This is a genomic window from Octadecabacter sp. R77987 (assembly GCF_042466115.1).
Lineage (GTDB): Bacteria > Pseudomonadota > Alphaproteobacteria > Rhodobacterales > Rhodobacteraceae > SW4.
On the sequence record NZ_JAXHBQ010000001.1, the window covers coordinates 170,473 to 225,231 of the forward strand.

Below are 54,759 nucleotides of genomic sequence, written 5' to 3' on the forward strand. Positions count from 1 at the left end.
CCTGCAGGCGGATGCTGCTAGGTCACTCGACGAAATCGCCCGCGAAATCGGGTCATCCAAGACGCCGGTGTGGAATCGCATCCGCAAGCTGCGCGAGGCCGGGGTGATCGGCCAGCAGACCGTCCTTCTGGACGCCGAGGCGCTGGGGTTCGAGGCCTGTTTCTTTGTGCTGATCCGCACCTCGGAACATGATGCGGGCTGGCAGGGCAAATTCCTGAAAGCCCTGCAAAGCCGCCCCGAAGTGCAAGAGGCGCACCGGCTGGCGGGTGACATTGATTACATCCTGAAAGTGCGCGTCAAGAACGCCCGCGCCTATGACGTTTTCTATCAGGCGCTGATTTCCGAAGTGCGGGTGCACAATGTGACGGCGCTTTTGTCGATGGAAGAAATCAAATCGACGGTGGCATTGCCCCTATAGCGTTGATTTATATTGAGTATTTTTGAACAAAAGAAGGGGCGCGTCAGCGCGTCACCATCAGGCGTTCCAGCCCGTGGAAATGATAGACATCGGCGTAGATCGGCGGTTCGGCCAGCGCCAGATCGGGGCAGCGCGCCCATAAGATTTGCAGCGCGATCAGAAGTTCCAGACGGGCCAGCGGTGCGCCGACACAAAAGTGTATGCCACCGCCAAAGCTGGTCATTTGTGGCCCCTTGCGGGTCGGGTCGAATGTTGCGGGATCAGGATAGGTCAGCGGATCGTGATTGGCCGCTGCCAGCAGGCAATTTACCTGATCGCCGCGTTTGAATTCATGCCCCAGCAGCGTCACGTCCTCTTGTGCCCACCGCGAGAAGATGTGCAGGGGCGGATCATAGCGCAGCACTTCTTCGACCACCCGCGCATCAATCGCTGTAACACCCTGTTCCAGAAGGGTTTTCACACCGTTGCCCATGGTATGCACCGTGGCCTCGTGTCCGGCGTTCAACAACAGGATGCAGGTTGTGATCAGCTCGTCCGTGGACAGGTGTTCGCCGCCTTCTTCAGCGGCAATCAATTCGCTGATCAGATCATCGGTGGGGGCTTTGCGTTTTTCGTCGATATAGCTGGTAATGAAGGCGCGAAAGGCCAGTGTGGCTTCGACGGCCGCATCCTCGATCGCGCGGGTGCGGTTGGCCTGATACATGGCTACCATCGCATTGGACCAGCGCAACAGATCGTCGCTGCGCGCCTCGGGCACACCCAGCAAGCGGGCGATGATCACCACGGGCACGATGCGGGCATAGGTATCAAGCAGGTCAAACGGACCGTCGGGAAACCGGTCGATCAGATCATGACAAAGGCTTTCGATATCCGGCTGCAGCGCCGCAATCCGGCGCGAGGTGAACGCGCGCAGGACCAGACCGCGCAGGCGCGTGTGCCGGGGCGGTTCCAGTTCCAGCATGGAATGCGCCTCGATATCATAAAACGGCTGCACATGCGGTGCGATGTGCGGGGCCACTTCGGGCGGGATTTCACGCCCCATCCGGCGGTCCTTGAGGATCGTCATCGTCGCGCCGTGGGTCGTTGTGCAAATCACGCCGTAGTCTTCCCACAGGAATAAGTCACCCGCCGCGCGGGCGCGATCATAAAACGGGTAGGGGTTTTGCACGAAGGCGGGATCGGTCGGGGATTGGCGCAGTGATTTCATGGACACAGGTTTGCGCCTTGGCACTGGTCTTTGCAAGCGGCCCTTTCTAAGGTCGGATCATGGGAGGATCACTTCGCAACCGCGCCTTCGGGGTGCTGGCCTATCTGGCCCTTGTCGCTGCCTTTTCGGGGGGTGTCTGGTGGGTTGGCTATACGGCCGCCCTTGATCAGCTGGAACGGCGCGGGCGGGCGGACCTCGCACTGGCGGCCGACCGGCTGACCAGCCAGTTGCAGCGCTATCGCGAGGTGGCCGTATTGCTGGCGGATCATCCGGACTTGCAGGTTGGTGGCGACCCCCGTCGCGCCCGCGCGCTGCTGCGCGAAACCGCTGACCGGACCGGATCGCTGGATGTGATCGTGCTGGACGGGGCCGGGCGCGAACGTATGGCTGCCGCGGATGCCGTGCCCCAGGCCCATGCCGGAACCCCCTATTTCGAGCGCGCGATGGATGGCGCATTGGGTGTTTACCATCTGGTCAGTGACCGCTTTGGTGGCCGTTATACGCGGCGCGCCTTCATCTTTGCCGCGCCGATGTTTTCACCGCAGGGACCGGTGCAGGGCGCAGTTGTGGTCGTGGCCGATGTGGATGCGGTGGAATCGGCCTGGCGCGGTGATCGCCCGACCATGTTTTTCACCGACGACGCAGGTGTTGTCTTTGTCTCGAACCGGTCCGAGCTGATTTTTCGCGCGCGCGCTGGTGATCCCGTCAGTGCCGCGCAGTCACCCGAATATCCGACCGGATCGGTGACGGCCTTTGTTGCCTATACACCGCGCTATGTGGGCGGTCACGAGATCTGGCGCGTGGATGGCGGCCCCTATGTGCCCGCACGCGCCCTGCATCTGACGCTTGAATTGCCGGTGATTGAAATGACCGGCGAGGTGTTGCTGGATGTCGCGCCCGCGCGTCAGCTGGCGTTCTTGCAAGCCTCTGTCGCGGCGGCCCTTTGTCTGGCATTCGGCGCGCTGTTGTTTCTGGCAACCGAACGGCGCCGCACCCTTGCAGGGGCCAACGCGCGCCTTGAAGAACGCGTTGCAAAACGCACCGCCGAACTGATCGCCGTGAACACCGATTTGCGCCGCGAAGTGCAGGAACGCACCGCCGCAGAGGCCCGCCTGCAAAAGGCGCAGGCCGATCTGGTGCAGGCGGGCAAGCTTTCGGCGCTGGGGCAGATGTCGGCGGGGATCAGCCACGAATTGAACCAGCCCCTGATGGCGATCCGGTCGTTTGCCGAAAATGCGAGCGGGTTTCTGGAACGTGGCAAGCCCGATGTGGCGGCGCAGAACCTGTCGCGCATATCCGATCTGGCCCGCCGGATGGGGCGGATCATTCGCAACCTGCGCGCCTTTTCGCGCCACGAAAGCGAACCCCTGTCCGATGTGGATATCTGTGCCGTGGTCGATACCGTTCTTGAAATGAGCGCGGCGCGCGCCCATCAGGCCGAAGTCGCATTGCACTGGGATGCGCCAGCGGCCCCTGTGCTGGTGCGGGGCGGTGAGGTGCGTTTGCAGCAGGTGTTGTTGAACCTGATTGGCAACGCGATTGACGCAATGGAAGGCTGCACCCCGAAACAGGTGACAATCAGCCTTGTCGCGCAGGGCGATCGTGTTGAACTTGGTGTGCGCGACACCGGGCCGGGCCTGTCGGAACCCGAAAAGATTTTCGACCCGTTTTATACCACCAAACAGATCGGCGCGGCCGAAGGCATGGGCCTTGGCCTGTCGATTTCATATGGGCTGGTGCAAAGCTTTGGCGGCTCGATCAAGGGGCGCAATCACGTGGATGGCGGGGCGGTCTTTACCGTCGAACTGGACGCCGCCAGAAAGGCCCAAGCCGCATGAGCAAACAGGTCCTTTTGGTTGATGATGATCGCGAGGTGCGCGAGGCCTTGGGTCAAACCCTTGAACTGGCTGATCTTTCGCCGGTTCTGGCGGGATCGTTTATCGCCGCCAAGGATCATATCACCGCTGATTTCGATGGGGTGATCGTCACTGATATCCGTATGCCGGGGCGCGACGGGTTCCACCTTTTGACTCATACGCGCAGTGTCGATCCTGACCTGCCGGTGATCTTGCTGACCGGCGAGGCCGATGTGCCGATGGCCGTGCGCGCCATGTCGGAAGGGGCGTTCGGGTTTCTGGAAAAACCCTGTGGGCCGCAGGATCTGCTGGGATTGGTGGGCAAGGCGTTGCATGGACGCGGGCTTGTGCTGGAAAACCGCCGTTTGAAATTGCAGGTGGCGCAGGGCGATGCGGCGGCGCGGATGCTGCGCGGCACCTCGGCGCAATCCCAACAGCTGCGCGAGAGGGTGCGCGCGGCGGCCCGCGCCGCCGCCGAGGTTGTGGTCACAGGCGAACCCGGATCGGGAATCGCCAAGGTTGCCGAAGTGATCCACCTGCTATCATCCGCCGGAAACCGCCCCTTTGTGAAATGCGCGGCGGCGTCACTGACCACGCAAACCCTGGGTGCGGCGTTTCAGGATGCCGCATCCGGCACGCTTTATCTGGACGAAATCACCGGCCTTGCACCGGCCGTGCAGTTTGCCCTGATGGACACGCTGGAAAACGGTGCATCGGCGCGCGTCATTTCCGGCACAACGCAGGATATCGCCGCCAGCGTCGATGCCGGCCACCTGAACGGCGATCTGTTCTATCGTCTTGATCTGATGCGCGTGCATATCACGCCCCTGCGCGACCGGAGCGAGGATATTCCGGTGCTGTTTCGCCATTATGTCAGCGTGGCCTGCGAGCAGGCGAACCTGCCCGAACCCGATATCACGCCCGACGTCTTGGGCGGATTGATGGCGCAGGACTGGCCCGGCAATGCGCGTTCATTGATGAATGCGGCGATGCGCTTTGCCATGGGGATCAGCGATATGCCGCGCGCTGATGCGGACGATATCCTTGGGTTGGCCGAACAGATGGCACAGGTTGAAAGGTCGCTGATCATCGCCGCCCTGCGCAGAAACGACGGGCAGGTGACGCAAACAGCACAGACGCTGCGACTGCCACGCAAGACCTTTTACGACAAGCTGGCGCGCCACGGGTTGCGCGCCGAAAGCTTTCGCAAAAGGGGCGATGCATCATGACAGCACCACAGCGCCGGGGCCGTGCTGCACGTCAGGCAGCCCCTGTCGCGCGTCAGGTAAACTATCGCCAGCTGCGCAATCCTTTTACGCCGCAGGTGGTGTTCTCGGAGGATGAGGTCGCAGGCCTGCACGCCACCGCGCTGCGCGTCCTGCAGGAACTGGGCATCAGGATTTTGCTGCCCGAAGCGCGCAAGATGCTGGGTGCCGCAGGCGCAATCGTTGATGATGATATGGTGCGGATCGGGTCCGATATGGTCGCCGCCGCCCTTGCCACGGCCCCTGCCAGCATCCCGATGCGCGCGCCCAATCCGGCCCGTGACCAGACCTATGAAAACGGCGCGCTGATCTTTTCCGCCGCCGGTGGCTGCCCCAATGTGTCGGATGCGACCAACGGTCGCCGCCCCGGCGATCTGGCCAGTTTCACCGATGCGATCAAGCTGGTACAAAGCTTTGATGTGATCCACAAGATGCCCATCGCCCCCGAGGCACAGGATATCCCGATCAACCTGCGCCACCTTGAAACGACGCTGGCGCAACTGGCCTATGCCGACAAATTGCTGACCGTCTTTGCGCGCGGCACGGGGCAGGCGGAACAGTGTTTCGCAATGGTGCAGATGGGTCTGAATCTGTCGGCGGATGCGTTTGCGGCGGCCACATGGGTCAGCACGGTGATCAATTCCAACAGCCCGCGGATGCTGGATGTGCCCATGGCGCAGGGCATCATTGATTTCGCGCGCGCAGGGCAAATGACGATCATCACGCCGTTCTGTCTGGCCGGTGCCATGGCCCCCGTCACGGTCGCGGGGGCGCTGGTCTTGCAACACGCCGAGGCACTGGCGGGCATCGTGCTGGCGCAGGTTGCCAAGGCAGGCGCGCCGGTCAGCTACGGCGGGTTCAGTTCCAACGTCGATATGAAATCGGGTGCACCCGCCTTTGGCACACCCGAACATATCAAAATGCAGCTTGGGGCAGGGCAGTTGGCGCGCCATATCGGCCTACCGTGGCGGTCTGCCGCGGGGTCCGCAGGCAACACAGCCGACCCGCAATCGGTGCATGAAAACATCATGGGTCTTTGGGGCGCGATGAGTGCGGGCGCGACCCTGACACTGCATTCCGCCGGTTGGCTTGAGGGCGGACTGACCTTTGGTTTCGAGAAATTCATCTGTGATATCGAGGCGGTGCAGACCCTGGCCGAACTGTGCGCGCCCGTCGATGCAAGTGCCGCCGGTATGGCATTCGACGCGATCCGCGGCGTCGATCCCGGCGGGCATTTCTTTGCCTGTCCGCATACGATGGAACGGTTCGACACAGCTTTTTACGCACCGATAAACGCGGACCTGTCGACCTTTGGCACATGGACAGCCAATGGCGCGCAAAAGGCCGAGGACCGCGCCGCCGAAATCGTGCGCCAAACCCTTGCCGATTACACCCAACCCGCAGGTTGCGCCGAAGCGGCCGAGCGGGTCGCGCGCTTTGTTGCCGACACGCGCAAAGCGGGCGGGGCGCAACCGCTGACAGGGTAGCGTGCAGGCGCCGAGAACCTGTCGCATGCGCGCCGAGGGCGGTTTAAAGCACTTTGGCATTATGGCCCCGTGTTACCCGTCGCGTCCGGGTTCAGCCGGATCGTCCGAGAACAGTGCGATCTTATTGCCTTGCGGGTCGCGCAGGTAACCAACATAAAAACGCGGGCCATAGGCGGCGCGAAAGCCCGGTTGGCCTTCGTCAAAGCCGCCAGCGGAAAGACCTGCGGCGTGAAGCGCGCGGACCTGACTTTGGCTGCGGGCTCGAAATGCAACCATCGCACCATTCCCCGCCGAGGCGGCTTGCCCATCAAATGGAGGCTTAACATAGAAATCGGGCGAGATCGGCGGTTGCCCCGGTTCAACGGGCAGCGTGTAGCTTAGCCCCTCTGCGCCTTCTTCCATCTGATAATCCAGGGCCGGTAGGAATGCTCCATAAAACCGCTTGGCGCGCGCAATGTCATCAGCACCGACAGAGACATAGGCAATCATGCAGCGCGGTCCTTTCTTAATACTTGGTAAACAGAGGGTGTTTGCCGCATGACGCTAGACCAACACGCTTTGTGGCTCAATCATTGCCGTCGGTAGCGATGCGCACCCAAAAAAGTGTGCGGATTTCCGCACTGTTAGCGATCACGGATGTGTGAAAATCCGCCAGTTGCTGCGGTGCCGCATTTTTGAGCGCTGTAAGAATGTGCTATAACTATATGACAATCATAAAAAAATCCCGTGGAGACTGCCGCACGCTGATCCCGCTTGCCGTAATGTCAGGCAGCGCGCAATTTCCGCTTATCCCCGTCCCGGGGTGAATTGACTACTGATTCCAAGGGAGGAAAATACATGTCATTCTTCAAAGCTGCCGCGTCCGTTGCCGCACTGAGCATTGCCGCCGGATCCGCTATGGCCGATCCAATGGGCTGTGATGACGGCGAAATCGTCGTCAAGTTCAGTCACGTCACCAACACCGACCGCCACCCCAAAGGCATCGCCGCAACCCTGTTGATGGAGCGCGTGAACGCCGAAATGGACGGCACGATGTGCATGGAGGTGTTCCCCAACTCGACGCTTTACAACGATGATCAGGTTCTTGAAGCGATGCTGCAGGGCGACGTCCAGATGGCCGCGCCTTCGCTGTCGAAATTCGAAGCCTTTACCAAGCAGTTCCGCATTTTCGATCTGCCCTTCATGTTCACCAACATCGACGCGGTTGATGCGTTCCAGATGTCCGAAGCCGGTCAGGCGATGAAAGACTCCATGACCCGCCGTGGCTTGCAGGGTCTGGAATTCTGGCACAACGGCATGAAGCAGTTTTCGGCCAACGTGCCGCTGATCGCACCAACGGACGCTGCTGGCCTCAAGTTCCGCGTGCAGACATCCGATGTGCTGGTTGCACAGATGGAAGCGCTTGGTGCGTCGCCACAGCCAATGGCGTTTTCCGAAGTTTACGGTGCCCTGCAGACGGGCGTTGTGGACGGTCAGGAAAACACATGGTCCAACGTCTATGGCCAGAAGTTCTTTGAAGTGCAGGACGGCACCACCGAAACCAACCACGGTGTGCTTGATTATCTTGTCGTGACGTCGGTCGATTTCCTCGACAGCCTTGATCCGGCCGTGCGTGACCAGCTTCTGACGATCCTCAACGAGGTCACGGTTGAACGCAACGCCGCCGTTGGCGAAGTTGACGCGCAGGCCCGCCAGGCGATCATCGACGCCGGTGGCGTTGTGCGCGAGTTGACCGCTGAACAGCGCGCCGCATGGGTCGAAGCCATGAAGCCCGTCTGGGAGCAGTTCACCGATGACGTCGGTCAGGAAAACATCGACGCCGCACAGGCGATCAACGCCGCCCTGTAAGCGTCAACAACCTGAAAAGACCGGGCATCCCGATGGAGGATCGGGGTGCCTGACGACAAACCTTGAGGGGAGGGGCATGGGATGAGCGCGTCACACAGCGACGTCACCCGCGGGCCGGTTGGCCGTTTTATCAACACAGCCGAAGAGACATTCATCGCAATCCTTCTGGGGTTGATGACGGTAATTACCTTTGTGAACGTGGTGCTGCGCTATGGCAGTGAATCGTCCTTCATTCACCTGATCGAGCGGATCACCGGCCGCGATCTGCCCTCGACCCTGTTGTGGGGTCTGGAAACGGTGCTGATCCTGTTTGCGTGGCTGGTGCTGTTCGGCCTGTCCTACGGGTTCAAGGTGCGCGCCCATCTGGGCGTGGATGCGGTGATCAACATCGCGTCAGCACCCCTGCGCCGCGTTTTGGTCATCCTGTCGGCGCTGGCCTGCATCGCCTATGGCGGGCTGGTCATGAAGGGCGCGTGGGACTACTGGGCGCCGTTCGCAGGCTATCAGCAAACCACGGGCCGCATCATTCCAACCGGATTTGACGAAAGCACCCGCGATCAGGGCTGGTATGAAACCGAACAGGTGCCGATCCCGTTCGGGCGCACTTTCCTTGAAGACCGTTTCAACATGGGCGAGGAATACGAGAAACTTCCGCGTTTCATCCCCTATTTCATTTTGCCCTTTGGCGTGGCGCTGATGCTGTTTCGCATCCTGCAAGCCACTGTCGCCGTCCTGCGTGGGCGGGCGGACAGCCTGATTGCCAGCCACGAGGCCGAAGATGCCATCGAAGAAGCCGCCGCGCATGTGGCCAAAGGGGGGAATTGACCCATGGAAGTTCTTCTCCTGTTCACGATGATTATCGGCCTTTTGCTGATCGGCGTGCCGATTGCGGTGTCCCTTGGTCTGTCGTCGATCATCTTCCTGCTGATGTTTTCCGATACCTCGCTCGCCTCGGTGGCGCAGTCGCTGTATCAGGCGATGGCGGGGCACTACACGCTGCTGGCCATTCCGTTCTTTGTGCTGGCCTCGTCGTTCATGTCCACCGGCGGGGTGGCCAAACGGATCATCCGCTTTGCCATCGCCTGTGTCGGGCATTTGCAGGGCGGGTTGGCGATTGCGGGGGTTCTGGCCTGTATGATGTTCGCGGCCCTGTCGGGATCATCGCCCGCCACGGTGGTTGCCATTGGCTCGATTGTGATCGCGGCCATGACGCAGGTCGGCTACACCAAGGAATTCGCCGCAGGTGTCATCTGTAACGCAGGCACCTTGGGCATCTTGATCCCGCCCTCTATCGTCATGGTGGTTTATGCATCTGCTACGGACGTGTCCGTGGGCCGGATGTTCCTTGCGGGTGTTTTCCCGGTCTTTTGGCCGGTCTGATGCTGATGGTGACGATCTATATCTTTGCCCGCATCCGCAATATGCCCAAAGGCGAATGGCTGGGCTGGGGTGAAATGTCGGGCGCGCTGATCGACGCCTTCTGGGGGCTGATGCTGATCGCGATCATCATGGTCGGGATTTACGGCGTCCCCGGTGTGACCGGTGCGATCTTTACCCCCACCGAAGCGGCGGCTGTTGCCTCGATCTATGCCTTCTTTGTGGCGATCTTTGTCTATCGAGACATCGGCCCGCTGAAAACGCGGCCATGGTTGAACGACGCCGAACGCCCGATGCTAAGCCTTGGGTTCCGCGTCATTGTCTTTGCGCTGATCGGGTTCTGTCTGCACTACATGGCATCCAGCAGTGCGACAGGCGCGCCCTATCCGCGCAGCATTGGCATGCCAGTGGCGCTGGGCTGGGTCGCGCTGTGCGCACTTGCGGGCTGGGCGATGTTCCGGTTCCAGGATGCGCGTGGCACAATCGGCATGGTGCTGATCGCGGTGCTGGGCGTGCTGCCTGCCCTGATCGCGATCTTCCTGATCGTGCCAAACGTCTATGGCGGTGTCTATGCCAGCGCATTGGCGGCCACCGACATCGTGGCCTTTGCCGGGGTCATGGGCGGCTTGATTGCCCTGATTGTTGCGGCCCTGGTGGGGCTGTTCGTGGCGCTGCCTGCGGTGATCTTTGTGTTCTCGCTGAATGTGTCCTCGGCGCAGGCGGTCGGGGCTGGGACGACATATGGCGCATCCCTTGGCGGTGCGGCGGTGTCGTTCGGCAAGGGTGTGGGCAATGCGGTGATCTGGTTCGTGCCGTCGCTGGTGCATCGCGATACCCGCGACACGCTGTTTGACGCGGGCAAGCTGACGATCACGCTGATGTTCATCATCGCCAACGCGTTGATCCTGAAACACGTGCTGACCGACGAACAGATCCCGCAGCATATCGCCGGTGCGATGCTGGACGCGGGCTTTGGCAAGATCATGTTCCTTGTGATCGTCAACGTGATTTTGCTGATCGGTGGTCAGTTCATGGAGCCATCAGGCCTGATCGTGATCGTCGCACCGCTGGTGTTCCCGATTGCCATCGAGTTGGGTGTGGACCCGATCCATCTGGGCATCATCATGGTGGTCAACATGGAGATCGGCATGATCACCCCGCCGGTCGGTCTGAACCTCTTTGTGACCTCGGGCGTGGCAGGCATGCCAATGATGGCCGTGGTCCGTGCGGCGCTGCCGTTCCTGCTGGTGTTGTTCGTGTTCCTGATCATGATCACTTATATCCCGATCATATCGACCTACCTGCCCACGACCTTTATGGGGCCGGAGATCATAACGAACTAAAAGGTGCGCTTGCGCGCGCGCTTTTTATAAGAACGCAGAAAGGCGACGCTTTTTAACGAGCGTCGCCTTTTTGCTGTGGTTTTGGATATTTAGAGCAAGATGAGGTTTAGGCGTTTTCCAAGGCCGTGATGATGGGCGAGAAATCCTCGGCCTTGAGGGACGCGCCACCGACCAGCGCGCCGTCCACGTCCGGCACGGCGAAGATCTCGGCCGCGTTCGATCCCTTGACCGACCCGCCATAAAGGATGCGGAATGCGTCACCGTCCTGGCCGAACCGGCTGGTCAGCGCGATGCGCAGGGCGGCGTGGACCTCGCCGATTTGTTCCAGTGTGGGGACTTTGCCGGTGCCGATCGCCCAGACCGGTTCATAGGCGATAACCGTGGTGTCGCTTGTGGCGCTGTCAGGGGTGCTGTCGTGCAATTGGGCGGTGACCACATCCAAGGTTTCGCCCGCCTCGCGCTGCGCCAGCGTTTCACCGATGCAGATCACCGCCGTGAGGTTGGCATCATGGGCCGCCAGTGCCTTGGCGTGCACATCGGCGCTGGTTTCCCCGTGATCGGCGCGCCGTTCGCTATGGCCAAGGATCACATGGGTCGCGCCCGCATCCGCCAGCATGCGCGCGGCAATATCACCTGTATGCGCGCCGCTGGCTTGTGCGTGGCAATCCTGCCCGCCGATGTGCATCGCATGGTCGGTGGTGGCCGTGCCAAGGGTGCGGATCATCGTCGCGGGCGGACAGATCAGCAGATCGACGCCGGGGTCCTTGTGGGTGGCGCAGAGTGTCATCACTTCGGTCACGCTGGTCAGCGTGCCGTTCATCTTCCAGTTTCCGGCGGCGAGTTTGCGGCGCATGGTCTGTTCCTTTCGGCTGGGGTTGGGGGACTCTAGCAAGCGGACGGGCAATCGGGAAGGGCTTGCCCATGGCGCCATGATCGGCGATGTCGAGGCACGGCTGGAGGATGCGATGATACCGAGAATTGATGCAGTGCGATTTTTGGCAGGCGAAGCGGCAGAGGTCGCAGCGGTGCGCATTGCAGCCGCAGATGTCGGGTTTCTGACCATCCACAACACGCCCCTGTCGCATGGTCCGGTGCAGGATGTGCTGGCCGCCTATGCTGCGTTCTTTGCGCTGCCCGAGGCCGACAAACGCGCGATTGATATGGCCCGCACGGGCGCAAACCGTGGCTGGGGCGCGCCGGGGGCCGAACAGGTCGATCCGGACGCCAACCCCGATTACAAACAGGTGTTTGATTGCGGGTTTGAACTGGCAGGCGATGATCCCTTGGCGGGGCTGGCCTGTTATGCGCCCAACCAGTGGCCCGAGAGGCCAGCAGGGTTTGCCACCACCGTGCAGGCCTATTACCGTGCCGCAACGGCGTTTTCGCTGGACCTATTGGCGGGGTTGGCAGGCGCGATTGGCGAGGATGCGCGCTACTTCGCGGACAAGTTCACGCGCCCCATGGCCCTGCTGCGCGGCAATTATTATCCGCAGCGCCCCGACTGGGCGGGCGCGCGCGATTTCGGCATTGCGACCCACACCGATTATGGCTGCCTGACCCTGTTGGCGACAGATGGCACGCCGGGGCTGGAGGTGCGCAAACGGGGCGGGGGGTGGATACCCGTTTCGGCCCCCGTAGGCGAATTTGTGATCAACTTTGGCGAGATGCTGGAAATGTGGACGGACAAGCGTGTTGTCGCCACGCCGCACCGCGTTGTTGGCACCACGGCTGAACGGATTTCGGTGCCGCTGTTTTTCAACCCCAACCACGATGCCAATGTGGCGCCGATCGGGTCAGGCAAGGTCATTCTGGCGGGGGATCATTTGCAAAAGCGGTTTGATGAAACCTATGTGCATTTGCAAAAGGGGGCGGCGGGTTGAACCCCGCCCTACAGGAATCCAAGGGCGCGGCGCGCAAGGGCTGATGCTTCGGCGGGGTCGTCCTGGGCGCTGTCGGGCAGGGTCCAGTAGGGCATTCCCGTTGGCCCGCCAGCCTTGTCGCCACGATCACGGGTATAGGTCCAGCGGGTGCAACCCATCTGTTCCAACTCGGTCACGAAATCACCCTTGCCCTTGATCATGATGCCGTGGTCGCCGTGGATGATCGCGAAAATCACACCGTCGCTGTAGATGCACAACCCGCCCATCATCTTGCGGGTGGTCAGGGGGCCGACACCGTCGAACAACTCAAGCGCATGTTCGATCTGGTCGTCGGACACGCTCATTGCGTGAGTTTTTCGTCGAACTTGATGGATTCGCCGCAGCCGCAGGCTTCGGTCACGTTGGGATTGCGGAATTTGAAGCCGGATTCCAGCAAGGACACCTCATAGTCGATTTCCGTGCCGAACAGGAACATCTGCGCCATCGGTGCGATCATCACGCGCGCGCCGTCCTGCTCCACGACCTCGTCCAGCGGATCAACCTCGGTCACGAATTCCATGGTGTATTCCATGCCGGCACAGCCGCCTTTCTTGACGCCGATGCGCAAACCCTGCTGGTCATCGCGGCCCATGAGTTTGGCGATCTGCGCCGCAGCGCGCGGGGTGATTGTGACGGCCTGTTTGCCGGGAATGCCGAACATATGCGGTCTCCTTTGCACAACAGATAGGCCGGATGGGGCGTTCCCTCAAGGGGGTGGCGTGGATTGTTACACGCGCCATCTTGCGCTTGGCCGCGTTAGGTTCTAGCTGGCAGGCATGGCACGCGCACCCCTTCTTCAGCTTTCCGAAATTTCGCTTACCTTTGGGGGCGATCCGGTGTTTGACGACCTGTCGCTGGTTGTTCAGCCCGGTGATCGCGTGGCGCTGGTCGGGCGCAACGGATCGGGCAAATCCACCCTCATGAAGGTCATGGCCGGGCTGGTCGAGGCGGACAAGGGCGCCGTGACGGTCTCGCCCGGCGTGACTGTCGGCTACATGGAGCAAGACCCCGATATGGCGGGCTTTGCCACGCTGGGCGATTATGCCGCCAGCGGGCTGGACGCAGGCGAGGCCTATAAAGTCGATATGGTCGCCGAAGGGCTGAAATTTGATCCCAGCGGCGATGTCGCCACGGCCTCGGGCGGGGAAAAGCGCCGCGCGGCACTGGCCAAACTGATGGCCGAAGCGCCTGCGCTGATGCTGCTGGACGAGCCGACCAACCATCTGGATATCGAAGCGATTGCATGGCTTGAAAACGAGCTGAAGCAAACCCGCGCCGGTTTCGTGCTGATCAGCCACGACCGCGCCTTTTTGCGCGCCCTGACCCGTGCAACCCTGTGGATCGATCGCGGCGCCGTGCGGCGCGCCGAAGAAGGGTTTGACGGGTTCGAGGCCTGGCGCGACAAGGTCTGGGAAGACGAGGACATGCAGCGCCACAAGCTGAACCGCAAGATCAAGGCCGAGGCGCGCTGGGCCGTGGAAGGCATTTCCGCGCGCCGCAAACGCAATCAGGGCCGCGTGCGCGCCTTGCAGGATTTGCGCGCCGAACGTGCGGGGCAGATCATGCGGCAGGGCACCGCCGCGATGACCTTCGAGGGCGGCAGCACGTCCGGCAAGAAGGTGATCGAGGCGGTCGGCCTGTCCAAAACCTTTGACGGCAAACCGATCGTCAAGGATTTCGACATTACCGTGCAGCGTGGTGATCGGGTTGCATTCGTCGGCCCCAACGGCGTGGGAAAAACCACACTTATCAAGATGTTGCTGGGCCAAGTTGAACCGGATGAAGGCAGCGTGAAACATGGCACCAATCTGGAGATTGCGGTGTTTGATCAGGCCCGCGCGCAATTGGACCCCAACCAGACCCTGTGGGACAATCTGACGGGCGATCCCTTGATGGGTGTCAGTGGCAAGGCCGATCAGATCATGGTGCGTGGTCAGCCCAAACATGTGGTCGGCTACCTCAAGGAATTTCTGTTTGACGAGGCACAGGCCCGCGCGCCGGTGCGATCCCTGTCGGGTGGGGAAAAGGCGCGCCTGCTGCTGGCCCGTCTGATGGCACGGCAAAGCAACCTTCTGGTGCTGGACGAACCGACCAACGATCTGGACATTGAAACGCTTGATCTGTTGCAGGACATCTTGGGCGAATATGACGGCACCGTGCTGCTGGTCAGCCACGACCGCGATTTTCTGGACCGTGTGGCGACAACGACCGTGGCGATGGAAGGCAACGGGCAGGCGGTGCTTTATGCCGGTGGCTGGTCCGATTATCGCAGCCAGCGCGGCGGTGATTTCGTCGAGAAAACCAGCGCCCCCGACAAGGTGCAAACGCCCAAGGACAAGTCCAAAGGCAACGCGAAAAAATCGGGTCTGAGTTTCACGCAAAAACACCGCCTTGAAACCCTGCCTGATGTGATCACCAGGATCGAGGCCGAGATCGGCAAGCTGGAAGTGCTGCTGGCCGATCCGACCCTCTACACCAGCGCCCCCGCCAAATTCGCCAAAGCGAGCGAAGCCTTGGCCGAACGTCAGGCCGCCCTTGCCGCAGCCGAAGAAGAATGGCTGATGCTGGAAGAAAAAGCGGGCTAGCCCCAGGCCATGAACACGATCGCAATCATGCAGACCGGCACGGCGGCGACTGCCGTGATCACCAGTGCGGGCAGGCCCCAAGTGGCAATGGCCGCGGTGAGTAAAAGCAAGGCGATTGCAAGGGCATACCAGATGATGCGCGTGCCACCGGATGCAAGATCACGGGCGACCTGACCTATCAGGGGCAGGTTGAAAACAGCGCGCAAATCGGCGCGCGGGCGGGGCGGGGTGTGTGATAGGATACTCATACCCGACCAAATAGGTCTGAATTAAGTGCCAGGCATGTGGCGGGGTGTCACAGGGCCGCCAGAATGCGAAACGGGCCAGCAGATGCCAGCCCGCTTCAGTGAGTGAAACAACGGATTATTCACCGTCGAAATCGACTTCTTCCATGATCCGCAGGGCCGTCGCGCGGTGGCCTGCCAATTCGCTAAGTGCCACATTGTCAGCCGTAAAGGTGCCCCAGCTTGCCACCAGATCCGACACCTCGGCGCCCTCCAGCACCGGATATTCGCTGTTGGCTTCGGCATAGATGGCCTGTGCAGCAGGGGAGACAAGGAATTCCATCAGTTGCACGGCCGCGTCGCGGTTTGGCGCGGCTTGGGTCAGGGCAATACCCGACACGTTCACATGGGTGCCACCATCGGCGAATTCGGGAAACACGATGCGCACGGAATTGGCCCATTCGGTCTGTTCGGGATCGGCGAGCATCTGGCCCATGTAATAGGTGTTGCCCAGTGAAATATCGCATTCACCGGCCCAGATTGCCTTGACCTGTGCGCGATCATTCCCTTGGGGTTTGCGCGCAAGGTTGTCGCGCACACCTGCGGCCCAGTCGCGCGCGCCAACCTCGCCCTGATGGGCAATCACCGCCGAAACCAACGCCAGATTGTAATCGTGTGTGCCCGAACGGGTGCAGATACGCCCTTCCCATTTGGGATCGGCAAGGTCTTCGTAGGTGGTCACTTCGCCATCGGCCACGCGATCACGGCTGGCATAAACAATGCGCGCACGGGTCGTGAGGCCAAACCACAGATTGTCGGGGCTGCGCAGATCGGCAGGGACGGCAGCGGCCAGCACATCACTGTCGACGGGCTGCACCACACCCGCGTCGACGATCTGTTGCAGGTTGGCGATATCGACGGTCATCACCAGATCGGCAGGCGATCGCGCGCCCTCGGCCTGAAGGCGTTCAACGATGCCGCCATCCACAAAGGCAAGGTTCACGGCAATGCCTGTTTCAGCCGTAAAGGCGTCCATCACCGGCTGGATCAGTTCCGGCTGGCGGGTGGTGTAGATGTTCACATCGGCCAGCGCAGGGGCGGCGATTGCAGCGGTGCAAGTGGCAAGAAGAAGGGAGCGGAGTGTCATGATTGTATCCTTGGGTTAGAACTGCGCTCTCTAAATCTGAACTCTTTTAGTCAGGTCAATACCTGATTTATTTAGTCGGACTTTTCGTGCGCCTTGGCCGCATCCCAAAGCGCATCCATTTCGGCAAGGTCCGATTGGGCAGGGGTCTTGCCCATCTTGGCCAGTGCATCTTCAACCTTTTCAAAGCGGCGGATGAATTTCGCATTGGCCGCACGCAGGGCCGCTTCGGGGTCTACGTTTAGGTGGCGCGCCAGATTGGCCATGACAAACAGCAAATCGCCGATTTCTTCGGTGATTTCAGTCTGGGACAGGGTATCGCGCGCCTCGACGACCTCGCGGGCTTCTTCGGCGATCTTGTCGATCACATGCACCACATCGGGCCAGTCAAACCCGACCCTTGCTGCGCGCTTTTGCAGCTTCATCGCCCGCAACAACGCGGGCAGGCCCACGGCGACCCCGTCCAGCGTGCGCCCCTGATCCTTGCCCGCCCGTTCCGCCGCCTTGATCTTTTCCCAATCGGCGGTCTGCTGCTCTGCCGATTTGTCGCGCGATTCGTCACCGAACACATGCGGATGGCGCGCGACCATCTTGTCGCTGATATTGCGCGCCACGGATGCAAAGGTGAAATGCCCCGCTTCGCTGCCCATTTGGGTGTGATAGACCGTCTGCAACAGCAAATCGCCCAATTCGCCCTCAAGCTCGGCCATATCGCCGCGTTCAATCGCGTCTGCCACCTCATAGGCTTCCTCGATCGTGTAGGGGGCGATGGATGCAAAATCCTGTTCGATATCCCACGGGCAGCCGGTTTCGGGGTCGCGCAATCGGCGCATGATTTCCACCAGACGGGCCATCTGCACGGGGCCATCATCAGTCGTGTCGTGGATAAGCGGATTTTCGGCCATTGAGGGGGCGCTCCTTTGCTGCAAGACTAGGGTATTGCCACAACGCCGCGAGTCCAACCCATGCCCGTCATCAACCGCATTGCCGCCTTTGCCGAGGACATGACCGCGTGGCGGCGGCACTTGCACCAGCATCCCGAACTGGGCCAGCAATGCCATGAAACGGCAGCGTTCGTGATGGACCGTCTGCGCGAATTCGGCGTCGATGAAATTCACGAAGGGGTGGCGGTATCGGGCGTGATCGCAATTATCAACGGGCAGGGCGATGGCCCGACGATTGGCCTGCGCGCCGATATGGATGCCCTGCCGATCAGGGAAACCACGGGGGCCGATTGGGCGTCGAAAAACACCGGAAAAATGCATGCCTGCGGCCACGACGGGCATACGACGATGCTGCTGGGCGCGGCCCGCTATCTGGCCGAAACCCGCAATTTCAAAGGCCGCGTCGCGCTGATCTTTCAACCCGCCGAAGAGGTCGGCGGCGGGGCCGAACTGATGGTGCAAGAGGGCGTGCTGGACCGCTTTGACATCCGCGCGCTTTATGCGCTGCATTCCGCCCCCGGCACGCCGTTGGGGCAGTTTTACACAACGCCGGGGCCGCTGATGGCCGCCGTGGACACCTTTCACGTTGATATCACGGGCGTGGGTGGCCACGCCGCCTATCCCCATGAAACCGTTGATCCAATTCCCGCGGCGCTGTCGATTGCACAGGCGATGGCCACAATCGTCAGCCGCAATCACAACCCGCTGGATGATCTGGTGGTGTCCGTGACGATGGTGCACGCGGGCACGGCCGATAATGTGGTGCCCGACACCGCCTATGTGGGCGGCACGGTGCGCACTTATGACAAGGGCGTGCAGGCCATGGTCATGCGCCGGATGGAGGAAATCGTGGCGGGGCAGGCGGCGTCTTTCGGGGTGCAGGGCGTCTTGCGCTACGAGGTCGGCTACCCGCCCACGATCAACGATCCCGACGCAACGGAGTTTGCCGTGTCTGTCGCCCGTGAAATCGCAGGCGACAGCGGCGTTGACGCCAATGCCACCCCCGAAATGGGGGCCGAGGATTTCGCATTCTTTCAGGAAAAGCGCCCCGGTGCCTATCTGTTTGTCGGCAATGGCGACACGGCGGGCCTGCACCAGCCCGATTATGATTTTGACGACAATGCCGCCCCCTATGGCGCGTCGTTCTTTGCGCGCGTTGCCGAACGCGCACTGCCCCTCAATACCCAATAAAGGATCGCCCGATGGCACTGGAAGATGCGAAGAAACAGATCGACGTGGCATTCACCCGCAAGGACAGGCGCGGGCTGGCCTATGAAAACGCCTTTGGCGGGGCCACATCGTTCCTGCGCCGTCAATATACCAAGGATCTGGCGGGCGCAGATCTGGCCGTGACGGGTGTGCCGTTTGATCAGGCCGTCACCAACCGCCCCGGCACGCGGTTCGGCCCCCGTGCGATCCGTGCGGCATCAACCCTGCAACCCTATGACCCGCCCACGGGCTGGGATGGGTTTGATCCGCTGAGCGATTTCAGCATCGTCGATTACGGCGATATGGCGTTTGATTACGCCGATGTGGCGGGCTTTCCGGCCCTTGTGCAGGCCCATATCGCGGGGATTCTGGCGGCGGATGTGGGCAGCGTCACCTTGGGCGGCGATCACTTTATCACCCTGCCGATCCTGCGCGCCTATGCCGAGAAATTCGGGCCACTGTCCGTGATCCAGTTCGATGCGCATTCCGATCTTTGGGCGGATGATGACATGGACCGGATTGATCACGGCACGATGATGTATAAGGCCGTGAAACTGGGGCTGGTTGATCCTAAACGCTCCGTGCAAATCGGGATTCGCACCGAATGTGACGACTACTGCGGGATGCACTATATCGAGGCGCGCGAGGTCCATGAAAAGGGCGTCGCGGCGACCGTGGCGCGGGCACGCGATCTGGTCGGCGATGCGCCCACATACGTCACCTTTGACATCGACGCACTGGACCCCGCCTTTGCGCCGGGCACGGGCACACCCGTCTGGGGCGGGCTGGCCAGTTGGCAGGCGGCGGCTATGCTGCGCGATCTGGCGGGAATCAATATGGTGGGTGGTGATGTGGTTGAAGTCTCGCCCCCCTTTGATCACGCCGATATCACCGCCGTTGCGGGTGCGCATGTGGCGATGGAACTGTGCTGTCTTTACCTTTGGAACAAGCGGGGGGCGTGATGCCGAACCAACCCATTTCCGGCAACGATCTGGCGCGGTTTTCCGGGCCGCAGACCTTTATGCGCCTGCCTTCGGTGGAAACCGCCGCAGGGCTGGATGTAGGGTTTATCGGCGTGCCGATGGACATCGGCACAAGCTGGCGATCCGGCACGCGGTTCGGCCCCAAACAGGTGCGCGAACAAAGCGCGATGATCCGCCCCTATAACATCCAGACGGGTGCGGCGCCTTTTGACAGCCTGCAATGCGCCGATCTGGGTGATGTGGCGATCAACACCTTTGATCTGGCCGCGACAATAGACATTATTACAGATACTTACGATGCACACTTAAAGCACGACATGATCCCGATCGGCATTGGCGGTGATCACACGATGACCCTGCCGATCCTGCGCAGTATCGCACGCAAACACGGCCCCGCGGCGCTGGTGCATGTGGATGCCCATGCCGATGTCAGTGACGATATGTTCGGCAGCAAGGTCGCCCACGGCACCCCGTTTCGCCGCGCCTATGAAGAAGGGCTGATAACACCTTCAAAAGTCTGGCAAATCGGTCTGCGTGGCACGGGATATTCGGCCGATGATTTCACCGAGGCCGCGGGCTGGGGTTTCAATCAGCATCTTGCACCAGCTTTGTGGCACAAGTCACTGACACCATTGGCAAAAGACATCGTCGCGGCAATCGGTAGCCAGCCCACTTACATCACCTTCGACATTGACAGCCTTGACCCGGCGTTCGCGCCCGGCACCGGCACGCCGGAAATTGGCGGGCTGACGACGATGCAGGCAATGGAGCTGATCCGCGGCTTGCGCGGCCTCAATATCGTCGGGGCGGACATGGTCGAGGTCTCGCCGCCCTATGACACCAGCGGCAATACCGCACTGGTCGGGGCGAACATCATCTATGAAATCCTGTCGGTCCTGCCGGGGGTGAAATACCGGTGAAAATTGCCCTGGTCGTCATTGCCTTACTGTTTGTCCTCGTGTCGGCCTATGTGCGGCTTGCGCCATTAGATGTGCCGCTGTTGCAGTCGTGGATGTCCCTTTTGCCGCCGGGTGAAAAGACCTGGGCCAATGGCCATCAGGTGGTGCGGGAAATGGATGATCCGCAGGCTGAAATGGCGCGGTTGGATGCGATTATCATGGCAACGCCGCGCACCACGCGGGTGCAAGGATCGGTGGAAAGCGGGCTGACCAGCTATGTCACGCGCTCGGCACTGTTCGGGTTTCCCGATTTCATCACACTGTCCGCGGGGCCGGACGATACCATTGACGGTGGCAACGGCCCGCTGCTGCGCATCGACGGGCGCGCGGTTTATGGCAAATCCGATCTAGGTGTGAATAAAGCGCGGATTCAAGGCTGGCTCGCCCAGTTGGATGGGGATAGACCAACGCAATGATACCCGAAGACAAACTGATCCAGATCACCCAGCGTTTCCAGTTCCTTGAGGCCAAGATGTCCGAGGGGCTGTCGGGCGATGAATTTGCCGATGTGGCGCGCGAATACGCCGAGTTGAAGCCGGTGGTCGAAACCGTCAGCACCTATCAGACCCTCACCCGCGACATCGACGAGGCCGAGGCGATGCTGCGCGACCCCGAAATGCGCGAGTTGGCCGAAGCAGAATTGCCCGAATTGCGTGAACAGCTTCCCGCAATGGAAAAGGCCGTGCAACTGGCCCTGCTGCCCAAGGATGCCGCCGATGCGCGCCCGGCCTTGCTGGAAATCCGCCCCGGCACCGGTGGTGACGAGGCAGGATTGTTCGCCGCCGACCTGTTACGCATGTATCAACGCTATAGCGAGGCGCGGGGCTGGACCTTTGACATCCTTGAACAAACCCTGTCCGAACTTGGCGGGATCAAGGAAGTGACCGCGCGCATCAGCGGGACCAACGTCTTTGCCCGCCTGAAATACGAAAGCGGTGTGCACCGCGTGCAGCGTGTGCCCGAAACCGAAAGCGGCGGGCGCATTCACACATCCGCCGCAACCGTGGCCGTGCTGCCCGAAGCCAAGGACGTGGATATCCAGATCAACACCAACGACATCCGCATCGACACCATGCGCGCATCTGGGTCGGGCGGGCAGCACGTGAACACAACCGATTCAGCGGTGCGTATCACCCATATTCCCAGCGGACTCGTCGTCACCAGTTCGGAGAAATCCCAGCACCGCAACCGCGAAATCGCGATGAATGTGCTGAAAACCCGGCTATATGATCTTGAGCGCCAGCGGGTCGATGATGAACGCAGCGCCGACCGCAAATTACAGGTCGGGTCGGGTGATCGCAGTGAACGGATCCGCACCTACAACTTTCCCCAAGGGCGCATGACCGATCACCGCATCAACCTCACGCTTTATGCGCTGGACAAGGTGATGCAGGGCGATCTGGATGAAATCATCGACGCGCTGATACAGGATGCGCAGGCCACGGCGCTGGCCGAAATGAACGGATGACGGGGGCGCAGGCGCTGGCGCAGGCGGTGGCTGATCTGGCCGCCATTGACGGCGGTGCGCGCGATGCGCGGGTGCTGTTGGCCCACGCCCTTGGGGTCGATCGCACGCGCCTGACGCTGGTGCTGGATGATCCGATGACGCCGGGCCAGTTGGGTGCCTTTCAAGACATGATCACCCGCCGTGCGGGCCACACGCCCGTATCGCAGATCATCGGATCGCGCGAGTTTTTCGGGCGGCGGTTCATCGTCACGCCCGATGTGCTGGACCCGCGCCCCGAAACCGAAACCCTGATCGCCACAGCTTTGGAAAAGCCATTCAAACGTGTGCTGGACCTTGGCACCGGATCGGGCTGCATCCTGATTACGCTTTTGGCTGAACGGGAAGGGGCCACGGGGCTGGGCACAGACACCTGCAATCTGGCGCTGGATGTGGCGCGCGCCAATGCCCGCGCGCTGGGGCTAGCAGACCGCTGCAGGTTTTACTGGGGCGATTGGTATGCCGCCGTGCCGGTGCCCGAGGTGAGCGACGATTGGCAGGTGCGTGATGATGAACGGGTCAGCGGATACGGGCCGCGCACGCGCACTTTGCCAGTTGTGCCCCGGTTTGATCTGATCGTGTCGAACCCGCCCTATATCGCTTTGGGCGAGATGGACGCACTTGCGCCCGAGCTGTCATATGAACCCCACAACGCCCTGACCGACGGCGGCGACGGGCTGGCCGCCTACCGCGCGATCTGTGCAGGTTTTGGGCCGCACCTGCTGCCAAAGGGCCGGCTGATGGTGGAAATCGGCCCAACCCAGGGGCGCGCGGTGGCCGACATGATGCGCGCGGCCGGAATGGAATCAGTTGAAATCCGCCCCGATCTGGACGGGCGCGACCGTGTCGTCATGGGGCAAAACCCCGCCTAAACGCAACAAATGCGCCGATAAATGCCTGTTCACGGCCCTTGCGGGCGATTTGCGCTTGCCCTGCGCCCCCCTGCATGTTTATCCCTGTTTATCGGCTGGGCAGAGGGCACTGCGCCTTCCCCCCGATTTGTCGCCAGAACATCGCACGGCCCCAAAATTTGCAGCGCGCATGAGGCGCGCGAGGGCCATGCCAAAAGCATAGAATGCTGGACGAAAGAAACCTATGAGATCATCCAAGTCACGGTCGCGGGGCAAGAACCGCAACAATAACCGACCCACGGGCGGGAATATCATCAACCGCGTGTTTGACAGCAACGGGCCGGATTCCAAGGTGCGCGGCACCCCACAGCAGATCATCGACAAATACAACCAGTTGCACCGCGACGCGCAGCTGTCGGGCGACCGTGTTGCAGCCGAGAACTGCGCCCAGCACGCCGAACACTACACCCGCATGCTGGCCGAAGCGCAGCGCGAAATGGACGCCAAGCGCGACGAACAAGAAGAACAAAACCGCCAGCGTCAGGCCGAACGGGACCGCGAACGCGCCGAACGCCTGAAGGCACAGGAAGCGGCGGCCAATGATCCCGCAAGCATGGAACAGCCCCGCGGCGACGACGCGGGCCTTGTGGACACCCCCGAAGCCGCACCCCAGCAGGACGCCCCCAAACAACGCCGCCCGCGCAAACCGCGCCAGCCCAAGGCCGACAAGCCCGATCAGGGCGGGTCGGACGGTGGTGCACCGGAAGCGGCGGAATAGGGTCATTCCGATCGAGGAAATTGGGCGCGCCTTCGGGCGCGCTTTTTCTTTATTGGGGATCATCCATCAGCGGTGTGGCGGGCGGATAGGGTTTTCTTGAGTATTTTTGAACAAAAGAAGCTATTGGCCCGACAGGCTGCGGGTCAGGGCGCAAAACCGTTCAAGATCGATCTGTTCGGCGCGGTCGGTGGGGGCGATACCTGCCGCGTGCAGGTGGTCCTCGATCTTTGGTGACAGCGCCTTGAGCGAGGAGCGCAGCATCTTGCGCCGCTGGTTGAAGGCGGTGGCGACCACATGCGACAGCATTTTCGCATCCGCTGGAAAGCGCGGCGCGGGCAGGGCGGTGAAATGCACCACGGCGCTGCTGACCTTGGGCGGTGGCGAGAAGGCCTCGGGCGGCAGATCAAGCACGATCCGTGCATCCGTGCGCCACTGTGCCAGCAGCGCAAGCCGCCCGTAAGCCTTGGAGCCGGGCGCGGCCGTGATCCGTTGTGCCACCTCGCGCTGGAACATCAGCGTCAGGCTGGACCAGACGGGGGGCCAGATGTCGGGCGTCAGCCAGCGCACCAGCAGTTCGGTGCCGATGTTATAGGGCAGGTTGGCACAGATGCGGATCGGCGGGGTCAGGTGATCAAGCGGATTGATTTCAAGCGCATCGCCGTTGATCACGTCCAGCCTGTCGGGGTAGGCGGCGCTGATTTCGGCCAATGCGGGCAGGCAGCGCGCGTCCTTTTCGATCGCCAGCACGCGGCGCGCGCCCTCGGCCAGCAATCCGCGCGTGAGCCCACCGGGGCCGGGGCCGACCTCAAGCACGTCGCAGCCTGTCAGATCACCGGCAAGGCGGGCAATTTTCGCTGTCAGGTTCAGATCAAGCAGAAAGTTTTGCCCGAGGTTCTTTTTCGCGGCGATCCCGTGGCTGTCGATGACGCTGCGCAGGGGCGGAAGGCTGTCGATCTGGCTCATGCGCGTGTTTTCGCCATCTGGTCGGCCATCCGCAGGGCGGCGATCAGCGATGTGGCATCGGCCACGCCCTTGCCCGCGATATCAAAGGCGGTGCCGTGATCGGGCGAGGTGCGCACAAATGGCAGGCCCAGCGTGACATTGACGCCGCCGGAAAAATCCAGCGTCTTGATCGGGATCAGGGCCTGATCGTGATACATGCAGACGGCGACATCATAGGTGGCGCGCGCGCCTGCGTGAAACATCGTGTCGGCGGACATCGGCCCTGTCAGGTCCATCCCTTGGGCGCGCAGGGCGTCCAGAACGGGGGTGATCAGCGCGATTTCCTCGCGCCCCATCTTGCCGCCTTCGCCTGCGTGCGGGTTCAGACCCGCCACGGCAATGCGCGGGCGCGCGATCCCAAAGTCGCGGCGCAGGGCTGCGTGGGTGATCAGCAGCGTATCCGTCAGAAGGGCGGCCGTGAGGGCGCGCGGAACCTCGGCCACGGGAATGTGGATTGTGGTGGGCACGACGCGCAGGGCGTCGCAGGCCAGCATCATCACCACGCGGTCAACGCCAGCAAGTGCGGCAAGGTATTCCGTATGGCCGGGGTAGGCGAACTCTGCCCCGTCGGCGAGCGCCTTTTTGTGGATCGGCGCGGTGGTCAGGGCACGGCATTGTCCCGATGTGACCAGATCAACGCCGCGCGCGATCACGTCGATGACGCCTTGGGCATTGGCGGGGTCGGGTGTGCCGGGGGTGGCGGCACCGACAAAATTATGGGCCAGCACGGGCAGGGCCGCCCCTGCGACATCCGCGGCCTGTGCGGCGCTGTCGATTACCTGAAACGGCGCGCCTTTCGGCAAATGGCGCGGATCGCCCAGCCAGACAAACGGCAGGTCATTGCGCAAGGACTGCCACGCGGCCACGGCGATTTCGGGGCCGATCCCTGCCGGTTCACCGCATGACAGCGCAAGCGGCGCGCGCGGGCTCATGGGAACGTGATGGTGGCCGAGGCTTGCAAATCGGCCAGCAGCGCATCGGCATATCCCGCAAGGCGCTGACTGATCAACTGCGCGCGGATGGCATCGCGGTCCACATCACCTGCAAGCGTGGGGGTGCGCCCGCAGAGCATCAGAAACACCAGCGTTTCGCCATCCGAACGGGTCAGGGAATAATCCACCTCGCCCGCGTCCAGTGCGGCAAGGCGCATGGCCACATCCTGCGGGATTTCAGCGGGGGGCAGAGTGTCGCGTTGCAACACGTCAGCGGCCTGGCCTTGGGCGACGCCATAAAGATCATCGCAGGTGTCCACATTGGCAGCGACCTGCGCGGCGCGGCGCAGCCCCTGATCGGACAGGCCACCGGCGATGTAATAGGCGGCGTATTCGATTGCGGCAGGTTCAACGGTGGCTTGCGGCACCTCGCGCACACCGCGCATCTGGAACAGGGCGATGCCGTTCTCGATCGGGATCGGCGCGGTGACTTCGCCATTGCCAAGCGCAAGGATGATCGAGCGCAGCTGCGGCGGGTAGTTGCTGATCGGTAGCCAGTCAAGACGCCCGCCACGCGTGCGCGAGGGCAGGGCCGAGACGCGGCGCGCCTGTGCCTCGAATGCGGCGGTGCTGGTCAGGGTGGCGATCCGTTCAGCCTGCGCTTGGGCCTGGGCGGCGCGGGGGGGCGGCGCGGCGATGATGATCTCGCTCAGCAGCACTTCGATGCCCGTTGACGCACCTGCGGACTGGCCCAGTGCCTGATCGATTTCGGCTTCGGTGATCTGCACGCGGCTGCCATAGCGCGAGCGGATGAAATCGCGCCAGCTGACGCCCACACGGACGAAATCGCGGAATGTCTCGCGCTCGATCCCGTTCTGGTCAAGCACCGCAAGGAACTGTTCCAGTTCAAGATTGGCCCGTTCGGCAAAAACCGCCATTTGTTCCAGCAAGGCCTCGTCGGTCAGGCGCAGGCCGGCGCGGTCCAGTTCTTCCAGCTTCAAGCGGTCCTCGATCAGGCCTTCACGGGCGACCTCGGGCAGGTTGCCGGGCGCGCGAAACAGGCGCAAAAGGCCGATCCGTTGATCCAGTTCGAACTGGGTGACGACACGGTCGTTGACAATGATCGCGGGCGAAAACGGGCTTTGCGCCGCGCCTGCGCCGGGCAAGAACGCCGCCAGTGTCAGGGCCAGAAGGGCGGAAAATGTCAGTCCTATGCGCATTGTTGCCTCGCTTGTTGGTCTTTAGTTCACACAGTTTCGCGTTGCCTGCCCCGCCGTGCGTCCTGCGGAAAATCCGCGTAGTTCAACCGTTAACCCAAAGTCGGTCACAGGGTCCACAGTAGTTGAAGACGAAAAGCGGCGCGAGACGGAAAGGTCGAGGGCCACACATTCGTTTTGCCAGCCGACACCCACAGTCGCACGCGCCGCGCGATTGGTGATGAAATCATAGGATGCATCGGCGCTTATGCTCCAGATGTCATTGATTTGATAGGCACTTTCAAGGGTCCATTCGGACACGGCGGTGGTGTCGTCAATCCAAAGGTATGAGGCCGCCAGATCAAGGCGATCGTCGCTCCAGCTCACACGGGCTTCGGATTTGGCGAAATTCAGGGTGTCGTCAAAAATCGTGCGCCCGTCAATCGCGAGCCCGTTCGGAAAATCGACCTGTCCGGCCAGAAGCCAGTCCGACGAGGTGCCCTGCAACCCCGAGGAGGTGGTGAATTCGGTGTTGCTTTGCTCGCGCAGGATGCGCCCGAACGTCAGGGTGGCGTTCCACGCATCCGGCGATACCCGCGTCCAGCGCGCGCCATAGGCCACGCGTGCGCCAACCTCGCGTGCGTCCTGACCGGGAAAGCGAGACAGGGCAAACAGGTTGGTCTGGTCAAACTCGGTCTCGGTGCTGTCCTCGTTGGGAACATCACCGCCGTAAACGTCGGACCACGCCACCTGCACCACGGGTTCAATCACATGTGTGGCGCGCGCGGTCGTGCGGATCAGCGGGTAGCGCAGGGTCAGGGCGGCGCTGGGAACCGTGCGCATCACATCGGCGTCAAAGGCGACGTCCTGCGAGATCGCGTAATAGTCGAAATCAGCGCCGATCTGCCCGTCAATCAATAGACCCGCTGGCGTGACCCAATTGCGCTGCCAATGTGCACCAAGGCCAAAGCGGGCCACATCGCGCCCGTCCCCATCAACGTCCGAATACCGCAGCAGCGTCTGTGCATCCGCCGTGAGGGTGGCAATCCCGCCAAATCCGTCGAGTCGCCGTTCATAGAACACATCGCTGATAATGCTGGGCAAAACCGCATTGTCATCGCCGACACGCAGGGATTCGTAATGGATCAAGGCTGCGCGCAGGTAGTCATCCTCGCCCACGCGGGTGACGGCGATCTCGCTATCAAGGCGGTCCTTTTCGGAATAGCCGTAATCCAGCAGGTAGTCGCGGTCGGTTGTTGCCTCAAGATCGAATGTCAGGGTGTAATCACTGCCCAGATCAAACTGGCCCGTGGCAAAGATATACCCGCGCCCCGTATCGGGCAGCAGATCGTCGGTGGTGCCCGCAAGGTTGATTTCAATATCGCCGTTCACAAACGCCTGACGATAGCGCGCCTCAAGGGTCGTGGTGCGCGGCGAAAAATAGGGGGTAAGCGTAAGATCGCGGTGATCGCCCAACCGGATGAAGTAGGGAAGTTTGATCCCCGTGCCCAACTGGTCGGTCGTGCGGATCTGCGGGATCAGCAAGCCGGTTGCACGTGTCAGGGTTGGATCGGGCAGGCGCATGCGCGGCACCCAGAAGATCGGCACGCCCGCCACACGGAACTGCGCGTCATCAAAGTAAAGCTGGCGTTCCTGTTGATCATGCACCACGCGACCGGCGCGAATGTCCCAAAGGGGCGTTTCACCGGCGCAAACCTGACAGGACGTGGCGACGACGCGGTGCAATTGGCTATAGCGCCCGTCGACGCGGTTGATCTGGTTGGCGGCTAGCTGCAATTGCTGGTCCAGCACAAGGCGCGCACCGCGCAGGATGCCGTTTTCAAGGGTCGGATCAAGGCTGGCACGATCGGCTGTCAGGATGTTGCCCGCGCCATCGGTGATAAAGATCGGTCCGGTGATGATCAGCCGGTCGGTGGCCTGATCATAGGTGATCGCGGCGGCTGACAAGCGCGTGCCATCATAAAGGACCGCGACATTGCCCTGCGCCACAAGCCGCTGGCCATCGGCGACATAGACCGTATCGGCGACCAATGTGGCCGCGCCTTGGGCAAGCGCGAACTGCGGCAGGACCAGTGCAATCAGCAGGACAAGCGCGCGCCAAAGCATCAGCCGTCCTCCAGATGCAGCAAAAGCCCAAGCGAAAAACCGATTGCCGCCAGCGGCGGGGCCCAGACGGCCAACAACACGGGAATCTGGCCGTTTTCACCCAGCACCTGCGCAAAGTTGCGCACGAAATACAAACCAAAGCTGACAAGGATCGCAAAAAGCACCATCAGCCCCGTGCGCCCGCCCCGTTGGTGGCGCATCGTGAACCCCGCGCCAATCAACACCATCGACACCAGAAATGCAGGCAGGGCCAGTTCCATCTGGAACCAGACCTGATGGCGGCGCGCCGAAAATCCTGCCTGCTGCAGATCGGCGATAAACGCGGGCAACTCCCATACGGGTATCGACGACGGTGTGCCGAAACTGTCGCGGATCTGGTCGGCCGTCAGGGTCGAGGGCACGTCAAGCGTGGGATAGGTGGTGGCCCATTCTTCGGGGTTGCGGGTCTCGGACAGGGGCCATGCCTTGGCGTTTTCCAGTGTCCAGGCACCGGCGTTCAAGGTGGCGCGCGCCGCTTCGATCCGCCGGATCGGCCCGCCATCGGGGCTGAAGGTGATAAAGGTCACATCGCGCAGTTCGGTGCCATCGGCGTTGGCGGCCGTCGCGCGGATGACGGTCTGGCCACGGTCGCTGCCCTGGCGCAGCCACAGGCCCGACTGGGTGATCGACATGACGTTGCCACCGTCCATGGTCAATTCGCCGACGCGGGCGTCATATTCCTTGGATGTGGCCGCGACGATCGGGTTCATCACGGTGACGCCAAAGACACCAATCGCCAGTGTTACCAGCACCGGTGCGACCAGCGCGCGCATCGCAGAGCGCCCCGCGGCCCGTGTCACAACCATTTCAGACGATCGCGCAAGCCCCAGGAACAATCCGATTGTAGCAAGGATCAGGATCAGCGGCAGGATCGCATAGATGGATTGGGGCAGGTTCAGCAGGCTTAGCCCCAGAAAATCGCGAAACACCGCCCCTGTGTCACCAAAGCGGCGCGCCTGTTCAACCACGTCCAGCAGGGCCATGAAGGCCAGAAACACGGTAAATGTTGCGCCAAACATCATCGCAAAGCGGCGCGCGAAATAGCGGTGCAGGATCATGCCGGCACCCCGCGCATGCGGCGTTTGAACAGATAGGGGCGGGTCGCGGCAAACAAAAGCGTCCAGACAATGACAGCCCCGCCCACAGTGGGCAGATATACCATCGGCCAAAGGGCGGGATTGGCGCGGGCAATGCCTGCGCCGGTGCTTTCCAGCCCCTTGACGACAATCACCAGAAACACCGCGGCGATGATCTGGCGCCAAACACCAAAGCGGCTGAAACCTCCGGTCATCAAGGTCGCAAATCCGATCAGTGCCGCAACCGTTGCCAGAAACGCCTGATCAAAGCGGTCATGCCCGGCGACAATCAGCGCGCCCGCACTGCGCCCGGTTTCGGCCTCAAGTTCCGGTGTCGGGTTCAGCAATTCCTGCGTGCTCAACTCGTGCCACGACCGGTTGCGCACGCCCGCTGCCGGAACAAGCGCGCCGATATCAAAGGCGAAATCGGTGAATGTCGTGGTGAACAGGCGCTGGGATTCAGTGTCCAGTGTTTGCGCCATGCCGTCGATCATGACCAGTTGCGGCCCGTTTTCGGTGCGCACAAGATAGGCGCGGTTGGTGGTATAGGTGATGGCTTGGTCAGGATCACGGTTGTCCGACAGGAACACATCAAGCAATTCACCTGTTGGCGTGATCTCGCGGATATAAAAGGTGATGCCGTCTGCGGGATTGGTAAAGGTGCCCTCGGTCAACAGGCGCGCGGTCATGTTGCGCGAGATTTCGGCGCTGCGGTCCGCCAGCCGGGCCGTGCTCATCGGGGCCAGAAAATGGGTCAGCACCAGCATCATGCCCGTCACCGTCAGGCCGAACACAAGGACCGGACGGGCAAGGCGAAACGCCGAAAAACCCGTGGCCTGCACCACCGTCAACTCACTATCCGAGGACATGCGGTTGGTCACATAGGTCGCCGCGACAAAGGCCGCCAGCGGCAACACGATACGGATGATCTGCGGCAGGGTCATCGCCGTGAATTCCAGAAACACGATGGCCGTCTGCCCGTCAGCAATCAACTGGTCAAACAGGCGCACGGCGCGGTTGATCCAGTAGATCAGCACCAGCACCAACGAAAAGAAGCCAAACAGCGTAAACAGTTGCGACAGCATATATCTGTCGAATCGTGCCACGCGCCATCCCCCTGTTACTGGTCCCAAGTTCGCGCAAACTAGCCGATTGGCGCGCGGGACAAAACTGCTAACTGGTCAATCGGCGGGGGGCGGGCTACCTATTGCCTAAATCCGCAAATTTACGAGGTATGTCATGACTACTCCCGCCCAGATCACATTTGCTGCCGTGAGCATTGATCCGATCGCCGAAACAACAGGCAAGATCGCCGTGCTGATGGGGGCGGATGGCAAGCTGGACAAGGGCGCGCGCCGCGTCAATTCGCTGATGCGCAAGGCGTTGACACGGTTCGCCGAAAGCGACCGTTTCACCAAGATGAAAGCGGGGGATGCGGTGGAACTGGCCTTTCCTGCGAACATGGCCGCCGAGGGCGTGATCGTTGCCAAGCTCGATAACCGCCGCGACGTGGACGAGGCCCGCAAGGTTGGCGTGTCCATCGCCAAACTGCGCGGCAGTGGCCCGCTGCTGGTGCTGGCCGGACCATCGCCGCGCGCAAGCGAAATCGCGCTGGGTATTGCGCTGCGTGGCTACACCTTCACCGATCACAAGCAGGACAAGGGCGAAGCTCCCGGCGCGGTCACGATGATGGTTGCCAAGCCTGAGGACGCCACCGCCGATTATGCGGCCAAGGCGGCTGTGGCCGAGGGCGTGTTCTTTACCCGTGATCTGGTCACCGAACCCGCCAACGTGCTGACCACCACCGAGTTTGCCGACCGCCTGGTCGCGCTGAAAGATATTGGCGTCAAGGTCGAGGTGCTGGAAGAAAAAGACCTCGAAAAGCTGGGGATGGGGTCACTGCTTTGTGTCGGCCTCGGCTCGGCCAGCCCCTCCAAGGTTGTCGTGATGCAGTGGGAGGGCGGCAAGAAAGGCGCCGCACCTTTCGCACTGGTCGGCAAGGGCGTGGTGTTTGACACAGGCGGGATCAGCCTGAAACCGGCCGCCGGCATGGAAGACATGACCATGGACATGGGCGGCGCGGGTGTGGTGGCAGGTGTCATGAAAACCCTCGCCCTGCGCAAGGCCAAGGCCAATGTTGTCGGCCTTGTCGGCCTCGTGGAAAACATGCCATCGGACCGCGCCACACGGCCCGGCGATGTGGTCACATCCATGAAGGGCGACACCATCGAGGTGATCAATACCGACGCCGAAGGCCGGCTCGTGCTGGCGGATGTGCTGTGGTATGCGCAGGACCGTTTCAAACCCACAGGTGTGATCAATCTGGCGACCCTCACTGGCGCAATCATCATCGGCTTGGGCCACGAAAACGCAGGGGTTTTCAGCAATGACGACACCCTGTGCAATGCCTTCCTGAAATCCGCTACAGCCGAGGGCGAAGGCGCGTGGCGCATGCCGATGGGGCAGGCCTATGACGATATGCTCAAAAGCCATGTGGCCGATATGAAGAACGTCGGCACCCGCGCGGCGGGGTCAATCACCGCGGCGCAATTCCTCAAACGCTTTATTCAGGACGGGATGCCGTGGATCCACCTTGATATCGCCGGCACGGCCTCGGTCAAGGAAGACACCGCCTATGCCCCCAAAGGCGCGACGGGCTGGGGTGTCATGGCGCTGAACCGCCTGATTGCCGACACGGTCGAAGGCTAACATGGGGGCCGCGTTCTTTTATCACCTGACGCAGACGCCGCTGGAAAGCACCCTGCCGATGCTGATCGCCAAAAGCCGTGAAAAGGGCTGGCAGATCGAGGTGCGCGGACGGGAAACCGATACCATGGCGCAGCTTGATCTGGCCCTCTGGCGCGGCCCCGACGACAGCTTTGCGCCGCACGGGTTGGCCGGTGGGCCGCATGACGCGGACCAGCCGGTGCTGCTGACAACGGGGGGCGGCGCGGCCAATGCGCCTGCCTGCCTGATGGCCGTGCACGGGGCGGATGTGACCGCGGACGAGGTCACGACGATGGAACGCACCTGCATCCTGTTTGACGGTCAGGACGGGGCCGCCGTGGCCCATGCCCGCACCCAGTGGAAGGCGCTGACCGACGCAGGCTGCGCGGCACAATACTGGGCACAAGAGGGCGGGCGCTGGGCGATGTTGGCGCAAAAATAGCCCCTTCTTTTGTTCAAAAATACCTCCGGGGGGCCCGCAAGGGCGGGGGCAGCGCCCCCTCTAGCGGGTCAGGATCAGCGCATCGCCGGTAATCTCGATCCGCTCGAACAGATCCAGATAGGACATGCCCAGCAAGGATTGATCCAGATCACCGGCATTCACCAGCGCGCGGATATCGCGGTCCTCGATCTCGCCCAGTGTGACCGTATTGAGGCGCACCGCGGCCACATCAACGGGGCCGTTCGCCGTGTAGGCGGTTCCCAGATAGGCCAGACTGTCCAGATCAATGCCGACAATCTCGGCGTCGCGTTGGGTCATCACGACCTGTGTCGCGCCGGTATCCACAAGAAATTCAATGGGTTGGCCGTTCACATCCAGCGTCAGATAGAAATGCCCGTCGCGCTGGCGTGGCACTTCGGTGATCCCGCCTGCAAATGCACTCTGGCGCGGCATGATGTCATCGCGGATGTCGCCCCAAAGACCCACAGCGGCAATCATCCCGACAAAGATCAGTACCCAGACCGCAGCCTGTTGCGCGACCTTGCCCATCTCTTTGCGATGCTGCACCAGATAGCCGCCCGCAATGGCAAGACCAAGCAGGGCAAGAAATATGAAACGGGCTGTCTGATCACCATCCATGGTTCAGATATAGGGCCTAGGCCGCAAAACCAAAAGAGCGCAGACCGTCCAGAATGAACTGCACCGCCAAAGCGGCCAGCAGCATGCCCAACAGACGGGTGATCACGTTGATACCGGTCTTGCCAAGTGCGCGCTCGATCAACCCGGAGGCCATGAAGAAGGCAAAGTTGATCGCCATGACAGCCAGCAGCACGGCGACAAGGGCCGCAAACCCCAGCGCGCCTTCGGTTTGCCCGACCAACAGGATCATCGTGGCAATGGCACCGGGGCCAGCGATCAGCGGCACGGCCAGTGGGAACACCGACGGATCATGATCCGGCTCGGCTTCTTCTTCCTCGGCGGTGTCCTCGCGGCGCTTCTGGCGGCGCTCGAACAGCATGTCCAAGGCCGTCAGGAACAACAACACGCCCCCCGCCACGCGAAACGCGGGCATGGAAATGCCGATGAACCCAAGCAGGGCTTCGCCGAACAGCCCAAATCCCAGCAGAATACCAATGGCGACGAGACTGGCGCGAATGGCAATCGCGCGACGCTGTGGCGCTGACATGCCTTGGGTCAAGGCAAGGAACAGCGGTGCCAGTCCCGGCGGGTCAATGATCACGAACAGGGTCGTAAAGGCGGTGATCAGGGCGGCGTATTCCATCATTTTTCAGCCGCCTCCAACCGTTCCAGCGCCGCCATCCACATGGCTTCGGCCTTGCCCAACCCATCCATGACTTCCGCGTATTTGCGGTTCCATGTTTCCAGCTCGCCCTTGCGCGCGTCCTCGTAAAGCACGGGATCGGCCAGCTTTTTCGCCAGTTTGTCGCGCATATCGTTGATCTTGGTGACGCGATCCTCGCATTTGCGCACATCCGCGCGCAAGCCCATGACATGTTCACGGGTGGCCTTGGGTTTGGCGGGTTTGGCGGCCTTTGGCTTGTCGTTCACCGGCTTTTCCGGCGTCAGCAGCATCCGCCGATAGGCCTGCAGGTCATCATCATAAGGTTTGACGTGGCCGTCCTTGACCAGCCACAGCCGGTCCGCGACCATCGACAATAGGTGCATGTCGTGGCTGACCAGAATGACCGCGCCGGTATAGGCGGTCAGCGCTTCGACCAGTGCTTCGCGGCTTTCGATATCAAGGTGGTTGGTCGGTTCGTCCAAAATCAGCAGGTGCGGCGCGGGCAGGGTGGCCAGCAACAGCGACAGCCGCGCCTTTTGCCCGCCCGAAAGGCGCCCGACCTCGGTTTCGGCCTGCGCGGCCATCAGGCCAAAGCCCGCAAGGCGCGCGCGCAGTTTCGCCTGACCTTCCTCGGCGCGTTCACGCAGCAGGTGTTGCAGGGGCGTTTCCTCGACCCGCAATTCATCCACCTGATGCTGGGCGAAAAAGCCGATCCGCAGTTTCGTGCTGCTGACCTGGCGTCCGTCCATCACTTCAAGTCTGTTCGATAACAGCTTGGCAAGCGTGGATTTTCCTTCACCGTTGCGCCCCAGAAGGGCGATGCGATCGTCCTGATCAATGCGCAGGTTCAGATCGCGCAGCACCACATGTTCACCGTAGCCTGTGGATGCATTTTCAAGCGCGATGATTGGCGGTGACAGTTCCTCGGGGCGCGGGAATGTGAACACCGTGCGCGCCGCATCTTCGGGCACGCGGATGGTTTCCATCTTTTCCAGCATCTTGACGCGCGACTGCGCCTGCTTCGCCTTGGAGGCCTTGGCCTTGAAACGGCTCACGAAACTTTCCAGATGGGCGCGTTTGGCGTCCTGTTTCTTCGCGGCTGACACCATAAGTGCCCGTTTTTCAGCACGCTGGCGGGCAAAGCTGTCGTAAGGACCGGTATAATAGGTCAGCTTCTTGTCTTCCAGATGCAGAATGCCGCCCACGGACCGGTTCAGCAATTCGCGGTCATGGCTGACGATCAGAACCGTGTGCGGATATTTGACCAGATAGTTTTCCAGCCACAGCGCGCCTTCAAGGTCCAGATAGTTGGTCGGTTCGTCCAAAAGCAGCAGATCGGGTTCGGAAAACAGCACAGCGGCCAAAGCCACGCGCATCCGCCAGCCACCTGAAAACGCGCTACAGGGTTGTTTTTGTTCCGCGTCCGTGAACCCCAACCCCTTGAGGATGGATGAGGCGCGCGCCTCGGCACTCCATGCGTCGATATCGGCCAGTCGGGTCTGGATATCGGCGATGCGGGCCGGGTCGGTCGCGGTGTCGGCCTCGGCCAGCAGGGACGCGCGTTCCACATCCGCCGCCAGCACCGTGTTGATCAGCGACACCTCGTTGCCGGGCACTTCCTGACTGACTCCGCCGATTTTCCAGCCGCGGGGCAGGGTAATTTCGCCCGTATCAAGGATCAGCTCGCCACGGATCATCTTGAACAGGGTCGTCTTGCCCGTGCCGTTGCGCCCCACAAGGCCCACCTTGTGGCCCGTCGGGATCACGGCGCTTGCGTTTTCGATCAGGACACGCCCGTCGATGGAATAGCTGATGTCTGTGATGCGTAACATGGGCGCGCAGTGCCACGGCGCGCGGGTCGCGTCAATCGCGGCTTTTCAACCCTGAACCCGCATGCTACTGCCCGCCCAAATTCAACCAAACCCCAAAGGTATCTGACATGGCTATTCAGCGCACATTCTCCATCATCAAACCCGACGCCACCAAGCGTAACCTGACCGGCGCAATTGTCGCCAAGTTCGAGGAAGCCGGCCTGCGCATCGTCGCCTCCAAGCGTATCCAGCTGACACTGGCACAGGCGCAGCAGTTTTACGGCGTCCACTCCGAGCGTCCGTTCTTTGGTGAACTTTGCGAATTCATGATCTCGGAACCCATCGTCGTGCAGGTTCTGGAAGGCGAAGACGCCATTGCCAAAAACCGCGAAGTCATGGGCGCAACCAACCCCGCCGATGCGGCTGACGGCACGATCCGCAAGGAATTCGCGCTGTCGATCGGCGAAAACTCGGTCCACGGGTCCGATGCCCCCGAAACCGCCGCCGAAGAAATCGCTTTCTTCTTCTCGGCCTTGAACTGGTCGGCTAAGTCGCCTGACAGGGGCAGGTCATTGCCCCGCCGGTTGCAGACAACAAGAACGGTCGTTCGCGCCTGACGGGGCGAACGACCCACATGCGGGGTCGGATACAGCAGCGGCACACCTGTCCTGTGCGGGTTCGCGACAAACGACATTGGCCAAGAGGTGCTCGCTAGTCGATCAGCCCAAACTTGAGCTTTGACATGTTCACGCGGCCCCATTTTGCTTCGGCGATCCATGAATTCGTCAATGCGTCCTGCACAAACCAGCCGGATGCATCCAGTTTCATTCCGACCGGATAAATCTTCTGTTCCGCATCCGAAGCGAAGCGCAGCCGCACGATGGTTTGTGCCTCCACAGCCTTGGCAAGCGCAGACACGCGCGGATGCCGCGCGGGATTTTCGCTGACCAGCGTGAACCGCGACATCATGCCCAAACAGTGTTCGCGCGCCGTGTCTGGAAGGCTCTCGACGAGCTTGGCACGCGCCTGTCTTGCCGCCTTCTGGCACCCCAAGGCCGCGATCATCGGGTTTTGCGCATTGAGAATCAGCCCCAAAGCCTGCGCCTCGTCTTTGGCCAGACCAGTCAATCGTGTGCGGTAATTAAAGCCAAGCTCGATCCCGCCCTTGTTGCCCTGATGCACGATGATGGGCAATCCTGCCTCGGTCATCGCATCAACGTCACGCAGGATTGTGCGCGGCACGACCTCAAGTTCCTGCGCCAGTTGGGTCGCAGTCTGACGCCCGCGGTTTTGCAAGAGCAGCAGAATCTGAAGAAGTCGCGATGCGCGCATTTGTAAATCCATATATGACAATAGATGTCATATTAAGGGTGTTACACCTGCGCAGGTCAAGACAAGGAGCGCCTGTGAAAACCTTTGAAACCAAAATCGCAATCGACGCCCCGCCTGCGCAGGTGTGGCAGGTATTGACCCAAGACGTGCCACGCGCGCCCGCGCCATATGGCATCGTGCGTTTTAAAGGCACGCTTGCCGCAGGTGCCAGAGTAAAGCTTTGGTCCGAGGTCGCGCCCAAACGTGCATTTTCACTAAAGGTGGACCGTTTCGAAGCGCCCAACGTGATGGTCTGGCGCGGCGGGATGCCTTTCGGGCTTTTTGTCGGGACTCGCACCTTCACGATCACAGGGCAAGGCGCGGGCAGCCTGTTTCACATGCGCGAAGCGTTTACAGGCCCATTGGCCGGATTGATCACGAAATCCATGCCTGACCTCACGCCCAGTTTCGTCAAATTCGCGCAAGCGCTCAAGCAAAAGGTAGAACAAGAATGACCGATGTAAGTTACGGAAGCGGTACGCCGGATGATCCTTGGGTTCTTAAAACCCCGCCCCTGACATCTGATTTCCATGTCTGGAAAGACGAAGGCAAAGACCCGCCAGCACTTGTCGTGCAGGTCGGCAAGACACAATTGTCCTACCAGCTGCGATGTCTGGAAGATGCGCACGAGATGCTCAAGTTGCATGGTGACTGGATGCCATTGGGCAACGCCGACGAAGGCAAACCCGTCAAGGAAGGCACGCTCGAACACTGGGCACGCTCCCAGGATAATCCCGTGCGCGGATACTACGGGCTTCGCAAAGGCTACCGCGGGCGATTTGCCAACTATGTTGCGCCAACGCTGGAATTGCTGGGGTTCGCGGAACTTGAACACAACGCGCGCAACAATCGCATACGCGCAATCATCTAAGGCTTTTCGGGGTGCAGACCAGCAGCGGGCGCGACCCGGCCCCGCACATCAGGCCATCGCGGGCCGACCTTGCCCTTTTCATGATCCTTTGATGGGTCAAAGGGCGTGCCGCAGTAAGCGAACACCACAGAATCTGCCGTCCTTGTCTGCAAAGATGCGGTCTGCCTTTATGCCGGACAGTCGCGGCGCACTTCGCGGGTCCGCAATCCGGTTTCCACCAGCATACAGCGGTCGCGGGCCTCGTAGTAGTAGCCGCGCGCATACCACATGACGGCCGCGTCGATATCGCCGTCCGACACCAACCAGGCACCGCGCAGATAGCGCCCCGCGTAGATCAGTGTTGTTTCCGCATCCAGAAGGGACGAGGGCGGGCCGCGATGCCCCATCTGTCCGGCGGTTTCGGGCAGGATCTGCATCATCCCCCAGTAAGGACCGTTGCGCGCGCCCGCGCGGTAATCGCTTTCGCGCTGGATCACGCGGTGGATCAGGTCTTCGGGGATGTCGTGCACGGCGGCGTATTTCACGATCAGCGCGCGGAGTTCCGGCGTTTCGTTCGGATAAAGCGCAAGCGCTGCGGGCGGCGGTGGGGTCGGGGCAGGGCGGGCGCAGGCCGACAGCACCAAAACCGCGCAACGGGCAATGTGTTTGATCATACCGCTGATTAGCCCGACATGGCCCCGCCCGTCCAGCTATCCCAGCTGCACAGGCAGATCTTTCAGCGAAATGTCGCGCGCAGTTGCGGCCCGTTTGGCAAGGTTCTTTTCCAACAGGCGGTAGTTGCGGATATTGGCATTGTAAACCACGTCGAAAATGTCGCCGATCAGCGGGATCGACCCGATCAAAAGGTCCGTCACTGTGTTGCACAGCATATAGGCCAGCGCGCCGGGGCTGGCGCCCAGTTTATAGGCGCGCCAGATCATCCAGAATGACGGGGTAACGCTGGCGATATCGCCGATCACCGGGATCAGGCCAAGGATGTTGTCCAGCCCAACCGAAAAATTCGTGCGCGGGATGTAAAACAGCGCGTCCATCCGCCATGCGACGCGGCGCAGGCGGGCCAGTTCAAAATCAATATCCTGCTCAATGTTCATACTATTAACATAGCTGACCCAAGGGCAGTTGAAAAGGGGGAAGCGTCAGGGTTTCTTCACCTCGAACAACCCGATCCGGTCCATGAACTGTTCGATCTCCGAGCGCCCCTCGTCGAAATGGCCGGCCTTGAGCGTGTCAAACCTGACGCGCAGCGCCTTTTTCTCCTCGCCCTTGCAATCGTTCCACGAACGGCCCTGCAAACCCATGACCAACACGTAATAGCCGATGAAATGCGGGCGGGTGCCAGATTGCAGCAAGCGCCCATAAGCGGCATCGGCCCCCAACGCGGCAACTTCTTCGGCGGTGGTGATGCCGGCGCGGGCAAATTCGGCTTCCATCGCGGGGCCAAGATTGCGGATAGTTGTGATGCTTGCCATGCCGTCACCTTACGGCGGGCACAAAAAAAGACCAGAGGGTGCGGCGTGCAAGGGCGGGAGAAACCCAAGGGCGCCGTGCCCGTCTGGTCTGCGTATGTGCGCCGCGCGAGGGGAGGATCTGCGCGCCGCAGGGTCGTTCATGATCGCCTAGATGCTGGCGAAATCCGTAAAGACAACCGGTTTGGGGCGCGGGCGCTTGCGGCCCTGCACGGGAATGAATTTCGGCGCGGGTGGCCGTGGCGCCGGTTTGGGCGCGCGAATGGGGGTCGAATGTGCCATATTCGTGATCCTGCTTTGCCTCGGTATCACTGCCGGTTCGGCCTCTTGTCGGGCCATAAAATAACGCTGCCACGCAACTATGCCGTGGACAGGGCCGGAATGTGGCAATTTTGGGGCAGCCGCGCGAGGCCGCGAAAACGGTGGATATGATCTTGGGTTCTACCGCACGCGATGGGTCGTATTTGACCCGTATTACAGCCGATCCAAAGCGGCGGCTAATCCATCAAGCGCCATTTCTAACTTAGCGCGGGGGCAGGCGATATTGAGTCGGGCAAATCCAGCACCTTGGGGTCCGAATGCGATACCACGTGTCACGGCCCAGCCTGCACCTTGTCGCAGAAATGCGGTCAATTCATCAGGGGTTATTCCAAGCGCGCGAAAGTCGATCCAAAGCAGGAATGTGCCTTCGGGTGCGATCAACGTGACCTGCGCCATTGCCTGAATGCGCTGCCGCACAAGCGCAAGGTTGTCGCCCAAATAGGCCATCACCGCATCCAGCCACGGCCCGCCGTCACGGTAGGCGGCTACGATCGCCACACTGGAAAAGGCGTTGTTCTTGTTGACGGTAAGGCGACTGTTCTCGGCGCTGAACGCTTGCCGCCGCGTGTCATCGGGCACGACCGTGAATGACCAGCAACAGCCCGCGATGTTAAAGCTTTTGGCGGGCGACAGAAGGGTAACCGCGTTCCGCGCAAACTCGGGCCCAAGCGACGCAAAGGGCGTGTAGCGATGCCCCGCAAAGGTGATGTCGCCATGCAATTCGTCCGAGACCACCAAAACACCGTGTTGGGCGCAGATTTCACCAAGCTTGGTCAATTCCTCTTTGCTCCAGACCCGCCCGACGGGATTGTGCGGGTTGCACAGGAAAAGAATTTTGTTGTTCGGGTTTGCGGCGAGGGTTTCCAACCCTTCAAAGTCCATCTCGTAGCGCCCGTTGGTCAGAACAAGCGGGTTTTCAACCACGGTGCGGTGGTTTTCGCGGATGATGTCGTAGAAGTCGAAAAAGACGGGCGGCTGCACGATGATCCCGTCGCCCGTCTGCGAAAAAAGCGAGGCTGCGATTGCAAGGCTGTTCAGCACATTGGGGGATCGCAGGATGTGGCTTTGGTCGATGTCCCAGCTATGACGGGTCGCGACCCAATCGATCAGCGCAGGCATCAGGTCGGCGGGGACGGCCTCGTAGCCAAAGATCCCGTGCTGAGCCCGCTGGGTCATCGCATTCGTAATGGCAGGGGCGACGCGAAAATCCATGTCCGCAACCCCCGCCGCAAAGAGGTCTGCGCCATCCGCGCCCACGACCATCGGGTGGGTTTTCAATGCGGGCACTGCGCGTCGGTCGATTACGGCGTCGAAATCAAAGTCTGCGCTCATGTTTGGTTTCCGTCATTGCCAGTGTAGCGGTCAGAGCCATGCGATTTGCGGCTAAACCGTCCTCTCCAGTGAAGCAAAAGCACCGCGTCTTAACAAGCACCGCGCGCGCGGGTGCCCACCAAACGCTTGCCGCAAGACTTCAGCGTGATCCCAACCAGCGATGATCGCGCAACAAGCAAAAGAACAACCGCGCAGACGCGCTATTCTTCTAAGCAATTACAAATAAGCTGAAATTTGGCTCCGGCGGTAGGGATCGAACCTACGACCAATTGATTAACAGTCAACTGCTCTACCGCTGAGCTACGCCGGAAAACCTTGGGCCGTATAGCAACCTCGTTTCAAGGCGTCCAGTGGGTTTGCACAGAAAAATGTGTGCGCTCAGGTGGCAAGGCTGAAAACTGCATCACTGGCAAGCGCGGGGGCCGCAGTGACCATATTTTTGCAATGCAAATCAACGAGATGGGCGATGACGTTACGTTCGGCGGCGGGACGCAGCTCCGCCGGAACCTCTGTATAGATCGCGGCCGTCAGCTGGGCGGGTGTGGCGGCCCCGTCACCCAAAAGGGACAGGATCTGCGCGGTGCGGGCCTCGCGGTGGGCGATCAGCCAGTCAAGCCGCGCAAGGGGCGCGTCAATCGGTGCGCCATGGCCGCTGTGATAGCGCGTGGCGGGAATGGTGCGCAGGCGCGCACACGAGGCCATGAAATCCCCCAGATCGCCATCGGGGGGCGACACAAGCGAACTGGCCCAGCCCATCACATGATCGCCGGTAAAGACCTGATCGCCCCAGGCCAGACAGATGTGATTGCCCATATGACCGGGGGTATGCAGCACCTTTAGGGCACCGAATCCGCCGGTGATCCGCGCGCCGTTCGCAAGTGTCACATCGGGGGCAAAGCTGTGATCAATCCCTTCGCCGCCACCCGTGAACCCCGCAGAGGCAAGCCTTGTCATCACCGCTGACCGCCCCGCCTGCGCATCCCCGAAAGCACTGACAGGCGCGTCCAAAGCGCGCGACAGGCGGGCGGCAAGCGCGCTGTGATCAACATGGGCATGGGTGACAATGATCTGTGTCACCCGCGCCCCGCCAATCGCGGCCAGCAGCGCCGCCATATGGCCGGGATGGTCGGGGCCGGGGTCGATGACTGCCAGATCATCTGTGCCCAGCAGATAGGTGTTGGTCCCGCGAAACGTCATCGGCGAGGGGTTGGGCGCAAGCACGCGGCGCAATCCCGTGGCCAGTTCCTGGGCCGCGCCCGTAGGCGGGTTAAAATCGCTGTCATCCATCGCTTCGTGCTTTCCCCGCCCTGATGCGCCCGCTACGTTTAGCCCATGTTCTTTGCAATGCTCAAACACTACATGCCGCGCTCGCTTTACGGGCGGGCGGCGTTGATCCTGCTCTTGCCGGTGATTTCGCTGCAATTGGTGGTGTCGGTCGTCTTTATCCAGCGCCATTTCGAGGGCGTGACCGAACAGATGACCCAATCGGTGCAGCTTGATCTGGCTTTTCTGGCGCAAACCGTTGAAAACGCGCCGGATTTGGCGCTGGCGCAGGCGGAGGGCCAGGCGTTGGCCACACCGCTCCGGTTGGAAATGACCCTTCCCGCAGGCGATATGCCCGCCACCGATACGCGCCGCTTTTACGACTTTTCGGGGATTGTCGTGATGCGCACCCTGCGTGAATCCTTGCCTGACCTTCGGATCGTGACCCTGCCCAATGACCGCGACATATCGCTGTGGTTTGAAACGCGTCACGGGGCGATGCTGGTGGAATTTGCCCGCGCGCGGGTTTCGGCGTCCAACCCGCACCAACTGCTGGTGCTTATGGTGGTTCTGGGCGTGTTGTTGACGCTGGTTTCTTTTGTTTACCTGCGCAACCAGTTGCGTCCGATCAAACGGCTGGCGACCGCCTCGGCGGAATACGGCAAGGGGCGCGTTGTGCCTTACAGCCCCTCTGGTGCCACCGAGGTGCGTGCCGCAGGGGCGGCGTTTCTGGATATGCGCAACCGGATCGAGCGCCAGACCGCGGCGCGCACGATGATGTTGTCAGGTGTCAGCCACGATTTACGCACGCCGCTCACGCGGTTGCGTCTGGGGCTGACCCTGCTTGATGATCCCGACGAGGCGGCGCCCCTGATCCGCGATGTGGACGATATGCAGCGCCTGCTTGACGGGTTCCTTGAATTTGCGCGCGGGGATGCCGGTGATGCGCCCGATATGGTCGATCCCGCCGCCCTGCTGCGCCAGGTGATCGCCGATGCGCAGCGGATGGGGCAGGCGGCCCGGTTGGGCACGCAGGACGGTGTAACACCGCCCCAGTTGGTGTCCCTGCGGCCGATGGCGATCCGGCGCGCGTTGGAAAACCTGATCGGCAACTCCCTGCGCTATGGCACGCGCTGCGAGGTGTCGCTGACCCTCACGGACCGCGCGATCCGCTTTTCGGTCGAGGATGACGGCCCCGGAATAGCCGTTGAAAACCGCGAGGAGGCCTTGCGCCCCTTTGCCCGACTTGATCCGGCCCGCAATCAGGATCAGGGCACGGGTGTCGGTCTTGGCCTTGCGATTGTGGCTGATATCGCGCGCAGTCACGGCGGGAGCCTGCGCCTGGAGGACAGCGCGCGACTGGGCGGTCTGCGCGTCGATCTGGTGCTGGCCCGCTAAAGGATGAAATCAGCGGCCGTCAGGGTGCTGGCATCCACACCCGTCAGGGTGATTTCGCTGAAAGGGCCGGCCATCATGTCAAAGCTTGCGATGACCCGCAGTTGCGTATCGGCCCCGTCCTGCCAGATCAACAATTGCCCGATGCTTGGGGCAGGGCCGCCGCACATGGACCCACCATGCGATATTCCAGCTGCGACGAACGGGTCGTAAAAGCGCAGGAATGTCGCGGTGATTGCCGACAGATCAATCTGATCGCCGGTTGCGAAATCGCTGATCGTGTCGCTCCCCGTTGTCGGCGCAAAGATGAACACATCGGCGCCCATGCCACCTGACAGGGTGTCATCGGCGGCGCCGCCTGTGATCGTGTCGCTGCCCGCACCCCCCGACAGGGTCACGCCTGCGCTATCTGCACTGGCATCCAACGTGTCGTCATAGGCGGTGCCGGTGATGTTTGCCAGATTCACAAACTGTGACGGGGTTGTCGGATCAAAATCCCCGCCCCAGAGCGCACCGCTGCCATCCCCGTCAAAGATCGCCGTCAAGGCACTGCCTGCACCGGTCAGGTCCAGCGTTGCCGCACCGCCCGATGCACCATCGTTGAGCGCGGTGAGGGTCAGGGCAGTCTGCCCCGTTGTGACCCCAAGGAGATAACTGAAATCAACGGCTTGGCCGGTGACATTCATGTCGATATCAAGACCCGCCAGCCCCGTTGTGGCGCTAGCCAGCGTCAGCACAGTGCCTTGGCTGATCGCGGCGCTGGTCAGGGTCACGGAGATATCGTTCAGGTCCAGCGTGCCACTGCTGGTGATCGTATCCGTTTGCGTTCCATCACTGTGCAGGGTCAGGGCGGTGCCCGCGTCAAGTGTCAGATCGCCCGTGGTGACAACAGCGCCGCCTGCGCCGTCACCGACCACCAGATTGGCGGTGTCCAGACTGATCCCGCTGCCCAGATCGGCACCGTCAAGCAAGGTCAGCATACCGCCAACCTCAAGCGTATGTGCGCCACTTAAGGTGCCTGTGACGGTCATGTCGCCCGTGATTTCGGCGCTGTCAGTCAGGGTAAAACTGCCGCCCGTCTGGGTCACATTGCCGTCAAACAGCGCACCACCGAACATGATCAGCGTGGTGCCGGAACTGGTGTAGTCGCCGGTCACGCTTGCGCCCAGTGCAAGGCGCAGCATGGCAGCGTTATCAATCGCGCCGACAATCGCGCCGTAGTTGGTCAGCGTGCCGCCTGTCAGGGTCAGATCGCCAGTGATCACGGCCCCGCCATAGTTGGTGAGGTTCGCGCCAAAGGTCTGTGTCAGATCGGCCGTTATCGCGCCAAAATTGGTGACATAGCCGTTTTCACCGTTTGCCAGTGTGACGGCATCCAGCGTGGTGCCGGTGTTGATCGTCAGTTGCGCCAGCGCGCCCAAACTGTCGCCCAGATTGGTAAAGGTGCCGACGCCATCCAGATCGCCGTTCAGCGTGAAACTGGCGGTGCTTGCCGTGTCACTGGCGTCATTGGCGATATCATCCGCGCCAAGGGTCAGTCCGGCGCTGGTGATTGTGGTGGTGCCCGTCGCATCAATCGCCGCAGCCGTGCCGGATATGTTCGCCACACCGCTGTTGGTAAATGTGTCGATCAAAGTGCCGGAACTTGTGAAATTGCCAGCCGATGTGACGGCGCCGTGCCATGTTCCGGTTACAACCAGCCCGGCTGACGATGCAAGCGTCACAGGGATAACCGCGCCGATATCGGTGCCCGCAACAGTCAGCGATCCCGATCCGGTCAGCGTCAGCAGGCTGGTGCTGGTAAAGGGCACGGCAATTGTCGCGCTATGTCCGAAGTTGGCGATATGGATGGTCAGCCCCAGCCCGTATCCATCAAGGCGCCGGTCGTGCTGGAAAAGGTATAGCCGCTGGCCGTCAGGCTGATATCTGCGGGCGCGACCGTGGCCAACAGATCGACCGTGCCGCCGATCCCGCCGAAACTGACGCTGTCCCCATTGCTGAATGTGGTGTTGGTCACGCCGCCATTGGCTGTGAAAAACGACAACCCAAAGGACCACGCGCCCGCGCCCCCTGTGACAGCACTGTCACCGGTTACCGTGTCCCATTGCAGGATCGCCATGTTCATCCCGTTGTTGCGTTAAGGAACGGTTAACCGCGAGTGGGTTAATTTTTGGTTAACGCGCGGGTGGCGCAAGCGCGGCTGGTGCGTTTGAATTGGTATTTACAATGCGCATTAAAATGCCTATCGCCAAGACGCGTTTCAGCATCCAGAGGCAGGATCATGGCAACCACAGCCGAACAAATGCGCGCCTGGCGCGGGCCGGCGATTTTCAGCTTCGGGTTCCGCCCGTTCTTTCTGGGGGCGGTGGTTTGGGCGGTGCTGGCCATGGGGCTTTGGATTGCCGTGCTGGCGGGCCAATTCAGCCTGCCCACGTCCTTTGATCCGGTGTCATGGCACGCCCATGCCTTTTTGTTTGGCTACTTGCCCGCGGTCGTTGCGGGGTTCTTGCTGACGGCGGTGCCAAACTGGACGGGGCGGTTGCCCATCGTTGGCTGGCCCCTGGCGGCGCTGTTTGCACTTTGGGTTGCAGGGCGGGTGGCGGTCACGCTATCGGCCCTGATGCCGCCGATTGTCGTGGCGCTGGTTGATCTGGCAATGCCTGTGGCATTGGCGGCAATGATCGCGCGCGAGATTGTGGCAGGCAAGAACTGGCGCAACCTGATCGTGCTGGCGATGCTGGTCGCGCTGATCCTTGGCAACTTGGTGTTTCATATTGAGGCAGCGCGCGGAGATTTCGCCGCCCAAGGCTACGGGCTGCGCATCGGCCTTGGGGCAGGGCTGATGATGATTGCGGTGATCGGCGGGCGGGTCGTGCCATCATTCACGCGCAATTGTCTGGTGAAACGGCAATCGGGTGTGCTGCCCGTGCCACCGATGCAACGGTTCGACAAGCTGGCCCTGCGGGCGCTGCTGGCGGCTTTGCTGGTCTGGCTGGCGCAGCCAGTGTCGGTGTTTGCGGCGGTGTTTCTTGCCCTTGCCGGGTCACTGCACCTGATGCGCCTGTCGCGCTGGGCGGGGCTGCACACGCTGCGCGACCCTCTCGTGCTGGTCTTGCATCTGGCCTATGGTTTTGTGCCGCTGGGCGCACTTGCCCTTGCAGCCAAGATTGCCCTGCCTGCCGCCGCCGGGTTTGGCGCCGTGCAGCACCTGTGGATGGCGGGCGCGATCGGCCTGATGACGATTGCGGTGATGACCCGCGCCAGTCTGGGGCATACGGGACAGGCGCTGCGGGCCGGGCCGGGCACTGTCGCGATCTATCTGGCGCTGTTTCTGGCCGTTGCCCTGCGTGTGCTGGCAAGCCTGACACCCGCCTTTGCAATGACGGCCTATGCCCTTGCGGGACTGTTCTGGATCGTCGGTTTTGGCGGCTTTGCACTGGTTTACGGCCCACTTTTGTTGCGTGCCCGCCCTGCCAAATCGCTTGTGGGGGAAAATGGTAGGCCCGGCAGGACTTGAACCCGCAACCAAAGCGTTATGAGCGCTCTGCTCTAACCAGTTGAGCTACAGGCCCCCGCGCGATGTCGTATCATGGCGGGCGGGGTGGTCAAGCGTGCGGGACAAATTTCTAGCGTGCTGAGCCTTGGTCTGTTAACGATTCTCGTATTGGAAAACTGATAGGGGAAAACATTATGAAGTTCTTTCTTGCTGGATTGGCCATTGTGACGGCTTCGTCTGCGACGGCTGGTATTGCGACAGCCTACACAACGGTCACGCCATCGGGTTCCGGTGATGCTGCGGGTGCGCTGGTTGTGATTGTCGTGCTTGGGGCGTTGATGTTGATAAACGGGCGCGGCACGACAACACGCAACACCGCCCCCCGCGAAAGCACCGATCAAACCGACGATGATGTGATCATGAAGTTCTGATCATACGCCGGACTTGGGAAACACCATCCGGCGCAGCGGATCAATCAGCATAGGCCCCAAACGCTGTGTCATAAGCGGCGCATCGACGGGGCCTTCCAGCCCGAATTTGATCTGTTCATCCTTGCGGATCAGATAAAGGGTGCCGAACATCCAGTCCCACAGGGCAAGGGATTGGCCGTAATTCTTGTTGAAGTGCTGCGGGTTGATCGAATGATGCACCTGATGCTGCGCGGGTGAAATCACGATCCGTTCAAGCAGCGGACCAAAGCTGATCCAGATGTGCGAATGATGAAAGTTTGTAAGCACAAGATTCACGGCGACGATAAAGGCATTCGCCCCGGCAATCTGCGCAAAGCTGAGATCAGCACCAAACCCGCCGATCAACAGCCCGAAAATCACACCGAAAATCACCGCATTGACGGATGTGGTCACAAGGCTACCGATCGGATGGATGCGGTAGGCCGTGAGCGGTGTCAGAACGGCCGCGCTATGGTGCACCGCATGCAGGGGCCACAGTGTCTTGATCGTATGAAAACCGCGATGGATCCAATAAAGTGAAAAGTCGGCAACAAGGAACATCAACAGCGCCATTGCAACCGGTGAAACCTGCGACTGGTCGAATATCGGCCCCGGTCCATATTGCGCGACCCAAGCGGCGACAACCGGCGTTGCGGCAAAGCGCGCGCCGAACCGGAAAAACACCATCACTTGACCAAGGGCGAGTAACCACAAGTCAGTGCGTGTCGAATCGTGCGTCCAGATCGCCTTGGGAAACAGGAAAGCCCAAAAACTTCCGCCGATATGGCGATATTTGAACCAGAGCCAGCCAATCAACACAAAGGTCGCGATATAGACAGGCGACAAAAGCTCGCCCAGCCCCAAAAAACCTGAAAGATATTCGCGAATGCGCTCCATTGGGTCAAGATTTCAGCCAACTGTGCATTGGTCAAGCGCGCCTGTTGCCCGTAGCCGCCAAAAGCGCTATCGCCAGCGCAAAGGTTTCAAGGGGATGTGACATGGCTGCAGATCACGGCAAGAACGGGCTGACCTATGCGGATGCGGGCGTGGATATCGACGCTGGTAATGCGCTGGTGGATCGCATCAAGCCGGCCGCCAAACGCACGCAGCGCAGCGGCACGATGGCGGGGCTTGGCGGTTTTGGCGCGCTGTTTGACCTCAAGGGGGCAGGGTTTGTTGATCCGATCCTTGTGGCGGCCACAGATGGCGTTGGCACCAAGCTGCGCATCGCCATTGATACCGGCAACGTCGATGGCGTGGGGATTGATCTGGTCGCCATGTGCGTCAACGATTTGGTGTGTCAGGGCGCCGAGCCCCTGTTTTTCCTTGATTATTTCGCAACCGGCAAGCTGGAACTGGATCAGGCCGCGCGCATCATCGAAGGCATCGCGACCGGCTGCGAGCGTTCGGGCTGCGCGCTGATCGGTGGCGAAACCGCAGAAATGCCGGGCATGTATCCGGCGGGTGATTTCGATCTGGCGGGGTTCAGCGTGGGCGCGATGGAGCGCGGCCATGACCTGCCGCGCGATGTGGCGTCGGGCGATGTGCTGCTGGGGCTGGCCAGTGATGGCGTGCATTCCAACGGGTATTCGCTGGTGCGCCGCGTTGTCGAACGCTCGGGCCTTGCTTGGGGCGATGCCAGCCCGTGGAGCGATGAGAACTCTGGGCGCGGCCCTACTGACGCCCACGCGGCTATATGTAAAGCAGGCGCTGGCGGCGGTGCGGGCCGGTGGCGTGCACGCTTTGGCGCATATCACCGGTGGCGGGTTGACGGAAAACCTGCCGCGCGTCTTGCCCGATGGCATGGGCGCCACGATTGATCTGGACAGCTGGACGCTGCCGCCTGTTTTCGCGTGGCTGGCCGATCAGGGTGGAATGGATGCGGGCGAGATGCTCAAGACCTTCAACAGTGGCGTGGGCATGGTGCTGGTCGTCGCCCCTGATCGGGCGGATGCGCTGGCCGCTTTGCTGGCTGCTGCGGGGGAAACCGTTTACCGCATGGGCCAAGTGAGCGATACCGCAGGGGTCGCCTACACGGGCACGCTGCTGTGACAAAGCGGGTCGCCATCCTGATTTCCGGTGGCGGGTCGAATATGGTCGCGTTGGCGCAGTCGATGGTAGGCGATCACCCTGCGCGCCCTGTCCTGGTGCTGTCCAATGATCCTGACGCGGGCGGCCTGGCCAAGGCGGCCGATCTGGGGATCACAACAGCCGTCGTTGATCATCGCAGTTTTCACAATGATCGCAGTGCGTTCGAGGCGGAACTTAATGCATCACTTGAAGTTTCACAGCCGGATATCATTTGCCTTGCGGGGTTCATGCGTATCCTGACCGCGGATTTCACGGCGCGCTGGGACGGGCGGATGCTGAATATCCATCCCTCGCTTTTACCCAAATACAAAGGGCTGCACACACATGCGCGCGCGCTGGATGCAGGCGACAGCGAACATGGCTGCACCGTGCATCAGGTCACTGCGGCGCTGGACGGTGGGCCAATTCTAGGGCAGGCCCGCATCGCGGTGCACGCGGATGATACGGCCGACACATTGGCCGCGCGGCTGCTGCCGATGGAACACGCGCTTTACCCTGCGGTGCTGCGCAGGTTCGCGCGTGGTGACATGACCCCTGTGATGCTGCCTTAGCGGCCTTTCCTTTGGCGGGGGCTTGGCCTATCACTGGGAAAACGCGCAGCGGAACAGGCCCTTATGAAAACCATCACAACGACTGACGATCTTGCGGAATTTTGCACGCGGGCGGCCGCGTTCCCCTATGTGACGGTCGATACCGAGTTCCTGCGCGAACGCACCTATTATTCAAAATTGTGCCTGATCCAACTGGCCTTCGCGGGCGATGGCAAGGACGATGCCGTGCTGGTTGACCCGCTGGCGGAGGGGCTGTCGCTTGATCCGCTTTATGAACTGTTTGCCGATCATGGCGTTGTCAAAGTCTTCCATGCGGCGCGCCAGGACCTTGAAATTTTCTATGTAGATAAAGGGGTTATCCCCGAACCCCTTTTTGACACCCAAGTTGCGGCGATGGTCTGCGGCTTTGGCGAACAGGTGGGGTATGAAACCCTAGTGCGCAAGATCGTGCGCGAACAGGTCGATAAATCCTCGCGTTTTACCGACTGGTCGCGCCGCCCCCTGACGGATGCGCAAAAGATATATGCGCTGGCCGATGTGACCCACCTGCGTGGCGTTTACGAATTTCTGTCCGCGGAACTTGCCAAATCGGGCCGCCACAAATGGGTGGCCGAAGAAATGGCGATCCTGAACGCGCCCGAAACCTACCGCGCCGACCCGGATCGCGCGTGGGAGCGGGTCAAGACCCGCACAAATTCCGGCAAGTTTCTGGCGATCGTGCGCGAACTGGCACGGTTTCGCGAATCTTACGCGCAGTCGCGCGATGTGCCGCGCACGCGGGTGTTCAAGGATGATGCCCTTGTCGAGCTTGCCTCGACCAAACCGGCCAGTGAACAGGATCTTGGCCGCGCGCGCCTGCTGCTGCGCGAGGCGCGGCGTGGCGATATCGCCGCCGGTATTCTGGAGGCCGTGCAGGCCGGGATCAATACCCGCCCCGAAGACATGCCAACCCCGGACCGGTCGCGCGAAAAGCTGCAGGTGAACCCCGCTTTGGCCGACCTGCTGCGTGTGCTTCTCAAGGCCAAGGCCGAGGGCGAAGGGGTGGCGCAGAAACTGATTGCCAACGCATCAGAGCTTGATCTGATCGCCGCGGGGCAACGCGATGTTGCGGCCCTGAAAGGCTGGCGCAAAGAGGTGTTTGGCGATGATGCCCTGCGCCTGTGCGAAGGCAAGGTGGCGCTGGCCGCCAAAGGCGGCAACGTGGTTGCTGTCAATCTGGACTAGCGCCGCGCGGTGCGCGCGTTCTGTGCACCCTGCACACGCACCGTGCGGATGCCCGCCAGTTCGGCGGCGCTGAGGGTAAAGGCCGCATCAATCCGGCGTGACCGTTCCGGGCCGATGGCCTGAAACCCGGCGGGCACTTCGGCGCGGAAATCCAGTGTCATCACGCCGTTTTCAATACTGGCCAGCACCAGTTGCGCGTTGAAATACCCCTGTGTCGCCGCCACGCCCGTGGCCTGCACGATGGCGCCCCCCGGTGTGCGGTCAATCCGCATGGCGGCCACGCTTTGCACCAGTTGGCGCCCCTCGACAACCTGCGTGCGCCGCGCTTCGGGCACCAACGGGCGCACCTCAGTAGGGGCTGTGGTTTCCACGGTGCTGCGCCCGAACCAGTTCATCGGGTTCAGGCGCGACTCCGCGATGCGTGCGCATCCCGAAACGGTCAGGGCAATCGCAGCCGAAAGGAGCAGGGGACGGATCATGATATGGACCTTCAATTCGCTTTGCCAATTGCTAGCCGATCAGCGCGCGCTTGAAAAGCACGCACTGGACCTCGGGCCGCGCAGTCCCTAAATCAGGGGCAGGCAAAAGGGGACAGGCATGGCCACCGAAAACTTTGAAGAAATCGCGGAAACCTTTGAGTTCCTTGACGATTGGGAAGACCGCTATCGCCATGTGATTGATCTGGGGCGCGCGCTGGACCCGCTGGAGGATGCGTTCAAGGTGCCCGCGACCAAAGTTGACGGCTGCGCCTCGCAGGTGTGGTTGCTGCCCAACACCGATGACGGCGTGTTCACCTTTCGCGGTGACAGCGACGCGATGATCGTGCGCGGGCTGATCGCGGTGCTGGCCGCACTTTACAACGGGGTGCCGGTAGGCGAGGTGGGCGCGATCGACGCCCGGGCCGAACTGGGGCGGTTGGGGCTGAACGATCATTTGTCGGCGCAACGCTCCAACGGGCTGCGTGCAATGGTCGAACGGATCAAACTGGCTGCTGCGCAGGCATGATATTTGCGGGGGGCGCTGCCCCCGTCCTGCGGACTCCCCCGGAGTATTTTTGAACAAAAGAAGTCAGGTGCGCGGGATCGCGGCAAGGGTGGTGGCCAGATCGCCGTAGCCTGTCGCGCGGCGTTCAAATGCAAGGCCAAGGCGGGCCGCGCAGTCTTTGGCTTTGGCTGTCAGGGCAGGGTCATCGGTTTGTGCCTGATAGACCAGTTTTTCGTAATTGCCGAAATACATGTCGCGCAGGTCCGGGTGGCGATCAAGGCCCAGGGGTTTCCACACAAAGGCATCAAACTGGCGCACGAGAAAGTCGGTGAGGTAGAAGGCGGTGATTTCGTCGCGCGCGGCAAAAGCATCGTTGCCTTCAAAAAACGAATAGCAATGCGGGCCCTTGACCATTTCAACGCCCAGTTCCTTGCACTTTTCCAACAATTGTCCGCCCGTGCCGCAATCGGCATAGACGACAAAGATGTCGTCGTAGGCGTCACGGTGTTTTGTCACGGCCGCTGCAATTGCGGGGGTGATTTTGTCAGGCGTGTTGTGAAAGATCGCCGGCAGGCACTGTAAATCCAGATGATCCCAGCCGTTCGTCGATTTCAGCGCAAGGATTTCATGGGCCAGCGCGCCGCAAGCCAGCAGCAACACCCGGCCCTGCCCCTGGGGGGCAAGGCCTGTTCGGGTCAGGCTGTTGTCGTCGGGTTGCATCATGATCCCCCAAGAAAAAGGCCCCGCGCCAGCATGTGACACGGGGCCGATCTTTGCAAATGCGGCCGTGTCCTAGGCGCTGGCACCCTGATTGTGCTTGCGTGCCATGAATGTCTTGGCGGTTTCCACGGCGACGGCGGCGTCACGGCAGTAGGCGTCTGCACCGATGGCCTTGCCGAATTCTTCGTTCAGGGGCGCACCGCCGACCAGCACCGTGTAATCTTCACGGATGCCTTTTTCGACCATCGTGTCGATCACGACCTTCATGTAGGGCATGGTCGTGGTCAGCAGGGCGGACATGCCGAGGATATCGGGCTGTTCGGCCTCGAGCGCTTCGAGGTAGGCCTCGACCGCGTTGTTGATCCCCAGATCAACCACTTCAAAGCCCGCACCTTCCATCATCATGCCCACCAGGTTCTTGCCGATGTCATGGATGTCGCCCTTGACGGTGCCGATCACCATCTTGCCCACACGGGGCGCGCCGGTTTCAGCCAGAAGCGGCTTGAGGATGAACATCCCGCCCTTCATCGCGTTGGCGGCCAGCAGCACTTCGGGCACGAACAGGATGCCGTCGCGGAAATCGTGGCCGACGATTGTCATGCCACCGACAAGCGCTTCGGTCAGGATGCGGTAGGGCTCCCACTTGCGTTCAAGCAGGATGTGGACGCC

55 protein-coding genes, 2 tRNA genes and 4 pseudogenes (2 of these 61 cut by a window edge) are annotated in these 54,759 nt (G+C 61.4%); 29 read left to right on the plus strand and 32 right to left on the minus strand.

Features of this window, described 5'->3' with window-relative positions:
* Positions 1–418, plus strand: the 3' portion of a protein-coding gene (locus tag SJY21_RS00840) for an Lrp/AsnC family transcriptional regulator (protein WP_377513094.1). It extends 44 nt beyond the left edge of the window; only the last 418 of its 462 coding nucleotides appear in the window; its start codon lies beyond the left edge, outside the window; its stop codon occupies positions 416–418.
* Between the two features lie 43 nt (positions 419–461).
* On the opposite strand, the gene SJY21_RS00845 is transcribed toward SJY21_RS00840, so the two are convergent.
* Positions 462–1,625, minus strand: coding sequence for a cytochrome P450 (locus tag SJY21_RS00845; RefSeq protein WP_377504826.1), 1,164 nt, complete (start codon positions 1,623–1,625; stop codon positions 462–464).
* Positions 1,626–1,684: 59 nt separating this feature from the next.
* On the opposite strand from SJY21_RS00845, the gene SJY21_RS00850 reads away from it, so the two are divergent.
* The 3 genes from SJY21_RS00850 to SJY21_RS00860 are packed head-to-tail and all read left to right on the plus strand — an operon-like array spanning position 1,685 to position 6,233.
* A complete protein-coding gene (locus SJY21_RS00850; protein WP_377504829.1) occupies positions 1,685–3,463 on the plus strand; it encodes an ATP-binding protein in 1,779 nt (592 codons plus the stop codon).
* Entirely contained in the window at positions 3,460–4,710 is a 1,251-nt protein-coding gene (locus SJY21_RS00855) for a sigma-54-dependent transcriptional regulator (RefSeq protein ID WP_377504832.1), read from the plus strand. Before SJY21_RS00850 ends, SJY21_RS00855 begins: the two co-directional genes overlap by 4 nt.
* Positions 4,707–6,233, plus strand: a complete 1,527-nt coding sequence (locus SJY21_RS00860) for a trimethylamine methyltransferase family protein (RefSeq protein ID WP_377504835.1) — start codon at positions 4,707–4,709, stop codon at positions 6,231–6,233. Before SJY21_RS00855 ends, SJY21_RS00860 begins: the two co-directional genes overlap by 4 nt.
* A gap of 72 nt (positions 6,234–6,305) precedes the next feature.
* On the opposite strand, the gene SJY21_RS00865 is transcribed toward SJY21_RS00860, so the two are convergent.
* Positions 6,306–6,722, minus strand: coding sequence for a VOC family protein (locus SJY21_RS00865; RefSeq protein ID WP_377504838.1), 417 nt, complete (start codon positions 6,720–6,722; stop codon positions 6,306–6,308).
* A gap of 348 nt (positions 6,723–7,070) precedes the next feature.
* On the opposite strand from SJY21_RS00865, the gene SJY21_RS00870 reads away from it, so the two are divergent.
* The 4 genes and pseudogenes from SJY21_RS00870 to SJY21_RS00885 form a co-directional block, all read left to right on the plus strand.
* Complete coding sequence (locus tag SJY21_RS00870) at positions 7,071–8,081, plus strand: DctP family TRAP transporter solute-binding subunit (protein ID WP_377504841.1); 1,011 nt, start codon at positions 7,071–7,073, stop codon at positions 8,079–8,081.
* Positions 8,082–8,162: 81 nt separating this feature from the next.
* Positions 8,163–8,906 (plus strand): TRAP transporter small permease, encoded by a 744-nt coding sequence (locus SJY21_RS00875; protein WP_377504844.1) that lies wholly within the window; start codon positions 8,163–8,165, stop codon positions 8,904–8,906.
* A 3-nt stretch (positions 8,907–8,909) separates the two neighbouring features.
* A pseudogene (locus tag SJY21_RS00880) lies at positions 8,910–9,724 on the plus strand (TRAP transporter large permease); the annotation flags it as partial.
* Positions 9,725–9,982: 258 nt separating this feature from the next.
* Positions 9,983–10,801, plus strand: a pseudogene (locus SJY21_RS00885) (TRAP transporter large permease subunit); the annotation flags it as partial.
* Positions 10,802–10,907: 106 nt separating this feature from the next.
* Here SJY21_RS00885 and tpiA read toward each other — a convergent pair.
* Positions 10,908–11,654: a triose-phosphate isomerase gene (tpiA, locus tag SJY21_RS00890; protein WP_377504847.1), complete on the minus strand. Its 747-nt coding sequence runs from the start codon at positions 11,652–11,654 to the stop codon at positions 10,908–10,910.
* 112 nt (positions 11,655–11,766) lie between these two features.
* Between tpiA and SJY21_RS00895 the strand changes: the two genes are divergently transcribed.
* Positions 11,767–12,681: an isopenicillin N synthase family dioxygenase gene (locus SJY21_RS00895; protein WP_377513096.1), complete on the plus strand. Its 915-nt coding sequence runs from the start codon at positions 11,767–11,769 to the stop codon at positions 12,679–12,681.
* Between the two features lie 8 nt (positions 12,682–12,689).
* On the opposite strand, the gene SJY21_RS00900 is transcribed toward SJY21_RS00895, so the two are convergent.
* Positions 12,690–13,025, minus strand: a complete 336-nt coding sequence (locus tag SJY21_RS00900; RefSeq protein ID WP_377504850.1) for a TfoX/Sxy family protein — start codon at positions 13,023–13,025, stop codon at positions 12,690–12,692.
* Positions 13,022–13,381, minus strand: coding sequence for a HesB/IscA family protein (locus tag SJY21_RS00905; protein WP_377504853.1), 360 nt, complete (start codon positions 13,379–13,381; stop codon positions 13,022–13,024). The genes SJY21_RS00900 and SJY21_RS00905 overlap by 4 nt, the downstream gene beginning before the upstream one ends.
* A gap of 115 nt (positions 13,382–13,496) precedes the next feature.
* Here SJY21_RS00905 and SJY21_RS00910 point away from each other — a divergent pair, with 115 nt between their 5' ends.
* Positions 13,497–15,305, plus strand: coding sequence for an ABC-F family ATP-binding cassette domain-containing protein (locus SJY21_RS00910; protein WP_377504856.1), 1,809 nt, complete (start codon positions 13,497–13,499; stop codon positions 15,303–15,305).
* Here SJY21_RS00910 and SJY21_RS00915 read toward each other — a convergent pair.
* The 3 genes from SJY21_RS00915 to mazG form a co-directional block, all read right to left on the minus strand.
* A complete protein-coding gene (locus SJY21_RS00915; protein ID WP_377504859.1) occupies positions 15,302–15,553 on the minus strand; it encodes a hypothetical protein in 252 nt (83 codons plus the stop codon). The two genes, SJY21_RS00910 and SJY21_RS00915, sit on opposite strands and share 4 nt — an antisense overlap.
* Positions 15,554–15,668: 115 nt before the next feature.
* Positions 15,669–16,676, minus strand: coding sequence for a Fe(3+) ABC transporter substrate-binding protein (locus SJY21_RS00920; protein WP_377504862.1), 1,008 nt, complete (start codon positions 16,674–16,676; stop codon positions 15,669–15,671).
* 71 nt (positions 16,677–16,747) lie between these two features.
* Positions 16,748–17,578, minus strand: a complete 831-nt coding sequence (mazG, locus tag SJY21_RS00925) for a nucleoside triphosphate pyrophosphohydrolase (RefSeq protein ID WP_377504865.1) — start codon at positions 17,576–17,578, stop codon at positions 16,748–16,750.
* Positions 17,579–17,638: 60 nt separating this feature from the next.
* On the opposite strand from mazG, the gene SJY21_RS00930 reads away from it, so the two are divergent.
* The 7 genes from SJY21_RS00930 to SJY21_RS00960 all read left to right on the plus strand — a co-directional run bounded on the left by SJY21_RS00930 (position 17,639) and on the right by SJY21_RS00960 (position 23,901).
* Positions 17,639–18,808, plus strand: a complete 1,170-nt coding sequence (locus SJY21_RS00930) for a M20 aminoacylase family protein (RefSeq protein ID WP_377504868.1) — start codon at positions 17,639–17,641, stop codon at positions 18,806–18,808.
* An 11-nt stretch (positions 18,809–18,819) separates the two neighbouring features.
* Entirely contained in the window at positions 18,820–19,788 is a 969-nt protein-coding gene (speB, locus tag SJY21_RS00935; RefSeq protein WP_377504871.1) for an agmatinase, read from the plus strand.
* Entirely contained in the window at positions 19,788–20,729 is a 942-nt protein-coding gene (gene speB, locus SJY21_RS00940; RefSeq protein ID WP_377504875.1) for an agmatinase, read from the plus strand. Before speB (SJY21_RS00935) ends, speB (SJY21_RS00940) begins: the two co-directional genes overlap by 1 nt.
* Positions 20,726–21,184 carry a DUF1499 domain-containing protein gene (locus SJY21_RS00945; RefSeq protein WP_377504878.1) on the plus strand — a complete coding sequence of 153 codons (459 nt, stop codon included), beginning with the start codon at positions 20,726–20,728 and terminating at the stop codon, positions 21,182–21,184. Before speB (SJY21_RS00940) ends, SJY21_RS00945 begins: the two co-directional genes overlap by 4 nt.
* On the plus strand, positions 21,181–22,236 hold the full coding sequence (gene prfA / locus SJY21_RS00950; RefSeq protein ID WP_377504881.1) for a peptide chain release factor 1: 1,056 nt from the start codon (positions 21,181–21,183) through the stop codon (positions 22,234–22,236). The genes SJY21_RS00945 and prfA overlap by 4 nt, the downstream gene beginning before the upstream one ends.
* Positions 22,233–23,144: a peptide chain release factor N(5)-glutamine methyltransferase gene (gene prmC, locus SJY21_RS00955; RefSeq protein WP_377504884.1), complete on the plus strand. Its 912-nt coding sequence runs from the start codon at positions 22,233–22,235 to the stop codon at positions 23,142–23,144. Before prfA ends, prmC begins: the two co-directional genes overlap by 4 nt.
* Before the next feature lie 223 nt (positions 23,145–23,367).
* Positions 23,368–23,901 carry a DUF4167 domain-containing protein gene (locus tag SJY21_RS00960; protein WP_377504887.1) on the plus strand — a complete coding sequence of 178 codons (534 nt, stop codon included), beginning with the start codon at positions 23,368–23,370 and terminating at the stop codon, positions 23,899–23,901.
* Between the two features lie 120 nt (positions 23,902–24,021).
* On the opposite strand, the gene rsmA is transcribed toward SJY21_RS00960, so the two are convergent.
* From rsmA to lptF, 6 genes are read right to left on the minus strand one after another with little or no spacing between them, the layout of a single operon-like run.
* Positions 24,022–24,864 (minus strand): 16S rRNA (adenine(1518)-N(6)/adenine(1519)-N(6))-dimethyltransferase RsmA, encoded by an 843-nt coding sequence (gene rsmA / locus SJY21_RS00965; protein ID WP_377504890.1) that lies wholly within the window; start codon positions 24,862–24,864, stop codon positions 24,022–24,024.
* A complete protein-coding gene (pdxA, locus tag SJY21_RS00970; RefSeq protein WP_377504893.1) occupies positions 24,861–25,835 on the minus strand; it encodes a 4-hydroxythreonine-4-phosphate dehydrogenase PdxA in 975 nt (324 codons plus the stop codon). Before pdxA ends, rsmA begins: the two co-directional genes overlap by 4 nt.
* A complete protein-coding gene (locus SJY21_RS00975) occupies positions 25,832–27,055 on the minus strand; it encodes a peptidylprolyl isomerase (RefSeq protein ID WP_377504896.1) in 1,224 nt (407 codons plus the stop codon). Before SJY21_RS00975 ends, pdxA begins: the two co-directional genes overlap by 4 nt.
* Positions 27,056–27,076: 21 nt before the next feature.
* Complete coding sequence (locus tag SJY21_RS00980; RefSeq protein ID WP_377504899.1) at positions 27,077–29,158, minus strand: LPS-assembly protein LptD; 2,082 nt, start codon at positions 29,156–29,158, stop codon at positions 27,077–27,079.
* Positions 29,158–30,255 carry an LPS export ABC transporter permease LptG gene (gene lptG / locus SJY21_RS00985; protein WP_377504902.1) on the minus strand — a complete coding sequence of 366 codons (1,098 nt, stop codon included), beginning with the start codon at positions 30,253–30,255 and terminating at the stop codon, positions 29,158–29,160. Before lptG ends, SJY21_RS00980 begins: the two co-directional genes overlap by 1 nt.
* On the minus strand, positions 30,252–31,379 hold the full coding sequence (gene lptF / locus SJY21_RS00990) for an LPS export ABC transporter permease LptF (RefSeq protein WP_377504905.1): 1,128 nt from the start codon (positions 31,377–31,379) through the stop codon (positions 30,252–30,254). Before lptF ends, lptG begins: the two co-directional genes overlap by 4 nt.
* A gap of 133 nt (positions 31,380–31,512) precedes the next feature.
* Between lptF and SJY21_RS00995 the strand changes: the two genes are divergently transcribed.
* A complete protein-coding gene (locus SJY21_RS00995; RefSeq protein WP_377504908.1) occupies positions 31,513–32,982 on the plus strand; it encodes a leucyl aminopeptidase in 1,470 nt (489 codons plus the stop codon).
* Position 32,983: 1 nt separating this feature from the next.
* Positions 32,984–33,442, plus strand: coding sequence for a DNA polymerase III subunit chi (locus SJY21_RS01000; protein ID WP_377504911.1), 459 nt, complete (start codon positions 32,984–32,986; stop codon positions 33,440–33,442).
* A 60-nt stretch (positions 33,443–33,502) separates the two neighbouring features.
* Here the strand turns inward: SJY21_RS01000 and SJY21_RS01005 are convergent, their stop codons facing one another.
* From SJY21_RS01005 to SJY21_RS01015, 3 genes are read right to left on the minus strand one after another with little or no spacing between them, the layout of a single operon-like run.
* A complete protein-coding gene (locus SJY21_RS01005; protein ID WP_377504914.1) occupies positions 33,503–34,081 on the minus strand; it encodes a TIGR02281 family clan AA aspartic protease in 579 nt (192 codons plus the stop codon).
* A gap of 16 nt (positions 34,082–34,097) precedes the next feature.
* On the minus strand, positions 34,098–34,724 hold the full coding sequence (locus SJY21_RS01010) for a MarC family protein (protein WP_377513098.1): 627 nt from the start codon (positions 34,722–34,724) through the stop codon (positions 34,098–34,100).
* Entirely contained in the window at positions 34,724–36,577 is a 1,854-nt protein-coding gene (locus SJY21_RS01015) for an ABC-F family ATP-binding cassette domain-containing protein (protein WP_377504917.1), read from the minus strand. The genes SJY21_RS01010 and SJY21_RS01015 overlap by 1 nt, the downstream gene beginning before the upstream one ends.
* Positions 36,578–36,684: 107 nt before the next feature.
* On the opposite strand from SJY21_RS01015, the pseudogene ndk reads away from it, so the two are divergent.
* Positions 36,685–37,106, plus strand: a pseudogene (ndk, locus tag SJY21_RS01020) (nucleoside-diphosphate kinase).
* Between the two features lie 161 nt (positions 37,107–37,267).
* On the opposite strand, the gene SJY21_RS01025 reads toward ndk, so the two are convergent.
* Entirely contained in the window at positions 37,268–37,888 is a 621-nt protein-coding gene (locus SJY21_RS01025; RefSeq protein WP_377504920.1) for a helix-turn-helix transcriptional regulator, read from the minus strand.
* Positions 37,889–37,962: 74 nt separating this feature from the next.
* Here SJY21_RS01025 and SJY21_RS01030 point away from each other — a divergent pair, with 74 nt between their 5' ends.
* Both SJY21_RS01030 and SJY21_RS01035 read left to right on the plus strand, forming a co-directional pair.
* Positions 37,963–38,382: an SRPBCC family protein gene (locus SJY21_RS01030; protein WP_377504923.1), complete on the plus strand. Its 420-nt coding sequence runs from the start codon at positions 37,963–37,965 to the stop codon at positions 38,380–38,382.
* The gene (locus tag SJY21_RS01035; protein ID WP_377504926.1) at positions 38,379–38,798 is read left to right on the plus strand and encodes a DUF6855 family protein; all 420 of its coding nucleotides are present in this window, start codon (positions 38,379–38,381) and stop codon (positions 38,796–38,798) included. Before SJY21_RS01030 ends, SJY21_RS01035 begins: the two co-directional genes overlap by 4 nt.
* Positions 38,799–38,965: 167 nt before the next feature.
* Here the strand turns inward: SJY21_RS01035 and SJY21_RS01040 are convergent, their stop codons facing one another.
* The 7 genes from SJY21_RS01040 to SJY21_RS01070 form a co-directional block, all read right to left on the minus strand.
* Complete coding sequence (locus tag SJY21_RS01040) at positions 38,966–39,451, minus strand: transglycosylase SLT domain-containing protein (RefSeq protein ID WP_377504929.1); 486 nt, start codon at positions 39,449–39,451, stop codon at positions 38,966–38,968.
* A 36-nt stretch (positions 39,452–39,487) separates the two neighbouring features.
* A complete protein-coding gene (locus SJY21_RS01045; RefSeq protein WP_377504932.1) occupies positions 39,488–39,889 on the minus strand; it encodes a DUF4112 domain-containing protein in 402 nt (133 codons plus the stop codon).
* Positions 39,890–39,934: 45 nt separating this feature from the next.
* Positions 39,935–40,267: a TfoX/Sxy family DNA transformation protein gene (locus tag SJY21_RS01050; RefSeq protein ID WP_377504935.1), complete on the minus strand. Its 333-nt coding sequence runs from the start codon at positions 40,265–40,267 to the stop codon at positions 39,935–39,937.
* A 147-nt stretch (positions 40,268–40,414) separates the two neighbouring features.
* Positions 40,415–40,546 (minus strand): hypothetical protein, encoded by a 132-nt coding sequence (locus SJY21_RS01055; protein WP_377504938.1) that lies wholly within the window; start codon positions 40,544–40,546, stop codon positions 40,415–40,417.
* 192 nt (positions 40,547–40,738) lie between these two features.
* Positions 40,739–41,917 (minus strand): MalY/PatB family protein, encoded by a 1,179-nt coding sequence (locus tag SJY21_RS01060; RefSeq protein ID WP_377504941.1) that lies wholly within the window; start codon positions 41,915–41,917, stop codon positions 40,739–40,741.
* 235 nt (positions 41,918–42,152) lie between these two features.
* Positions 42,153–42,227 (minus strand) — tRNA-Asn (locus SJY21_RS01065).
* A 68-nt stretch (positions 42,228–42,295) separates the two neighbouring features.
* Entirely contained in the window at positions 42,296–43,204 is a 909-nt protein-coding gene (locus tag SJY21_RS01070) for an MBL fold metallo-hydrolase (RefSeq protein ID WP_377504944.1), read from the minus strand.
* 45 nt (positions 43,205–43,249) lie between these two features.
* On the opposite strand from SJY21_RS01070, the gene SJY21_RS01075 reads away from it, so the two are divergent.
* Entirely contained in the window at positions 43,250–44,578 is a 1,329-nt protein-coding gene (locus SJY21_RS01075; RefSeq protein ID WP_377504947.1) for an ATP-binding protein, read from the plus strand.
* Here SJY21_RS01075 and SJY21_RS01080 read toward each other — a convergent pair.
* Positions 44,575–46,386 carry a beta strand repeat-containing protein gene (locus SJY21_RS01080; protein ID WP_377504950.1) on the minus strand — a complete coding sequence of 604 codons (1,812 nt, stop codon included), beginning with the start codon at positions 46,384–46,386 and terminating at the stop codon, positions 44,575–44,577. The two genes, SJY21_RS01075 and SJY21_RS01080, sit on opposite strands and share 4 nt — an antisense overlap.
* A gap of 41 nt (positions 46,387–46,427) precedes the next feature.
* On the minus strand, positions 46,428–46,694 hold the full coding sequence (locus tag SJY21_RS01085; protein WP_377504953.1) for a hypothetical protein: 267 nt from the start codon (positions 46,692–46,694) through the stop codon (positions 46,428–46,430).
* A gap of 162 nt (positions 46,695–46,856) precedes the next feature.
* Between SJY21_RS01085 and SJY21_RS01090 the strand changes: the two genes are divergently transcribed.
* Complete coding sequence (locus tag SJY21_RS01090) at positions 46,857–48,092, plus strand: NnrS family protein (protein ID WP_377504956.1); 1,236 nt, start codon at positions 46,857–46,859, stop codon at positions 48,090–48,092.
* On the opposite strand, the gene SJY21_RS01095 is transcribed toward SJY21_RS01090, so the two are convergent.
* A tRNA-Ile gene (locus SJY21_RS01095) sits at positions 48,071–48,147 on the minus strand. The two genes, SJY21_RS01090 and SJY21_RS01095, sit on opposite strands and share 22 nt — an antisense overlap.
* A gap of 118 nt (positions 48,148–48,265) precedes the next feature.
* Here SJY21_RS01095 and SJY21_RS01100 point away from each other — a divergent pair.
* Positions 48,266–48,502, plus strand: coding sequence for a hypothetical protein (locus SJY21_RS01100; RefSeq protein ID WP_377504959.1), 237 nt, complete (start codon positions 48,266–48,268; stop codon positions 48,500–48,502).
* Here the strand turns inward: SJY21_RS01100 and SJY21_RS01105 are convergent, their stop codons facing one another.
* Complete coding sequence (locus SJY21_RS01105; RefSeq protein ID WP_377504962.1) at positions 48,503–49,417, minus strand: sterol desaturase family protein; 915 nt, start codon at positions 49,415–49,417, stop codon at positions 48,503–48,505.
* Between the two features lie 101 nt (positions 49,418–49,518).
* Between SJY21_RS01105 and purM the strand changes: the two are divergent.
* From purM to rnd, 3 genes and pseudogenes are all read left to right on the plus strand, one after another.
* A pseudogene (purM, locus tag SJY21_RS01110) lies at positions 49,519–50,572 on the plus strand (phosphoribosylformylglycinamidine cyclo-ligase).
* The gene (gene purN, locus SJY21_RS01115; RefSeq protein ID WP_377504965.1) at positions 50,569–51,162 is read left to right on the plus strand and encodes a phosphoribosylglycinamide formyltransferase; all 594 of its coding nucleotides are present in this window, start codon (positions 50,569–50,571) and stop codon (positions 51,160–51,162) included. The pseudogene purM and the gene purN overlap by 4 nt, the downstream one beginning before the upstream one ends.
* 63 nt (positions 51,163–51,225) lie before the next feature.
* On the plus strand, positions 51,226–52,386 hold the full coding sequence (rnd, locus tag SJY21_RS01120; RefSeq protein WP_377504968.1) for a ribonuclease D: 1,161 nt from the start codon (positions 51,226–51,228) through the stop codon (positions 52,384–52,386).
* Here the strand turns inward: rnd and SJY21_RS01125 are convergent.
* Positions 52,383–52,865, minus strand: coding sequence for a hypothetical protein (locus tag SJY21_RS01125; RefSeq protein WP_377504970.1), 483 nt, complete (start codon positions 52,863–52,865; stop codon positions 52,383–52,385). The genes rnd and SJY21_RS01125 overlap by 4 nt on opposite strands.
* Positions 52,866–52,983: 118 nt before the next feature.
* On the opposite strand from SJY21_RS01125, the gene SJY21_RS01130 reads away from it, so the two are divergent.
* Entirely contained in the window at positions 52,984–53,391 is a 408-nt protein-coding gene (locus SJY21_RS01130) for a SufE family protein (protein WP_377504972.1), read from the plus strand.
* Between the two features lie 63 nt (positions 53,392–53,454).
* Here SJY21_RS01130 and SJY21_RS01135 read toward each other — a convergent pair whose 3' ends face one another.
* Complete coding sequence (locus tag SJY21_RS01135) at positions 53,455–54,090, minus strand: DUF1638 domain-containing protein (RefSeq protein WP_377513100.1); 636 nt, start codon at positions 54,088–54,090, stop codon at positions 53,455–53,457.
* A gap of 72 nt (positions 54,091–54,162) precedes the next feature.
* Positions 54,163–54,759 carry the 3' portion of a corrinoid protein gene (locus tag SJY21_RS01140; RefSeq protein WP_377504975.1) on the minus strand. Its footprint extends 105 nt past the window's final position, so 597 of the gene's 702 nt are visible here — the last part of the coding sequence; its start codon lies beyond the right edge, outside the window; it ends in the stop codon at positions 54,163–54,165.

What these genes read in the sequence shown, in the direction of transcription:
- SJY21_RS00995 (WP_377504908.1), top strand. Translation starts at nt 31,513, where the DNA reads ATGACTACTCCCGCCCAGATCACATTTGCTGCCGTGAGCATTGATCCG.
- pdxA (WP_377504893.1), bottom strand. Translation starts at nt 25,835, where the DNA reads ATGAGCCCGCGCGCGCCGCTTGCGCTGTCATGCGGTGAACCGGCAGGG.
- SJY21_RS00870 (WP_377504841.1), top strand. Translation starts at nt 7,071, where the DNA reads ATGTCATTCTTCAAAGCTGCCGCGTCCGTTGCCGCACTGAGCATTGCC.
- SJY21_RS01060 (WP_377504941.1), bottom strand. Translation starts at nt 41,917, where the DNA reads ATGAGCGCAGACTTTGATTTCGACGCCGTAATCGACCGACGCGCAGTG.
- SJY21_RS00865 (WP_377504838.1), bottom strand. Translation starts at nt 6,722, where the DNA reads ATGATTGCCTATGTCTCTGTCGGTGCTGATGACATTGCGCGCGCCAAG.
- SJY21_RS01075 (WP_377504947.1), top strand. Translation starts at nt 43,250, where the DNA reads ATGTTCTTTGCAATGCTCAAACACTACATGCCGCGCTCGCTTTACGGG.
- SJY21_RS01130 (WP_377504972.1), top strand. Translation starts at nt 52,984, where the DNA reads ATGGCCACCGAAAACTTTGAAGAAATCGCGGAAACCTTTGAGTTCCTT.
- SJY21_RS00960 (WP_377504887.1), top strand. Translation starts at nt 23,368, where the DNA reads ATGAGATCATCCAAGTCACGGTCGCGGGGCAAGAACCGCAACAATAAC.
- SJY21_RS00875 (WP_377504844.1), top strand. Translation starts at nt 8,163, where the DNA reads ATGAGCGCGTCACACAGCGACGTCACCCGCGGGCCGGTTGGCCGTTTT.
- SJY21_RS00920 (WP_377504862.1), bottom strand. Translation starts at nt 16,676, where the DNA reads ATGACACTCCGCTCCCTTCTTCTTGCCACTTGCACCGCTGCAATCGCC.
- SJY21_RS01050 (WP_377504935.1), bottom strand. Translation starts at nt 40,267, where the DNA reads ATGGCAAGCATCACAACTATCCGCAATCTTGGCCCCGCGATGGAAGCC.
- SJY21_RS00910 (WP_377504856.1), top strand. Translation starts at nt 13,497, where the DNA reads ATGGCACGCGCACCCCTTCTTCAGCTTTCCGAAATTTCGCTTACCTTT.
- speB (WP_377504871.1), top strand. Translation starts at nt 18,820, where the DNA reads ATGGCACTGGAAGATGCGAAGAAACAGATCGACGTGGCATTCACCCGC.
- rsmA (WP_377504890.1), bottom strand. Translation starts at nt 24,864, where the DNA reads ATGAGCCAGATCGACAGCCTTCCGCCCCTGCGCAGCGTCATCGACAGC.
- speB (WP_377504875.1), top strand. Translation starts at nt 19,788, where the DNA reads ATGCCGAACCAACCCATTTCCGGCAACGATCTGGCGCGGTTTTCCGGG.
- SJY21_RS00980 (WP_377504899.1), bottom strand. Translation starts at nt 29,158, where the DNA reads ATGCTTTGGCGCGCGCTTGTCCTGCTGATTGCACTGGTCCTGCCGCAG.
- SJY21_RS01035 (WP_377504926.1), top strand. Translation starts at nt 38,379, where the DNA reads ATGACCGATGTAAGTTACGGAAGCGGTACGCCGGATGATCCTTGGGTT.
- SJY21_RS00850 (WP_377504829.1), top strand. Translation starts at nt 1,685, where the DNA reads ATGGGAGGATCACTTCGCAACCGCGCCTTCGGGGTGCTGGCCTATCTG.
- SJY21_RS01015 (WP_377504917.1), bottom strand. Translation starts at nt 36,577, where the DNA reads ATGTTACGCATCACAGACATCAGCTATTCCATCGACGGGCGTGTCCTG.
- SJY21_RS01055 (WP_377504938.1), bottom strand. Translation starts at nt 40,546, where the DNA reads ATGGCACATTCGACCCCCATTCGCGCGCCCAAACCGGCGCCACGGCCA.
- SJY21_RS01090 (WP_377504956.1), top strand. Translation starts at nt 46,857, where the DNA reads ATGGCAACCACAGCCGAACAAATGCGCGCCTGGCGCGGGCCGGCGATT.
- SJY21_RS01000 (WP_377504911.1), top strand. Translation starts at nt 32,984, where the DNA reads ATGGGGGCCGCGTTCTTTTATCACCTGACGCAGACGCCGCTGGAAAGC.
- SJY21_RS00915 (WP_377504859.1), bottom strand. Translation starts at nt 15,553, where the DNA reads ATGAGTATCCTATCACACACCCCGCCCCGCCCGCGCGCCGATTTGCGC.
- SJY21_RS00975 (WP_377504896.1), bottom strand. Translation starts at nt 27,055, where the DNA reads ATGCGCATAGGACTGACATTTTCCGCCCTTCTGGCCCTGACACTGGCG.
- SJY21_RS01125 (WP_377504970.1), bottom strand. Translation starts at nt 52,865, where the DNA reads ATGATCCGTCCCCTGCTCCTTTCGGCTGCGATTGCCCTGACCGTTTCG.
- SJY21_RS00855 (WP_377504832.1), top strand. Translation starts at nt 3,460, where the DNA reads ATGAGCAAACAGGTCCTTTTGGTTGATGATGATCGCGAGGTGCGCGAG.
- SJY21_RS01085 (WP_377504953.1), bottom strand. Translation starts at nt 46,694, where the DNA reads ATGGCGATCCTGCAATGGGACACGGTAACCGGTGACAGTGCTGTCACA.
- prmC (WP_377504884.1), top strand. Translation starts at nt 22,233, where the DNA reads ATGACGGGGGCGCAGGCGCTGGCGCAGGCGGTGGCTGATCTGGCCGCC.
- SJY21_RS00900 (WP_377504850.1), bottom strand. Translation starts at nt 13,025, where the DNA reads ATGAGCGTGTCCGACGACCAGATCGAACATGCGCTTGAGTTGTTCGAC.
- SJY21_RS00845 (WP_377504826.1), bottom strand. Translation starts at nt 1,625, where the DNA reads ATGAAATCACTGCGCCAATCCCCGACCGATCCCGCCTTCGTGCAAAAC.
- SJY21_RS01070 (WP_377504944.1), bottom strand. Translation starts at nt 43,204, where the DNA reads ATGGATGACAGCGATTTTAACCCGCCTACGGGCGCGGCCCAGGAACTG.
- SJY21_RS01010 (WP_377513098.1), bottom strand. Translation starts at nt 34,724, where the DNA reads ATGGAATACGCCGCCCTGATCACCGCCTTTACGACCCTGTTCGTGATC.
- SJY21_RS00860 (WP_377504835.1), top strand. Translation starts at nt 4,707, where the DNA reads ATGACAGCACCACAGCGCCGGGGCCGTGCTGCACGTCAGGCAGCCCCT.
- prfA (WP_377504881.1), top strand. Translation starts at nt 21,181, where the DNA reads ATGATACCCGAAGACAAACTGATCCAGATCACCCAGCGTTTCCAGTTC.
- tpiA (WP_377504847.1), bottom strand. Translation starts at nt 11,654, where the DNA reads ATGCGCCGCAAACTCGCCGCCGGAAACTGGAAGATGAACGGCACGCTG.
- SJY21_RS01105 (WP_377504962.1), bottom strand. Translation starts at nt 49,417, where the DNA reads ATGGAGCGCATTCGCGAATATCTTTCAGGTTTTTTGGGGCTGGGCGAG.
- SJY21_RS01100 (WP_377504959.1), top strand. Translation starts at nt 48,266, where the DNA reads ATGAAGTTCTTTCTTGCTGGATTGGCCATTGTGACGGCTTCGTCTGCG.
- rnd (WP_377504968.1), top strand. Translation starts at nt 51,226, where the DNA reads ATGAAAACCATCACAACGACTGACGATCTTGCGGAATTTTGCACGCGG.
- SJY21_RS01045 (WP_377504932.1), bottom strand. Translation starts at nt 39,889, where the DNA reads ATGAACATTGAGCAGGATATTGATTTTGAACTGGCCCGCCTGCGCCGC.
- SJY21_RS01135 (WP_377513100.1), bottom strand. Translation starts at nt 54,090, where the DNA reads ATGCAACCCGACGACAACAGCCTGACCCGAACAGGCCTTGCCCCCCAG.
- lptG (WP_377504902.1), bottom strand. Translation starts at nt 30,255, where the DNA reads ATGATCCTGCACCGCTATTTCGCGCGCCGCTTTGCGATGATGTTTGGC.
- mazG (WP_377504865.1), bottom strand. Translation starts at nt 17,578, where the DNA reads ATGGCCGAAAATCCGCTTATCCACGACACGACTGATGATGGCCCCGTG.
- SJY21_RS00895 (WP_377513096.1), top strand. Translation starts at nt 11,767, where the DNA reads ATGATACCGAGAATTGATGCAGTGCGATTTTTGGCAGGCGAAGCGGCA.
- SJY21_RS01005 (WP_377504914.1), bottom strand. Translation starts at nt 34,081, where the DNA reads ATGGATGGTGATCAGACAGCCCGTTTCATATTTCTTGCCCTGCTTGGT.
- SJY21_RS00930 (WP_377504868.1), top strand. Translation starts at nt 17,639, where the DNA reads ATGCCCGTCATCAACCGCATTGCCGCCTTTGCCGAGGACATGACCGCG.
- SJY21_RS00905 (WP_377504853.1), bottom strand. Translation starts at nt 13,381, where the DNA reads ATGTTCGGCATTCCCGGCAAACAGGCCGTCACAATCACCCCGCGCGCT.
- SJY21_RS01040 (WP_377504929.1), bottom strand. Translation starts at nt 39,451, where the DNA reads ATGATCAAACACATTGCCCGTTGCGCGGTTTTGGTGCTGTCGGCCTGC.
- SJY21_RS01025 (WP_377504920.1), bottom strand. Translation starts at nt 37,888, where the DNA reads ATGCGCGCATCGCGACTTCTTCAGATTCTGCTGCTCTTGCAAAACCGC.